Source organism: Glutamicibacter sp. NPDC127525 (genome assembly GCF_042672105.1).
GTDB lineage: Bacteria > Actinomycetota > Actinomycetes > Actinomycetales > Micrococcaceae > Glutamicibacter.
The window spans coordinates 1-56428 of record NZ_JBHXVN010000011.1 but is presented as its reverse complement, the minus strand read 5'-3'; the positions used below and the strand labels follow the sequence as shown (position 1 = coordinate 56428).

At 64.0% G+C, this 56428-nt stretch carries 50 protein-coding genes and 2 pseudogenes; 30 read left to right on the top strand and 22 right to left on the bottom strand.

Going from position 1 to position 56428, the window contains the following annotated elements:
• Positions 1 to 141: 141 nt before the first annotated feature.
• From ACFVHU_RS18150 to ACFVHU_RS18140, 3 genes are read right to left on the bottom strand one after another with little or no spacing between them, the layout of a single operon-like run.
• Complete coding sequence (locus tag ACFVHU_RS18150; protein WP_388025936.1) at positions 142 to 2661, bottom strand: FAD-dependent oxidoreductase; 2520 nt, start codon at positions 2659 to 2661, stop codon at positions 142 to 144.
• Between the two features lie 43 nt (positions 2662 to 2704).
• Positions 2705 to 4096 carry a flavin reductase family protein gene (locus ACFVHU_RS18145; RefSeq protein ID WP_388025933.1) on the bottom strand — a complete coding sequence of 464 codons (1392 nt, stop codon included), beginning with the start codon at positions 4094 to 4096 and terminating at the stop codon, positions 2705 to 2707.
• On the bottom strand, positions 4093 to 5397 hold the full coding sequence (locus ACFVHU_RS18140) for an SRPBCC family protein (RefSeq protein ID WP_388025930.1): 1305 nt from the start codon (positions 5395 to 5397) through the stop codon (positions 4093 to 4095). Before ACFVHU_RS18140 ends, ACFVHU_RS18145 begins: the two co-directional genes overlap by 4 nt.
• A 151-nt stretch (positions 5398 to 5548) precedes the next feature.
• Here ACFVHU_RS18140 and ACFVHU_RS18135 point away from each other — a divergent pair, with 151 nt between their 5' ends.
• From ACFVHU_RS18135 to ACFVHU_RS18125, 3 genes are all read left to right on the top strand, one after another.
• Positions 5549 to 6487: a LysR family transcriptional regulator gene (locus tag ACFVHU_RS18135; protein WP_105662330.1), complete on the top strand. Its 939-nt coding sequence runs from the start codon at positions 5549 to 5551 to the stop codon at positions 6485 to 6487.
• A gap of 128 nt (positions 6488 to 6615) precedes the next feature.
• Complete coding sequence (fdhA, locus tag ACFVHU_RS18130) at positions 6616 to 7830, top strand: formaldehyde dehydrogenase, glutathione-independent (RefSeq protein WP_133833949.1); 1215 nt, start codon at positions 6616 to 6618, stop codon at positions 7828 to 7830.
• A 210-nt stretch (positions 7831 to 8040) separates the two neighbouring features.
• Positions 8041 to 9912 (top strand): BCCT family transporter, encoded by a 1872-nt coding sequence (locus ACFVHU_RS18125; protein WP_388025925.1) that lies wholly within the window; start codon positions 8041 to 8043, stop codon positions 9910 to 9912.
• 27 nt (positions 9913 to 9939) lie between these two features.
• On the opposite strand, the gene ACFVHU_RS18120 is transcribed toward ACFVHU_RS18125, so the two are convergent.
• Positions 9940 to 10608, bottom strand: coding sequence for a GntR family transcriptional regulator (locus ACFVHU_RS18120; protein WP_105658922.1), 669 nt, complete (start codon positions 10606 to 10608; stop codon positions 9940 to 9942).
• Positions 10609 to 11058: 450 nt separating this feature from the next.
• On the opposite strand from ACFVHU_RS18120, the gene purU reads away from it, so the two are divergent.
• The 6 genes from purU (at position 11059) to ACFVHU_RS18090 (ending at position 16904) form a co-directional block, all read left to right on the top strand.
• Positions 11059 to 11931: a formyltetrahydrofolate deformylase gene (gene purU / locus ACFVHU_RS18115; RefSeq protein ID WP_105658923.1), complete on the top strand. Its 873-nt coding sequence runs from the start codon at positions 11059 to 11061 to the stop codon at positions 11929 to 11931.
• Between the two features lie 295 nt (positions 11932 to 12226).
• The gene (locus ACFVHU_RS18110) at positions 12227 to 12355 is read left to right on the top strand and encodes a hypothetical protein (RefSeq protein WP_286134668.1); all 129 of its coding nucleotides are present in this window, start codon (positions 12227 to 12229) and stop codon (positions 12353 to 12355) included.
• The gene (locus tag ACFVHU_RS18105) at positions 12352 to 13899 is read left to right on the top strand and encodes a sodium/proline symporter (protein WP_388025921.1); all 1548 of its coding nucleotides are present in this window, start codon (positions 12352 to 12354) and stop codon (positions 13897 to 13899) included. Before ACFVHU_RS18110 ends, ACFVHU_RS18105 begins: the two co-directional genes overlap by 4 nt.
• On the top strand, positions 13892 to 14386 hold the full coding sequence (locus tag ACFVHU_RS18100; protein WP_388025918.1) for a hypothetical protein: 495 nt from the start codon (positions 13892 to 13894) through the stop codon (positions 14384 to 14386). The genes ACFVHU_RS18105 and ACFVHU_RS18100 overlap by 8 nt, the downstream gene beginning before the upstream one ends.
• Positions 14387 to 14464: 78 nt before the next feature.
• Positions 14465 to 15532, top strand: coding sequence for a M14 family zinc carboxypeptidase (locus ACFVHU_RS18095; RefSeq protein ID WP_105658962.1), 1068 nt, complete (start codon positions 14465 to 14467; stop codon positions 15530 to 15532).
• A 148-nt stretch (positions 15533 to 15680) separates the two neighbouring features.
• A complete protein-coding gene (locus ACFVHU_RS18090; protein ID WP_388025915.1) occupies positions 15681 to 16904 on the top strand; it encodes an amidohydrolase family protein in 1224 nt (407 codons plus the stop codon).
• Positions 16905 to 16919: 15 nt separating this feature from the next.
• Here the strand turns inward: ACFVHU_RS18090 and ACFVHU_RS18085 are convergent, their stop codons facing one another.
• Positions 16920 to 17411: an Lrp/AsnC family transcriptional regulator gene (locus ACFVHU_RS18085; RefSeq protein ID WP_332727784.1), complete on the bottom strand. Its 492-nt coding sequence runs from the start codon at positions 17409 to 17411 to the stop codon at positions 16920 to 16922.
• A gap of 67 nt (positions 17412 to 17478) precedes the next feature.
• Here ACFVHU_RS18085 and ACFVHU_RS18080 point away from each other — a divergent pair, with 67 nt between their 5' ends.
• Positions 17479 to 18129: a LysE family translocator gene (locus ACFVHU_RS18080; RefSeq protein WP_388025912.1), complete on the top strand. Its 651-nt coding sequence runs from the start codon at positions 17479 to 17481 to the stop codon at positions 18127 to 18129.
• Positions 18130 to 18181: 52 nt separating this feature from the next.
• Complete coding sequence (locus ACFVHU_RS18075; protein WP_388025909.1) at positions 18182 to 19114, top strand: 2-dehydropantoate 2-reductase; 933 nt, start codon at positions 18182 to 18184, stop codon at positions 19112 to 19114.
• Positions 19115 to 19175: 61 nt separating this feature from the next.
• On the opposite strand, the gene ACFVHU_RS18070 is transcribed toward ACFVHU_RS18075, so the two are convergent.
• The 4 genes from ACFVHU_RS18070 to ACFVHU_RS18055 are packed head-to-tail and all read right to left on the bottom strand — an operon-like array spanning position 19176 to position 23853.
• Entirely contained in the window at positions 19176 to 20003 is an 828-nt protein-coding gene (locus ACFVHU_RS18070; protein ID WP_388025906.1) for a class II fructose-bisphosphate aldolase, read from the bottom strand.
• A 20-nt stretch (positions 20004 to 20023) separates the two neighbouring features.
• A complete protein-coding gene (locus ACFVHU_RS18065; RefSeq protein ID WP_388025903.1) occupies positions 20024 to 21403 on the bottom strand; it encodes a GntP family transporter in 1380 nt (459 codons plus the stop codon).
• 58 nt (positions 21404 to 21461) lie between these two features.
• Positions 21462 to 22355: an NAD(P)-dependent oxidoreductase gene (locus tag ACFVHU_RS18060; protein WP_105662339.1), complete on the bottom strand. Its 894-nt coding sequence runs from the start codon at positions 22353 to 22355 to the stop codon at positions 21462 to 21464.
• A gap of 28 nt (positions 22356 to 22383) precedes the next feature.
• Positions 22384 to 23853: a four-carbon acid sugar kinase family protein gene (locus ACFVHU_RS18055; protein ID WP_388025900.1), complete on the bottom strand. Its 1470-nt coding sequence runs from the start codon at positions 23851 to 23853 to the stop codon at positions 22384 to 22386.
• 147 nt (positions 23854 to 24000) lie between these two features.
• Between ACFVHU_RS18055 and ACFVHU_RS18050 the strand changes: the two genes are divergently transcribed.
• The gene (locus tag ACFVHU_RS18050; protein ID WP_388025897.1) at positions 24001 to 24702 is read left to right on the top strand and encodes a FadR/GntR family transcriptional regulator; all 702 of its coding nucleotides are present in this window, start codon (positions 24001 to 24003) and stop codon (positions 24700 to 24702) included.
• 125 nt (positions 24703 to 24827) lie between these two features.
• Here ACFVHU_RS18050 and ACFVHU_RS18045 read toward each other — a convergent pair whose 3' ends face one another.
• Positions 24828 to 25745, bottom strand: coding sequence for an LLM class flavin-dependent oxidoreductase (locus tag ACFVHU_RS18045; protein ID WP_388025894.1), 918 nt, complete (start codon positions 25743 to 25745; stop codon positions 24828 to 24830).
• A gap of 281 nt (positions 25746 to 26026) precedes the next feature.
• On the opposite strand from ACFVHU_RS18045, the gene ACFVHU_RS18040 reads away from it, so the two are divergent.
• On the top strand, positions 26027 to 26527 hold the full coding sequence (locus tag ACFVHU_RS18040) for a hypothetical protein (protein ID WP_388025891.1): 501 nt from the start codon (positions 26027 to 26029) through the stop codon (positions 26525 to 26527).
• 307 nt (positions 26528 to 26834) lie between these two features.
• The gene (locus ACFVHU_RS18035; protein WP_105658963.1) at positions 26835 to 27338 is read left to right on the top strand and encodes a DUF3253 domain-containing protein; all 504 of its coding nucleotides are present in this window, start codon (positions 26835 to 26837) and stop codon (positions 27336 to 27338) included.
• A 645-nt stretch (positions 27339 to 27983) separates the two neighbouring features.
• Here ACFVHU_RS18035 and ACFVHU_RS18030 read toward each other — a convergent pair.
• Complete coding sequence (locus ACFVHU_RS18030) at positions 27984 to 28466, bottom strand: hypothetical protein (protein WP_105658938.1); 483 nt, start codon at positions 28464 to 28466, stop codon at positions 27984 to 27986.
• A 135-nt stretch (positions 28467 to 28601) separates the two neighbouring features.
• Entirely contained in the window at positions 28602 to 29045 is a 444-nt protein-coding gene (locus ACFVHU_RS18025) for a hypothetical protein (RefSeq protein ID WP_332488113.1), read from the bottom strand.
• 207 nt (positions 29046 to 29252) lie between these two features.
• On the opposite strand from ACFVHU_RS18025, the gene ACFVHU_RS18020 reads away from it, so the two are divergent.
• Together ACFVHU_RS18020 and ACFVHU_RS18015 are read left to right on the top strand one after the other, a co-directional pair.
• Positions 29253 to 29801: a MarR family winged helix-turn-helix transcriptional regulator gene (locus tag ACFVHU_RS18020; protein ID WP_133833958.1), complete on the top strand. Its 549-nt coding sequence runs from the start codon at positions 29253 to 29255 to the stop codon at positions 29799 to 29801.
• A 284-nt stretch (positions 29802 to 30085) separates the two neighbouring features.
• Positions 30086 to 30385 carry a hypothetical protein gene (locus ACFVHU_RS18015; RefSeq protein ID WP_133833959.1) on the top strand — a complete coding sequence of 100 codons (300 nt, stop codon included), beginning with the start codon at positions 30086 to 30088 and terminating at the stop codon, positions 30383 to 30385.
• Positions 30386 to 30473: 88 nt separating this feature from the next.
• Here the strand turns inward: ACFVHU_RS18015 and ACFVHU_RS18010 are convergent.
• Positions 30474 to 30734: pseudogene (locus ACFVHU_RS18010) on the bottom strand (GlsB/YeaQ/YmgE family stress response membrane protein).
• A gap of 178 nt (positions 30735 to 30912) precedes the next feature.
• On the opposite strand from ACFVHU_RS18010, the gene ACFVHU_RS18005 reads away from it, so the two are divergent.
• Positions 30913 to 32799: a glycerophosphoryl diester phosphodiesterase membrane domain-containing protein gene (locus ACFVHU_RS18005; RefSeq protein WP_388025885.1), complete on the top strand. Its 1887-nt coding sequence runs from the start codon at positions 30913 to 30915 to the stop codon at positions 32797 to 32799.
• A gap of 10 nt (positions 32800 to 32809) precedes the next feature.
• On the opposite strand, the gene ACFVHU_RS18000 is transcribed toward ACFVHU_RS18005, so the two are convergent.
• Entirely contained in the window at positions 32810 to 34042 is a 1233-nt protein-coding gene (locus ACFVHU_RS18000) for a glutaminase (RefSeq protein WP_105658944.1), read from the bottom strand.
• A 25-nt stretch (positions 34043 to 34067) separates the two neighbouring features.
• Between ACFVHU_RS18000 and ACFVHU_RS17995 the strand changes: the two genes are divergently transcribed.
• The 3 genes from ACFVHU_RS17995 to ACFVHU_RS17985 all read left to right on the top strand — a co-directional run bounded on the left by ACFVHU_RS17995 (position 34068) and on the right by ACFVHU_RS17985 (position 35892).
• Entirely contained in the window at positions 34068 to 34484 is a 417-nt protein-coding gene (locus ACFVHU_RS17995; RefSeq protein ID WP_388025881.1) for a cold shock domain-containing protein, read from the top strand.
• Between the two features lie 191 nt (positions 34485 to 34675).
• Positions 34676 to 34996, top strand: coding sequence for a putative quinol monooxygenase (locus ACFVHU_RS17990; protein WP_388025879.1), 321 nt, complete (start codon positions 34676 to 34678; stop codon positions 34994 to 34996).
• A gap of 95 nt (positions 34997 to 35091) precedes the next feature.
• Entirely contained in the window at positions 35092 to 35892 is an 801-nt protein-coding gene (locus ACFVHU_RS17985; RefSeq protein ID WP_388025876.1) for an IclR family transcriptional regulator, read from the top strand.
• Between the two features lie 17 nt (positions 35893 to 35909).
• Here the strand turns inward: ACFVHU_RS17985 and ACFVHU_RS17980 are convergent, their stop codons facing one another.
• On the bottom strand, positions 35910 to 37496 hold the full coding sequence (locus tag ACFVHU_RS17980) for a GMC family oxidoreductase (protein ID WP_105662354.1): 1587 nt from the start codon (positions 37494 to 37496) through the stop codon (positions 35910 to 35912).
• A complete protein-coding gene (locus ACFVHU_RS17975; RefSeq protein ID WP_105662355.1) occupies positions 37493 to 38071 on the bottom strand; it encodes a hypothetical protein in 579 nt (192 codons plus the stop codon). Before ACFVHU_RS17975 ends, ACFVHU_RS17980 begins: the two co-directional genes overlap by 4 nt.
• A 287-nt stretch (positions 38072 to 38358) precedes the next feature.
• Between ACFVHU_RS17975 and ACFVHU_RS17970 the strand changes: the two genes are divergently transcribed.
• The 3 genes from ACFVHU_RS17970 (at position 38359) to ACFVHU_RS17960 (ending at position 42195) form a co-directional block, all read left to right on the top strand.
• A complete protein-coding gene (locus ACFVHU_RS17970) occupies positions 38359 to 39147 on the top strand; it encodes an SDR family NAD(P)-dependent oxidoreductase (RefSeq protein ID WP_388025873.1) in 789 nt (262 codons plus the stop codon).
• 661 nt (positions 39148 to 39808) lie between these two features.
• A complete protein-coding gene (locus ACFVHU_RS17965; RefSeq protein ID WP_133833963.1) occupies positions 39809 to 41155 on the top strand; it encodes a hemolysin family protein in 1347 nt (448 codons plus the stop codon).
• The gene (locus ACFVHU_RS17960; RefSeq protein ID WP_332595308.1) at positions 41152 to 42195 is read left to right on the top strand and encodes a hemolysin family protein; all 1044 of its coding nucleotides are present in this window, start codon (positions 41152 to 41154) and stop codon (positions 42193 to 42195) included. The genes ACFVHU_RS17965 and ACFVHU_RS17960 overlap by 4 nt, the downstream gene beginning before the upstream one ends.
• Positions 42196 to 42404: 209 nt before the next feature.
• Here ACFVHU_RS17960 and ACFVHU_RS17955 read toward each other — a convergent pair whose 3' ends face one another.
• Complete coding sequence (locus tag ACFVHU_RS17955) at positions 42405 to 44186, bottom strand: ABC transporter ATP-binding protein (RefSeq protein WP_388025870.1); 1782 nt, start codon at positions 44184 to 44186, stop codon at positions 42405 to 42407.
• A complete protein-coding gene (locus tag ACFVHU_RS17950) occupies positions 44183 to 45931 on the bottom strand; it encodes an ABC transporter transmembrane domain-containing protein (protein ID WP_388025867.1) in 1749 nt (582 codons plus the stop codon). Before ACFVHU_RS17950 ends, ACFVHU_RS17955 begins: the two co-directional genes overlap by 4 nt.
• A gap of 133 nt (positions 45932 to 46064) precedes the next feature.
• Between ACFVHU_RS17950 and ACFVHU_RS17945 the strand changes: the two genes are divergently transcribed.
• From ACFVHU_RS17945 to ACFVHU_RS17925, 5 genes are all read left to right on the top strand, one after another.
• The gene (locus ACFVHU_RS17945) at positions 46065 to 47054 is read left to right on the top strand and encodes an ABC transporter substrate-binding protein (RefSeq protein WP_133833967.1); all 990 of its coding nucleotides are present in this window, start codon (positions 46065 to 46067) and stop codon (positions 47052 to 47054) included.
• Positions 47055 to 47197: 143 nt separating this feature from the next.
• A complete protein-coding gene (locus ACFVHU_RS17940; RefSeq protein ID WP_105658956.1) occupies positions 47198 to 48073 on the top strand; it encodes a siderophore-interacting protein in 876 nt (291 codons plus the stop codon).
• Positions 48074 to 48078: 5 nt separating this feature from the next.
• The gene (locus tag ACFVHU_RS17935; RefSeq protein WP_388025863.1) at positions 48079 to 49188 is read left to right on the top strand and encodes a FecCD family ABC transporter permease; all 1110 of its coding nucleotides are present in this window, start codon (positions 48079 to 48081) and stop codon (positions 49186 to 49188) included.
• 62 nt (positions 49189 to 49250) lie between these two features.
• A complete protein-coding gene (locus ACFVHU_RS17930) occupies positions 49251 to 50285 on the top strand; it encodes an iron chelate uptake ABC transporter family permease subunit (RefSeq protein WP_286134672.1) in 1035 nt (344 codons plus the stop codon).
• Positions 50282 to 51169 (top strand): ABC transporter ATP-binding protein, encoded by an 888-nt coding sequence (locus ACFVHU_RS17925; protein ID WP_286134397.1) that lies wholly within the window; start codon positions 50282 to 50284, stop codon positions 51167 to 51169. The genes ACFVHU_RS17930 and ACFVHU_RS17925 overlap by 4 nt, the downstream gene beginning before the upstream one ends.
• Before the next feature lie 237 nt (positions 51170 to 51406).
• On the opposite strand, the gene ACFVHU_RS17920 is transcribed toward ACFVHU_RS17925, so the two are convergent.
• Positions 51407 to 52636 carry a CynX/NimT family MFS transporter gene (locus ACFVHU_RS17920; protein ID WP_388025859.1) on the bottom strand — a complete coding sequence of 410 codons (1230 nt, stop codon included), beginning with the start codon at positions 52634 to 52636 and terminating at the stop codon, positions 51407 to 51409.
• A gap of 350 nt (positions 52637 to 52986) precedes the next feature.
• On the opposite strand from ACFVHU_RS17920, the gene ACFVHU_RS17915 reads away from it, so the two are divergent.
• Entirely contained in the window at positions 52987 to 53418 is a 432-nt protein-coding gene (locus tag ACFVHU_RS17915; RefSeq protein ID WP_332727624.1) for a transporter substrate-binding domain-containing protein, read from the top strand.
• Positions 53415 to 54377: a cation diffusion facilitator family transporter gene (locus ACFVHU_RS17910; protein WP_332489439.1), complete on the top strand. Its 963-nt coding sequence runs from the start codon at positions 53415 to 53417 to the stop codon at positions 54375 to 54377. Before ACFVHU_RS17915 ends, ACFVHU_RS17910 begins: the two co-directional genes overlap by 4 nt.
• A 106-nt stretch (positions 54378 to 54483) precedes the next feature.
• On the opposite strand, the gene ACFVHU_RS17905 is transcribed toward ACFVHU_RS17910, so the two are convergent.
• The 3 genes and pseudogenes from ACFVHU_RS17905 to ACFVHU_RS17895 form a co-directional block, all read right to left on the bottom strand.
• Positions 54484 to 54918, bottom strand: coding sequence for a hypothetical protein (locus ACFVHU_RS17905; protein ID WP_388025855.1), 435 nt, complete (start codon positions 54916 to 54918; stop codon positions 54484 to 54486).
• A 707-nt stretch (positions 54919 to 55625) separates the two neighbouring features.
• Complete coding sequence (locus ACFVHU_RS17900; RefSeq protein WP_105658961.1) at positions 55626 to 55829, bottom strand: cold-shock protein; 204 nt, start codon at positions 55827 to 55829, stop codon at positions 55626 to 55628.
• A 464-nt stretch (positions 55830 to 56293) separates the two neighbouring features.
• Positions 56294 to 56428: pseudogene (locus ACFVHU_RS17895) on the bottom strand (acyl-CoA desaturase); the annotation flags it as partial.

Below are 56428 nucleotides of genomic sequence, written 5' to 3'. Positions count from 1 at the left end.
TAATCGGCAGGGCACCCCTATTAAGAGGCATGAATGCATGGCGTACCGCCTCGGCGTGCAGGCAGCCACGCAGGTTATCGACGACAGGCCGGGCACCGCTCGCATGAGCGGTGCCCGGCCCCGGGTACGTGCGTCTAGCCGCTAGCTGGCCGAAGTAGCCAGCGAAACTCCGCGCAAGCGGTCCATCTGCGGATCGTACAGCGGATCATCGACCACGGTGGCGGCAATCTGCTTGCCGAAGTACTCGATCGCCACCGGGTCTCCGGTTTCCACCGAGATCGGCAGCCACGCGTAGGCGATCGGCTTGCGGACCGTGTATCCGTAGGCGGCGCTGGTGACGTAGCCGGAAGGCTTGCCATCCACGTAGACCGGTTCCTTGCCCAGGACCATGGACACGCCATCATCCACGGTCAGGCAGCGCAGGCGCTTGGTGGCCGCCGCGGCACGTTCGGCCAGCGCCGACTTGCCCACGAAGTCCGCGGTCTTGGCGGCCTTCACCGCGAAGCCCAAACCGGCCTGTTCCGGTTCGTGCTCGCTGGTCATATCGGTGCCGAAGGAGCGGAAGCCCTTCTCCAGTCGCATGGAGTTGAACGCCTCGCGCCCGCCGGCAATGATGCCGTGTTCCTGCCCGGCTTCGAAGATCGCATCCCAGAGCTTGGCGCTGACATCCGCCGAGGCGTAGAGCTCCCAGCCGAATTCGCCCACGTAGGACAGGCGCATCGCGGTGACCGGGATGCCGGCGATGGAGATCTGCTTGGTGCGGAAGTACTTTAGCCCCTCGTTGCCCATATCGTCGTCGCTGATCTTGGCCATGACCTGCGGGGCCAGCGGGCCCCACAGGCCGATGCAGGAAGTCCCGGCGGTGATATCGCGTACTGCCACCCACTGGCCCGGGTTGGCCGCATTGAACTTGCGCGCTTCGCGGTCCAGGTAGGCGACATCCACATTGGAGTTGATGCCGGCCTGGTAGACCTGCTCGGAGAGCCGGGCCACAGTGATGTCGCTGGTGATGCCGCCGGCATGGTCCAGCAGCAGGGTGTAGCTGACCATGCCCGGGGCACGCAGCATATTCGCCGTGGTCAAGCACTGGAGCATCGGCCCGGCGCCGGGGCCGGTGACTTCCACGCGCTTGAGCGGGGTCATGTCGAACATGGCCACCGCGGTGCGGGTCTTCCAGGCTTCCACCGCGGCAATCGGCGAGTGGAACTTGCTTGACCAGCTGTCGCGCTCCGGGGCCGCCCACTCCGCCGGCAATTCATCGAGCAGCGCCGCGTTGGCCTCGTACCAGTGCGGGCGCTCCCAGCCGGTGCCCTCCAGGAAGAAGGCGCCCAGCTTCTGCTGGCGGGAGTAGAACGGGCTGGTGCGCACGGCGCGGGGCTTGGTGCGCGGTTCCAGCGGGTGGCGGACATCGTAGATTTCCACGAAGTTCTGCTGCGAGGTCTCGCTGACGTACTCCTTGGTGGTTTGCACGTCCTCGAAGCGGTTCAGGTCGCAGTCGCTCAGGTCCGTCGTGGAGGTGCCGGTGGTGATCAGCTCGGCCACGGCCTTGGCGATGCCCGGCGCGTGGGTGACCCACACGGCCTCGGCCGCGTAGAAGCCGTCCACTTCCCTGGACTGGCCTACCAGCGAGCCGCCGTCCGGGGTGAAGGAGAAGATGCCGTTGAAGCCGCGCTGGATCCGGGTGTTGCGCAGATCCGGCAGCAGCTCCTGGCTGGCTTCCCATTCGGCGGCGAAGTCCTGCGGGGTGAAGTCCAGCGAGGAAGGCATCCGCTCGTGGGTGATCTCTTCCGGGCGGTAGGCCTGCAAGGTGTCCAGATCCACCGGCATCGGACGGTGGGCGTAGGAGCCGATGCCGATGCGATCTCCCCACTCGCGGTAGTAGAGGTCGCGGTCCTGGTAGCGCAGGATCGGGCGGCTGGCACCGGCCGGCAGCTCGTTCACTCCGGCCAGCGACGGGGCCGGGGTGCTCCAGGCGAACTGGTGGCCCAGCGGCAGCAGCGGGATCGAGGTGCCCACCATCTTGCCGATATTCGGTCCCCAGAAGCCTGCGCAGGAGACCACGATGTCCGCCGCGAAGCGCTCTTCGCCGCAGATGACCGCGGCGACCTTGCCGCCGGAGACCTCGATATCGGTGACGATGGTGCGGTCGCGGAACTCGACTCCCGCGGCCTTGGCGCGTTCCATGACCAGTGCGGTGCCCTTGGCGGCCAGGGCCAGCCCGTCGCCCGGGGTGAACAGGCCGCCCAGGACCTTCTCCGGGTTGAGCATCGGGAACTTCGCCAGGCAGGCGGCGGCGTCGATGACTTCGGCGTCGACCCCGTAGGAGCGGTTCCAGCCTGCGCGGCGATGCAGGTCGGCCAGGCGCTCCTCGTTGGTGGCGATTTCCAGCCCGCCCACCGGAAGGAAGGAGCCGCGCCCGTCGGCGCCCACCAGCCCGGTGAGCTTCTCGATGGTGTACTGCGCGAATTCGGTCATGGACTTGGACGGGTTGGACGAGAAGACCAGGCCCGGGGCGTGCGAGGTGGAACCGCCGGGAAGATCCAGCGGGCCCTGCTCGATGACCAGGGTATTGGTATGGCCCAGCGCGGCCAGTTCGTCTGCGAGGTTGGCGCCGACGATGCCGGCGCCGATGATGAGGATCCGAGGGGAAAGACGGGACATGGGGACTCCTTGAAAGCTGATGGTGTGGTGGTGGCCGGCGCGGCTAGGCGTCGATGACCAGATCCGATTGGGCGGTGGAGCAGCAGGGCAGGAATTTCCCGGCCGCGATTTCACGGGCGCGGATGCCGCCCTGGTGGTTCATCGCCACCTCGCCTTCGAGCTTGACGACCTTGCACGAGCCGCACATGCCCTCCTGGCAGTTGGCGCCGATGCGCACCCCGGCCCGCTGGGCGACACCCAGGATGTGCTCCTGGGAACTGATCCGGACATTCACCGCGGTGCGCAGGAAGGTCATGGTCAGCTCGCCTTCGCCCACGGTGGGGAAGGAAGCGGTATCCGGCGGGTCCTGCGCGGGAACCAGCGGCGCGGCCGGCGGCAGCGGGGCATTGGAATCGACCGCCACCAGCTTCTGGCCGCTGGCCTCGATGGTGCCGCTCTGGTCGTACTCGGGTTCGTACATCCCCAGCTCCGGCGGCTGGCTCTCGTAGAACTCCTCCACGGATTCGGCCACCTCCTCGGCGATGGACCCGGCCAGGGCGATTTCCTCCTGGTATTCGAGCAGCGTCTTGCGGTCCCCGGAGAAGAACTCCATGAACACCGAGGTGTCATCCACCCCGGCCTCGCGCAGCAGCTGGGTGGCCGAATTCAGGTACCCTTCCGGCCCGCAGGCGAACACCTTGCGGCCATTGGCGTCCGGGGCCACCGCGTCGATCATCGCCGTGGTCAGCCGCCCGGCAAAGCCGTTCCAGCTCTTGGGCTTGGCCCGGTCGCCCAGCGAGTAGAACACCTTGATCCGCGAATCGACCTGCGCAATGTATTCCAGCTCGGGCCAGAAAGCGAAGTCCCCGGGCACGGTGCCGTGGCAGAGCACCACCACATCGGCCTGGCCGGGCAGCGAGTGGATGGTGCGCACCATCGACATGATCGGGGTGATCCCGGCTCCGGCCGCAAGGAACAGGTAGCGGGCGCGCCGGTCGGAATCGCCCAGGTGGAAGGCGCCCACCGGGCCGAGCATCTCCAGCACCATGCCCGGACGCAGGTTCTCATGCGCCCAGGAGGAGACCAGGCCCTTGGGATCGCGCTTGATGCTGACATTGAAGGTCCAGGGCACGGTGGGCGCGCTGGAAATCGAGTAGCTGCGGTCCACCGGGTCCTGGTCTTCGCCATGCACCGGGAAGGCGATGTTCAGGTACTGCCCGGCGCGGAAGGCCAGCGGGGCGCCGTCGGCGCGGCGGAAGACGAAGGTCATCAGCCCGCCGGCTTCCTCGATGGTCTGCACGCATTCGGCCAGGAACTCCTGGGGGTGCCAGGGTCCCAGCGCGCGGGCCGCGCTCGCCGGGCCTTCCTGGGAACTGAGGACCCGGTTCCACGGCATTTCCAGCCCGCGGATGCGCTGGGCCGCTACGCTCGATGCCAGCTGGGCGCCTGCGCTCATGCCAGGTGCTCCAGCACGCGCTGGGTGTACCAGTTGATGAACGCCTCGACCTGGTATTCGCTCTTCATGTACGGGCCCGGCTGGTAGGCGGGGCTGGCTGCGCCCTTCTGGCACAGCTCGACGAAGGCCTTGTCCTGCAGGTTGGTCTGCTTCCAGGTGTGGGTGAGCTTCTCCAGATCGTAGTCGTCTCCTTCGACCGCGTCATCGGCCACCAGCCAGGTGGTGCGCACCAGGGTCTGGTGCTCGTTGATCGGGAAGGCGGCGAAGGTGATCACGTGGTCGGACTGGAAATGGAACCAGCTGTTGGGCTGCAGGTGCATGGAGCAGCGGCCCAGCCGGAAGTCGCGCAGCTCGCCGAGCAGCTTCTTGGACAGGCGGTGCCCGTCGGCGGAGAAGGATTCCCCGTCGCCGTCCAGGGATTCGCGGGAGATGCGGATGCCGGCGATGCGGGTGTCCAGCTGCTCCACGACCTCGTAGGGCAATCCGTAGCGGCGGCAGCGTTCCTCCAGGGCCGCCTGGGCTTGCTGGTTGCGTTCCCATACCTCTTCCAGGTGCGGCGGAACGGTGTCGTCGCTCAGCCCCCAGGTGGGGAACAGCGAGCAGGCCAGCTCGGGGTGCCCGTCGCAGTGGTAGCACTCGCGGTTGTTCTCCATCACCAGCTTCCAGTTGCCCTCCTCGATGATGTCCTGCTGGTAGGCGACCTTGGCGCGGGCGATATCGTGCGGGGCCAGGTAGGGCTCGAAGATGCCGGCGACCTCGTCGAAGTCCGCCGGCGGGTCCTGGGCCAGGGAAACGAAGACCAGCCCGGCGTGGACCCGGCCGTGGGCGCGCTTGAGCGCGAAGCAGCTCTTGTCGAACTTGCCTTCGCCCGGGGCGGAGGCGTGGATCAGGTCCCCTTCGGGGGAGTAGGTCCACGAGTGGTAGCCGCAGACCAGGTTCCCGGTGCTGCCCGAGGCTTCGGTGAGCACGCGGGCGCCGCGGTGCCGGCACACATTGTGCAGCACGTTGACCCCGCCCTCATCGGTGCGCAGCACGATCAGCGAATGCGGACCGTAGTCCACGGTGACGTAGTCCCCGGGCTCGGGGATCTCGGCAATGCTCGCGGCGAACAGCCAGTGGGTCCCGAAGATGGCCTGCATTTCGACATCGAATACTGAGGGGTCGGTATACAGCGGGGCTTCGAGCGAGTAGCCCTTGCGCCGGTTGCGGAAGAGCTCGGTGATCTCGGCGAGCTGTTCTTGGTTCACCGACGTAGCGAGCTTCCCACGCGTAGTGCGCGGTGCGCTTACCGAAGCGGTCATCTGTTACTCCTTGGAACACGACGCGGCTGGCGTCCTCTGGCTGTGGTTGCGCGGGCCGATGTGAGGCCGGTCACCGCATGAATCGAGACTAGGAAGAAATAGTCGGCAAGAAAAGCGCAAGAAATTGAACGGAACCGTGCACAATTGGTGCATGATTGATCCACGCTTCGCCACCCTGCGGGTCTTCTCCTCCACAGGCTCGGTAGCGCGCACCGCGGAACTGACCGGCTACTCGGCCTCGGCGGTCTCCGCGCAGCTGCGCGAACTGCAGCGCACCCTGGGCATCAAGCTGATCACCAAGGAGGGCCGCGGGGTGCGGCTGACCTCCGCGGGCCGGCATTTCGTTGCGGGCCTGGACGGGATTGTGACGCAATGGGAGCTGCTCGCGGCGTCCGCGCGCAACGCCTCCGGGCAGGTGCAGGGGCAGTTCGGCCTGGGCGGTTTCTCCACCGCTGCCGCGCAGCTGCTTGCCCCGCTGGCCGCGAACCTGCGAGCCACCCGGCCCGATACCGAGGTGCAGCTGATCGAAGCGCAGCCGCAGCGCTGCCTGGACTTGCTGCTCGCGGAGCGGATCGACCTGGCCGTGATCGTGGCCAGCCAGACGTCCGGGGGTTCTGCCGCCAGGGACCGGTTCGAGCAGACCGTGCTGCTCGATGACCCGCTGGATGTGGTGCTGCCCGCCACGCACCGGCTGGCGCAGCACAAGTCCGTGGCCCTGGAGGACCTGGCCGATGACCCGTGGATCTCGGAATCCGGGCAGTCGGTCTACCGGGCGCTGTTCGTTGCCGCCTTCACTTCGCTGGGGGTCACCCCGCACATCGCCCACGAGGCGGTGGAGTGGGAAACCATGATCGCGTTCATCGGGGCGGGCCTGGGCGTGGGGCTGCTGCCCCGGCTGGCCACCCTGGGCGATGCGCAGAACGTGGTGCGCCGCCGGATTTCCGGGGCGGCCAAGCCCTCGCGGCGCATCGTGGCGGTGACCCGCAAGGGCAGCCGCGGCTCGCCGCTGATCGAGGAATCCCTGGATATCCTGCAGCGCACCGCCAAGGACATCATTTCCCTGCGCTCGGCCGAGGAACTGGACGGGTAGCCGGTCGCTGGCGGGCTGCCGGGCCCGGCGGATTTCTCGCCGGGCTATTGACATGGATCACATCCAGTAGCCAGACTTGGGCACATCCGATTTGGTATCCAACTGATATTTCAAGGAAGTGGTCCGCTATGGGCAACTTGGCAGTAAGCTACGCCGGGGCAGGCAAGGTCGAGCTGATCGACACCCCGTACCCCGAATTCGAATTGAAGGACGGGCCCGGGGTCCACCCGGCAAACGTCGGGCGGCAGGTGCACCACGGGGTCATCCTGCGGACCATCGCCACCAACATCTGCGGTTCGGACCAGCACATGGTCCGCGGCCGCACCACCGCGCCCGTCGGGTTGGTGCTGGGCCACGAGATCACCGGCGAAGTGGTGGAAGTAGGCCGCGATGTGGAATTCCTCAAGGTCGGCGACGTCGTCTCGGTGCCCTTCAACATCTCCTGCGGCCGCTGCCGCAACTGCAAGGTCGGGCAAACCGGCATCTGCCTGAACGTCAATCCCGACCGCCCCGGTTCCGCCTACGGCTACGTGGACATGGGCGGCTGGGTGGGCGGCCAGGCCGAATACGTGCTGGTGCCCTACGCTGACTGGAACGCCCTGAAATTCCCCGACCGCGACCAGGCCATGGAGAAGATCCTGGACCTGGCCATGCTCTCGGACATCTTCCCGACCGGCTACCACGGAGCCATCGGCGCCGGGGTCACCGTCGGCTCCACCGTCTATGTCGCCGGCGCCGGCCCGGTGGGCCTGGCCGCGGCCACCTCCGCGCAGCTGCTGGGTGCGGCCACCGTGATTGTCGGGGACCTGAACGCCGACCGGCTGGCCCAGGCGCGCAGCTTCGGCTGCGAAACCGTGGACGTCTCGCAGGGCGACCCCGCCGAGCAGATCGCCCAGATCCTGGGCGTGCCCGAGGTCGACTGCGGCATCGACGCGGTGGGCTTCGAAGCGCGCGGGCACGGGCACGACGCTGGCAAGGAGCAGCCTGCCACGGTGCTCAATTCGCTGATGGAAATCACCCGTGCCGGCGGCAGCCTGGGCATCCCGGGACTCTATGTCACCGGGGATCCGGGCGCCGAGGACGAAGCGGCCAAGGTCGGTTCGCTGTCCATGCGCTTCGGCCTGGGCTTCGCCAAGTCCCACACCTTCGTCACGGGCCAGTGCCCGGTGATGAAGTACCACCGCGGGCTGATGCAGGCGATCCTCTCGGACAAGGTCTCGATTGCCAAGAACGTCAACGCCACGGCCATTGGCTTGGACCGGGCCCCGCAGGGCTACGCGGCTTTCGACGAAGGCGCCGCGCAGAAGTTCGTGCTCGACCCGCACGGGCTGATCAGCGCCTGATCCGCGCTTGACGCGCATTTAACCGCTGCCCGCCGTGCCGGCCGGGAACAATTCCCGGCCTGCACGGCGCACTTCCGGCCGGCTCTTGAGCCCGGCCGATTTGCCGGCCCCGGCCACCACTCACGAGCAACCCCGGGACCCCGGCTGATTCGGCGCGCCCGCATTCCCCTGCCGGCCCGCCACCTATTGCCTTTATTGAAGGAAACCGAAATGAAACGCACTGAGCAACCCGTGAACGACCTGGTCAGCGAGCTGCACTCGGCTCGCCGGCGCCGGCCCAGAAGATACCTGTCCTCCGGCACCGACTACTGGGTCTTCGGCATTGCCGGACTCCTCGCCCTGGCGTTCATCGCCTGGGGCTTCGCTTCGCCCGAAGGGCTGGGCTCCGCGGCCGGGAAGGCCCTCGACTGGGTGATTACGAACACCGGCTGGGTCTTCGTGATCGCCGCGACCGTTTTCACCCTGTTCGTGCTGGTGGTCGCGGCCAAGAGCTTCGGGCGCATCCCGCTGGGCAAGGACGGGGAGAAGCCGCAGTTCAGCACGGTTTCCTGGATCTCGATGATGTTCGCCACCGGCATGGGCATCGGGCTGGTCTTCTACGGGGTGGGCGAACCGCTGTACTTCTACATGTCTCCGCCGCCGGAAACCGTGGGCGGGCAGACCTCGGCCGCGGTGGGCACGGCCATGGGCACCACCATGTTCCACTGGACGCTGTTCCCCTGGGCCATGTACGCGATTGTCGGGCTGGGCATGGCCTACGGCAGCTTCCGGCTGGGCCGCCCGCAGCTGTTCTCCTCGATGTTCACCTCGATCTTCGGCGAAAGGGTCGTCCACGGCTGGGGCGGGAAGACGATCAACATCCTGGCTATCCTGGCCACGCTTTTCGGCTCGGCCTGCTCGCTGGGGCTCGGCGCGCTGCAGATCGGCGGCGGCATCCAGTCCGCCGGGCTGCTGTCCTCGGTGGGTTCGGGGGTCCTGGTACTGATCATTGCGGTGCTCACCGCCTTGTTCGTGGCCTCGGCCGTCTCCGGAATCGAGCGAGGCATCCAGTGGCTGTCCAATATCAACATGGTGCTGGCGGTGATCCTGGCGCTGATCGTGTTCATCGGCGGGCCCACGCTGTTCATCCTGAACGTGATTCCCAATGCGGTGGGCTCCTTCATCGCTGACTTGCCGGAAATGGCATCGCGGACCGCGGCTTCCGGGGACGGCGACATGGCCGCCTGGCTTTCCTCCTGGACCATCTTCTACTGGGCCTGGTGGGTTTCCTGGACCCCGTTCGTGGGCCTGTTCATCGCGCGGATCTCGCGCGGGCGCAGCATCCGCCAGTTCGTCACCGGGGTGCTGCTGGTTCCTTCCACCGTCACGCTGTTCTGGTTCGCCATCTTCGGCGGCGGCGCCATCGGCCTGCAGGAACGGGCCGAGCGCAACGGAGACATGGGCCAGGCACTGGCCCAGATGGTGGACGGGGTCCCGGACATCGACTTCAACTCGGTGCTCTTCGAGCTGCTGGGCGCACTGCCGTTCCCCGAGTGGTTCTCCATCGCGCTGATGGCCCTGGCCGTGGTGCTGATTGCCATCTTCTTCGTCACCGGGGCGGACTCCGCCTCGATCGTGATGGGCGCGCTGAGCGAACGCGGCGCGCAAGAACCTTCGAAGAAATCGGTGGTCTTCTGGGGCGTCTCGGTGGGAGCGGTGGCCGCGGTCATGCTGCTGGCCGGCGGGGACCATCCGGCGGCGGCCCTGAACGGGCTGAAGAACATCACCATCGTCTCGGCGCTGCCCTTCGTGCTGGTGATGCTGCTGCTGTGCGTGGCGCTGTGGAAGGACCTGTGCCGTGATCCGCTGGTGCTGCGCGGCAAGGTGGCGATGGAGGTGCTGGAGCAGGCGGTGGATGACGGAATCGACCGCCACGAAGGAGAGCAGTTCAGCCTGATGACCAGGGAGAACTCCATTGTGGCCGCGTCGGGCCTGCCGGCTGGAGACCGGCCGGAGCCGGTGGCCCAGGAGCTGGAAGCCCCGGTGCACGAACCGCAGCCGCGGCCCGAAACTGATCTGGAACCCGAGGGCGCCGGCCGCTAGCGGCCGGTTCGCGTCCCCGGCATCCAGCTAGGGGGCGCGGCGCAGGGCCTGCTCGAAGTGGGCCACATGCTCGGAGACCAGCCGCGCTGCCAGCTGCGCGTCGCCGTCGAGGATGGCGCGCAGCAGGGCCGAATGCTCGGAAATGTGCTCTGCGATCGGAGGCATCTGGTCGATGACCAGGCACCAGATCCGGGTCACCAGATTATCCAGGCGCACCAGGGTTTCCTCCAGGTACTTGTTGGCCGCCGCTTTGTAGATGAGCCGGTGGATGCGCACATCCAGCAGCAGCAGCGAACGCTGGTCCAGGGCGGGATCCAGGGCATCGATCTGCTGCAGGTAACTGGCCAGCTGCTCGCGGATCTGCGGGTCCTTGTTCGCGGCCGCGTTGCGCGCGGCCAGCGGCTCGAGCACCTGGCGCATTTCGGAGATGTAGTTCAGCTCATGGAAATCCACGGCCGTGGCGAAGGTGCCGCGGCGCGGATAGGACACCACCAGATGGTCGGTTTCCAGCCGTTTGAGAGCCTCGCGCATCGGGGTGCGCCCAATGCCCAGTTCTTCGGCCAGCTGCGGCTCGTGGATCGGGTGCGTCGGAGCGATTTCGAGCAGCACCAGCCGGTCGCGCAATGCGTTGTAGGCTCGATCAGCCATCGAGCCTTGCTCGGTGGCGGCGCTGGTCAGTTCGGTGGGCCTTGGCATATCGCTCTCTATCACTGTTCAAAAATCAATTGCCGACACACAAAGAGTATCGCCCCGGCTTCGATTTGGGCGCTTTTCCTGTGCCGATGCGCTCAACAGCCCTTGGCTTGCCGGCCAGCGGCAGAGCGGAAAACCGTACTGGGGGCGCTGGGAAAGGCGCCAGGAAGAACCGCCGGAAAAGTTGTTGACGCTGTGCTGAAGCACACATAGTATTGTGATCATCAATTGATATATCAGTATCCGGCCAGAGGTTGGCGAGTCTGCCCGCAGCTGCTTCCGAAGGCAGGGGCGGCGCGCAGTTCCGCTGGGAAAACTCAGACCGGACGGCTTTGAATCCGCGGCGCAGAGCACTGCGCGGAAGCCAGGCGCAACCGCATGAAAATCCCCCGAAAAACCACTACGAGCCATGGCGAAGCTAATGCCATCTCGGCGAAACCAAGGAGCGGCACGATGACCGAACCGAACAACAAGTATGTCCTGACCCTCACCTGCGCCGAGCGCCCGGGCATCGTGCATGCGGTCACCGGGTTGCTGCTCAAGCACCATGGCGACATCCGGGAGCTCAAGCAGCATGACGACCAGCTTTCCGGGACGCTCTTCATGCGCATCGAATTCGAGGTCGCCGCGGCGGAGGATATCCCTGCCGAGATCGCCGAACTCGAGTCGGGCCTCGGCCAGCTCGCCGATGAGCACCAGGCGACCTGGGGTTTGCGCCCGGCCGGCAACAAGAAGCGCGTGGTGGTGATGGTCTCCAAGTTCGGCCATTGCCTGCATGACCTGCTGTTCCGCGCCCGGATGGGGGAGCTGCCGGTGGAGATCGCGGCAGTAGTCTCCAACCACCCGGACCACCGGCAGCAGGTCGAGTGGAACGGGATTCCGTTCTTCCATATTCCTGTCACCCCTGAGACCAAGCCCGAGGCCGAGTCCAAGCTGATGGACCTGGTGGAGCGCTTCGAGGTGGATCTGGTGGTGCTGGCCCGCTACATGCAGGTGCTCTCCGATGATCTCACCCGCAAGCTCACCGGCCGGGCCATCAACATCCACCATTCGTTCCTGCCCTCCTTCAAGGGGGCCAAGCCCTACCACCAAGCCTTCGAACGCGGGGTGAAGACCGTGGGCGCCACGGCGCACTACGTGAATTCGGAGCTGGACGAGGGGCCGATCATCACCCAGCGCGTCCAGGAAGTGGACCACAGCTACGCGCCCGAGCACCTGGTGGCCGCCGGACGCGATACCGAGTGCAAAGCCCTGTCCGATGCGGTGCGCTGGCACTGCGAAGACCGGGTCTTCCTCAGCGGCTCGCGCACTGTGGTGCTGCGCTAGCACCCTCCGGGCCAAAGGCCCCGGCGGAGATTCGACGGACATCATATGACGATGCCCGCCGAACCCGGCCGGGGCCTTTGCTGTTGCCCGCCGTTTGGGCCCGGAGGCGCTCGACCGGAGGCGCAAAGGCCGGGAAGACAGTGCGGTCGAATGCAGGGGCACGGAAGTTTTCCCAAGTTAACCTAGGAATTATCCTTGTCTTGGCCACTGGGGCTATGCAAGGCTATGGATCAAGCGGGTGCTTGTGACCCAGCTCATGAAATAAGAACCAGCGGCTCCCAGAAGGAATGTGTCGATGTTTGGACTACCGGCGTTCACGACCATGGTCATCATCGGGGTTCCGGCCCTCTGGGTGATCTACACAGCTGTTTTCCTGTGGCTCAGCCGCGGCTGGAAGCGCGAGGATGCGAAGGAGCAGCAGTGAGCATCGAAATCCTGTTCCTGGTCATCTATTTCATCGCCATGGCCGCCATCGGCTTCTGGGCGATGAAGCGAGGCAAGCAAGATGCCGAAGGGTTCCTGCTCGGCGGACGCAGCCTCGGCCCCGGTGTCACCGCGTTGCGGCTGCAGAGTTCTTCCATGTCCGGCTACATGTTCATGGGTGCCGGATCCATGGGCTACACCCAAGGCTATTTCAGCATGTGGTACGCGCTGGGCGACCTGGGCGGCGGCATCCTGAACCTCTCGGTCCTGGGCCGGCGCATGCGCAAGCTATCCCAGATCCTGGGGTCCATCACCTCCATCGAGTACCTGGAACACCGCTACCCCTCGAAGTGGATCCGGCTCATCGCCGCTCCCGTGGCGCTGTTCTGCATGTTCTTCTACGTCCTGGCCCAGTTCATCGCCGGCGGCCGCGGATTGGAAATGGTCTCTGGGGTTTCCTTCCCGGTGGCCTTGGCGATCGCCATCGGCGTGATTGTCCTCTATACCTTCCTTGGCGGCTACCTGGCTGTGGCCTACACCGACTTCGTGCAGGCCATCATCATGGTGGTCGGCATGGTCTGGATCCTGGTTGCCACGCTGATGGCCGTGGGCGGTTTCACCAAGGGCAATGAAGCCGTGGGCGGGATCAACCCCAACCTGCTGACCATGTGGGGAGCGGATCTGGGCTACCAGGGACAGTGGGGAGTCATTCTCGGTGCGCTGCTGGTCTTCTCCATCGGCTACATGGGCTGGCCGCACGTGGTGGTCAGCCACATGGCCATGAAGAAGCCATCGGTGGCACGCACCGCAGGGGTCTACTCATTGGTATTCAACTTGCTGTTCATCCCCGGCCCCTACCTGGTGGGCCTGTTCGCGCTGATCCTGCTGCCCAACCTGGCCAACCCGGAAACCGCGATCTTCGAGGTCGCCGACGCGGTGCTGCCGACCTTCGCCGTGGGCATCGTCATGGCAGCGATCATGGCAGCCATCATGTCCACCGCCGATGCCCTGCTGCTGCAGGCCGGCACCATCGCCAGCCAGGACATCTACGCCCGGTTCATCAACAAGAACATGAGCGATGCGCAGATGGTCTGGGTCTCGCGGATCACCGTGCTGGCCCTGGCCATCATCGGCTATGGCATTGCCGCTTTTGATCCTCCCGCGGTGGCCGCCGTGGTGATCTTCTCAACGACCGTGCTGGGCAGCGCCTTTGTCCCTTCCTATATCTGCGCGGTGTGGTGGAAGAAGGCCAATACCGTTGGCGCGATCTCCTCGATGGCCGCCGGCACACTGGTCTCGGTGCTCTGGCAGGTGTCCGGCGCGCCGGATGCCACCGGCATTGATCCGATGGTCACCGGCATCCTGGCCTCCACCGCGGCCATGGTCATCGGCAGCCTGGCCAGCCAGAAGTCGCATCCCGTGCCGGAGCATATTGGCCGGGCCCTGGATGAGACCGCGAAGATCGGCCCGATCCCGAAGAAGATGCTCATGGGCCAGGATGCACTGCTGGCCAGCCAGGCGGAAATGGCGGCCCGCGGTGAATGAACTGGTGCTGAAAACCTTGGTCGATGACCAGGACGCGCAACGCATCCTTGCCGCCAAGGCGCCAGGGCTGAGAGTCGAGTCGGCCAAGCTGCGCCATCATCCCTTTGCGGGGTTCATCTTCGAGGTGCCGCAGCTGGCCGGGCGGTCAGGGCAGGCGCACGCCTTGGTGGACTACTACTCGGGCAAGGCCTTCGTCTGCGATCCGTGGCAAGCCGAAGATGCGGAAACCGGCCAAGTGCTGGACCGGGTGGCTGATCCGCAGTGGAACACCATCGATTTCGACACCGCACGCCGGCGGGCCAAGGCCCTGCTGTCCACCGAGGCGCTGCGCCGGGCCCGGCTGGCCTGGCGCGGCGGGGTCCGGGAAAAGAGCAGTGTCGCAAAGGTCTGGAAACCCAACTGGATGATCGAAGCGAGCCTGGAGAAAAAGTCCTACCGCGTCATGGTGGACGGACTGAACGGCGGCTACTTCATCATCGGCAGCTGAGACTGGAAACGCCGGAGGACGGCGCAATGACCAAGATCCATCCCACCACAGGAAGACATCGGAGATTCAATGAAGAATATGCCAAAGCAGTTCCCCGCTCAGTTGCTGAAGAAGGGCTCCTGCATCGTTGCCGGCTCGGCACTGTTCCTCGGCTTGGGGCTTGTCCCGGCCAATGCCGTAGGCAACGGGCCGGACTACACCGGAAATGAAACCATCAACACCTCGATCCTGCATACGCACGAGTCGATGGCCGCCGAACTGCGCAAGCAGGATGCCAAGCAATCGGCGATGGAACTGGAAGTCATCGGCCAATCCGCCAAGGGACGCGATCTGTTCCTGGCCAAGTACCTTTCTAACCCGGAAAATCCCACGATCATGTTCCTCACCCAGCAGCACGGCAACGAGCAGCTGACCACCGAGGGGACCCTGGAAGTGATCAAGCACCTGGGCTCGGGGCGGATGAAGGAGGTGCTCAAGGACGTCAACATCCTGGTGGTGCCGATGCTGAACCCGGATGGCGCCATGGGCGATGTGGACTTCCCGCTCGATGACTACATCGCCTCGGGGGACCGGCACCTGACCCGTTACAACGCCAACAACGTGGACATCAACCGGGACCACGTGGCCAAGACCCAGCCGGAAATCCAGGCGCTGCATAACAATGTGCTCTCCGCCTACGGCATCGACTACATGATCGACCTGCACCATCAGGGCACCCGCTCGGCGGTGGACGGCAAGCTGGTGTCCGGCTCGATCCTCTACCCGACGACCCCGGACGTGCCTGAGGAAGTCCGCGAGGGTTCCAAGCGCCTGGGCGCAGTGGTCTACCAGAATGTCGACCGGACCGGCTGGGGCCACTTGGGCAAGTACGTGGGCGGGACCGCCAACACCATTGCGCGCAATGGCATCGCGGCCGAATACGGCATTTCCACCTTGCTCTTCGAAATGCGCGGCATGAGCGATCACAGCAACCCGGATTATGTCCTGGGACAGAAATCCAATGGCTACTTGCGCCAGCAGACCATCCTGACCCTGGAGAGCACCATCAAGGCGGTAGCCGATGGCTCCGTGGAAACCATGGACACCTCGTTCTGGGACAGCCTGCCGGAGCAGTCGACGTTGCCCGGAGAAGAGGCTGACGAATAGCCGATCCAGTTGATGGCGGGCCCGCAAGGGCCCGCCATTGTCCTGCCTGGAGCAGGAGAACCGCGCTCGGCCCGAAGCGCTGCTGGCCCTAGGGGCGCATGCGGTACGTTTCTACTAGCACTGTCCATACCGGCAAGGAAGCTGAACCATGCTCATCCGCAATGCCCGCCCCTGGGGCGGTCCGCCCAGCGACATCCTGATCGAGGGCGGCAAAATCGCGTCGATCACCGCCCACGACCCGCAGCAGGTGCGCAACCTGGCAGATGTCGATGGCCGCGGGCGCATCCTTCTCCCCTCCTTCTCCGACGTGCATGTGCACCTGGATTCCACGCGCATCGGCCTGCCCTTCCGCGAGCACACTGGACGCCCGGGAGTGTGGGGCATGATGAGCAACGACCGCGAAAACTGGCGGGATGCGGAGATCCCGCTGCCCGAGCGCGTGGCCGGAACCCTGGAACGGATGATTGCCCGCGGCACCACGCGGGTGCGTTCCTTCGCCCAGGTGGATGTGGATTCCAAGCTGGAGAAATACGAGGCCGTGGTGGCCGCGAAAAAGAAGTTCGCCAACGAGGCCGAGGTGCAGATCATGGTCTTCCCGCAGGCAGGGATCCTGCGCGAGCCGGGTACCGTCAAGCATCTCGAGGACGCGCTGGAAGCCGGTGCGGATGCCATGGGCGGCATCGACCCCTGCGCACTGGACCGCGACCCGGTCCGCCACCTCGACGTGGTGTTCGGGCTGGCCGATAAATACCAGGTGGATATCGACGTGCACCTGCATGAGCCCGGTGCGCTCGCCGTCTTCTCGGCAGAGCTGATTGCCGAACGCACCCGGGCGCTGGGCATGCAGGGCAGGGTCAACCTGTCCCATGCCTACGAGCTGGGCAGCGTCAGCGAGGCTGCCAGCCGCCGGCTGATCGGCACCTTCGCCGAGCTGGACATCTCGCTGACTTCCGTTGCGCCCAGCACCTCCAATCATCTGCCGCTGGTGGACCTGGTTGGAGCCGGGGTGCGATTCGGCCTGGGGGAGGACGGGCAGCGCGACTACTGGAGCCCCTACGGGAACTGCGATCTGCTGGACCGGACCTGGCAGCTGGCTTTCGTCAACGGGTTCCGCCAGGACGAACTGATCGGGCATGCGCTGGCCGTGGCCACCATGGGCGGCGCCTCGATCATGGACCGCACGGTGCCACGCCTGGCTTCGGTGGCCGACCGCCCGGGATTGGCCGTAAGGGACCGGGCCGATCTGGTGCTGGTGGATGGCGAGAGCATTGCTTCCACCGTGATGGACCGGGGCACCGACCGCACCGTCATCCACGACGGGCGGGTGGTGGCCGAAGGGTTGAAAGTGCTCTCGGTCGAAAAACCGTACTGACGGGACGCGCTACCGCTAGCGGTGGCGCAGCGAAGCCACCCACGGCTCGCCGAAGATCAGCTGGGTGCGGCAGTGCGCCACCTGGGGCAGTGCCAGCAACTTGTCGATGATCAGTGTCTGCAGTTCGGTGCTGTTGGCCACCGCGACATGGACCAGATAGTCCTCGCTGCCGCTGACGTTGTACAGCGCCAGGGTTTCGGGCAAAGCTAGGGCCTTCTGCACGAAGTCGTTGGCAGTGTCGCGGGCGTGCGGACGGATCTGGATTCCCAAAAACGCCTGCTCGCCCTTGCCCAGCAGGCTAGGCAGTACATGGGCGCGGGTAGCCACGATGGTGCCATTGCGGCGCATGCGCCGGATCCGCTCCAGGCAGGTGCTGGGCGCGACCCCCACCTCGGCCGCGATCTCCTTGTTCGGCATCGTGGCATCAACCTGCAGCAATTCCAGTATTGCCCAATCTACCGAATCCAATTCGGGAGATTTGATTGATTTCATTTCTGAGTCACTCATGGACTGATTCTAGCGAATTTGACCCCTAGTCTGAATCTGGAATAGCAGTTGAGGCTGGAGGGATGGCATGGGGGTCGAATCATGGGTGGCATTTGCCCTGGCGCTTTTGGGGGCGTTGGCAGTGCCCGGCCCCGACCTGGCCCTGGTGGTGCAGGCGGCCACGCGTTCGGTCCAGCAAGGCGTGTCCACGGCTGCAGGAGTAGTCACCGGGCTGATGCTGCATGCGCTGCTGGCGGTGGCCGGGTTGACCGCGCTGCTGATTTCGGCGCCAGGGGCCATGGCCGCCGCCCAGATTCTGGGTGCCGTGGTGCTGCTGTGGATGGGGGCCAGCATGCTGCGCGCAGGACTGCCCCGGGCGGACAGCACCATGCCGGCACAGGCACCACAGGCCCGGAGCGGCTACGCCCGCGGGCTGCTCACCAATGCAACCAACCCCAAGGCGCTGCTGTTCTTCGCTGCCATCCTGCCGCAGTTCATCGGGCAAGCCGAAGGCGCCTCAGTCCGGACCGCGTTGCTTTGCGCGACGGTGGTCCTCGGGGCCGGTCTGTGGTGGGCCGGGGCCATCACGGTCGTCCGGTTCTCCGGCGTGCATCGATCGCCATCCGCTGGCCGCATCGTGACCTTGGCCGGCGGGGTATCCTTGGTGGCAATTGCCCTCGGACTGCTAGCTGCCGCGGTGCTGGGGCTGGCTGATCCGATTGCCGGATGGCACCGGTAAACCACGAAATCGATAGGGCGCTCATCGGCTGCCTGTTGGAAAGGAAGAGAAAATGACCCGCATTCTGATTGCCGGTGCCGGTGCGACCGGCGGCGCGCTGGGAGCACGCCTGCTGGCGGCCGGAAGGGACGTGACTTTTCTGGTGCGCGAACGCCGCCAGGCCCAGCTTGCCGATCATGGACTGCGCTTCAGCGCCCCGGATTCCCAAGGTACCTGGCCGGTTCGGGCAGTCACCGCTATCGCGGGTGAAGAGCCCTTCGACCTGGTGATCGTCGCGGTCAAAGCCCCGGCGCTGGCCTCGCTGATCCCGGAACTGGCCGGCGCTATGGGAAATCGCACCCGCATCCTGCCGCTGCTCAACGGCATGGCCCATATCGACGCCCTGGAGCAGGCCTTCGGCGGGCGGGTGCTCGGCGGCATTGTGAAGATCGTTGCCACGCTGGATGAGCAGGCAGTCGTCCAGCAGCTGACCGGCCTGTGCCAGCTGGGTCTCGGCGGTCTGCACGGACAGGAGATCCCCGAGCCGATCATCGAGGCTCTTGATGTGGGTGGCATCGAGCTTGGAGTGCTCGACGATGTTCTCGCCCGGCTCTGGGAGAAGTGGGCTTTCATCGCCGCGGCCGGGGTGATCACCTGCCTGTTCCGCGGGAATATCGGCGATATCCTCGCCGCCGGGGGAGAGCCCAAGATCCGCGAAGCCGTCGGCGAATGCGAACGGATCGCGTCCGCGGCCGGTTATCCGGTCAGCGAGGCGGGGCATGAGCAGTCCATCGGGCTGCTGACCGAGCCGGGCAGCTCGTTCACCGCCTCGCTCTACCGCGACCTGGGCCACGGCACTCCTGTCGAGGCCGAGCACATCATCGGGGATCTGGCCGCAAGGGCGCAGCAGCTGGGCGTCGCCGCCCCGCTGCTGGATGCCGCGCTGCTGCAGCTGCGCACCCACCAGCAATCGCTGGATCGTGCCGGCACTTCCGCCGCCGGATAAGCCGAAGGCCGCGGTGCCGGAACCTGAAAGTCCCTGCGCCGCGGCCTTCGAAGGCAGCAAGCTATGTGGCGCGCAGCGCGACGAACGTCGCCGAAACGACCTCGGTGACCGCGCGCTCCCAGTCGCCGAGCAAGCCCAGCACGTTCTGACCATCGGAACGGCGGCCTTCCAGCTGCCCAGCCAGTGCGGCCAGCGTCGCGGTGCGCAGCTCGGTGTTCAAATTGACCTTGCCCACCCCGAAGGAAATGGACCGCGAGAGGTCCGCAGGCGCAATGCCCGAAGCCCCGTGCAGCACCAGCGGCACCGTTGATTCGGCGTGGATGGCTTCAAGCACATCCCAGTGGATTTTCGGTTCGCCCTTGTACCGGCCATGGACATTGCCGATGGCCACGGCCAGCAGCTGCGCGCCGCTGTCCTGGACGAATCGGGCCACCTGCGCCGGATCGGTCAGCTGGGAGGCGCTCTGCTCAAAGGCCTTGTCCTCGTTGCCCGGCAGGGCACCCAGCTCGGCTTCCAGCACCACCTCAGGGCCGATCAGCGAACGAACCTGCTGGACGAAGGCGGTATTCTCCTCCAGCGTCCCGGCCGAGCCGTCGGCCAGCACCGCGGTGGCGCCGGCTTGCACCGCCCGCACGATCAGCTGCGCGTCGCTGGCGTGGTCCAGCTGGATGGCTACCGGAACGGCGGCCTGCTCGCCCAGGGTGCGCAGGGCGGAGATCAGCCGCAGGCCCGCGGTGGAGCTGGCGGCCTTCGGCGCGACATTCAGGATGACCGCGCGGTCCTGGGCTTCGGCCTCGGCGACCACGGCCAGCGCGGTGGTGATGTCGTAGCAGGTGAAGGCGGGGACGGCGTGCCCTGCGGCAATGGCCTGGGCGGCCATCTGGTTCATGGGGGTGAGCATCGGGATTATTACACTCCTGCAGCGGTGATGATGGCGTAGGTAATGGCGGTGAGCGCGAACCCGGCCACGCCCAGCACCGTGGTCAGCACGGTCCAGGTGCGCAGGCCCTCGGCCACGGACAGGCCCAGGAAGCGGGTGACAATCCAGAAGCCCGAGTCGTTCACGTGGCTCAGGCCGAAGGCGCCGAAGCCCACAGCGACCAGGATCAGCACCGTCTGCACGGTGGAGAAATCGCCGGCTTCCACGGCTGCGGCCAGCAGGCCGGTGGTGGTGATAATTGCGACCGTTGCAGAGCCCTGCGAGGCGCGAAGGATGGCGGCCAGGATGAAGGCCATCACGATGATCGGCAGGCCGGCCGCAGCCAGGGACTCAGCCAGCACGGTGCCGATGCCCGATTCGGTGAGCACCTTGCCGAACACCCCGCCGGCGCCGGTCACCAGGATCACGATGGCCGCCGGGGCCAGAGCGGAGTCCATGACCTTGCCGGTCTGCTCGCTGGTCCAGCCGCTGCGCACGCCCAGCAGGTAGTAGGAAACTAGCACGGTGACCAGCAGCGCGACAGCAGGGGATCCGACAAAGCCCAGGATGTTGGCCGCAGTGGATTCAGCGGCCACCAGGGAACCGCCCACGGTGCCGAGCATGATCATCACGATCGGCAGCAGGATCATGGAAATGACCATGGACGAGGTCGGGGCCTTGGTCTTGGCCAGGGTGGTGCCGGTTCCGGAAGCGCCGAAGGATTCGAACTGCTCTGCGGTTTCCGGAAGCATCGGGATCTCGCGGCGGTTGATGCGCTTGGCCACGAAGTAGCTCAAGACGCCCAGCGGGGCGCAGAACGCCAGGCCCAGGATGGTGGCCCAGCCGATATCGGCGCCGAGGATCTCTGCGCCGCCGACCACACCTGGATGCGGCGGAACCACTACGTGGATGGCCAGCATGATTGCGCCCACCGGCAGGCCGATCTTCACCGGCGAGACCCCCAGGGCCTTGGCGAAGCCGTAGATGATCGGCACCAGCACGATGAAGCCCACGTCGAAGAACACCGGAATGGCCAGCAGGAAGGCCGCGGTGGTCAGCGCGGCGATCACCCGGCGCGGGCCGAAGAGCGCGGTGAAGCGGGTGGAAAGCACCTGGGCTCCGCCGGAAATCTCAATGACCTTGCCGAGCATCGCGCCCAGGCCCACCAGCACGGCGACGCTGCCCAGCGTGCCGCCCATGCCCTCGGTGACCAGGCCGGCCACCTCTTGGATGGGGATGCCCGCGGCCAGGGCCACGAGCATGCTGACCAGAAGCAGGACGATGAAGGCGGGCATCTTGAACTTGATGACGCCGAGCAGCAGCAGGGCCACTCCGGCCACTGCGATCAGTAGCAGCATTAGCGGGCTCATGGGTTGTGTCGTCTCCTTTGACGCGGTGCGCGGGTGTCGAACTCGCGCGCTGATGACTTTACTGGGCAGCCTTCGGGGCTACGACCTTGATGACGGCGGAATCGTCGGCCGCGGCCAGCTCGTGGGCTTCGCCCAGCAAGTAGAGCTGTTCGGCCGCCGAGGCCACCGGGGTGGACAGGTGCAGGGAGCGGGCCGCGGAGGTCACGATGCCCATGTCCTTGACGAAGATGTCCAGGCGCGAGAGCACTTCGGCACCATCCTCGGAGTAGGCCTCGAGCATGCGAGGGCCGCGGTTGCCGAGCATGAAGGAGTTCGCGGCGCCGGCCTGCAGCGCTTCCAGGGTGGTGGCCTGGTCCAGGCCGAGCTTGTCCGCCAGGGCCAGGGCCTCCGCGGCCGCGGCGATGTGCACGCCGCACAGCAGCTGGTTCACCGTCTTCAGGGCCTGGCCATCGCCGGGCTTGTCGCCCACGATGCTCAGGGTGGAGGCCAGCAGCTCCAGCACCGGGCGGACCTTCTCCAGCTGAGCCGGCTCGGCGCCGACCACGATCAGCAGGTCGCCTTCGCCGGCGCGCACCGGGCCGCCGGAGAGCGGCGCGTCCACCAGGCCCAAGCCCAGTTCGGCCAGGCGCTTGGCGGTGGCGGGCACTGCTTCCAGGCCAACGGTGGAGGTCAGGATGACCACTGCGCCGGCTTTGAGCTGCCCGGCCACGCCCTGCTCGCCGAAGAGCACGGCATCCAGCTGCTCGCCGTTGCGTACTGCCAGCAGCAGCGCATCAGCGCCGGTGACCGCTTCGCGGGCGGAAGCGTAGGTAGTGATGCCCGACTGGCTGGCCAGGGCCATGCGTTCGGCGGAGATGTCGAATCCGTTGACTTCCAGCTTGGTGGCCAGGCGGGTTGCCATGGGCAGGCCCATGGCGCCCAGGCCGAGGACTGCAACTTTGGTAGTGCTCATTGGGATCTCCAGGAAATTGTAAAGATGGTTAGAAAGTGGCGCTCAGCTTGGCGGTGACGGCGGTCAGCGAGCTGTCGTCGCCCACGTTGCCGGCGAAGACGATGTAGGGGATGCCGGCGGCAGGTCCGTCCACCGATTCCCAGAGCGAGACAATGCCCGGGAGCATCGGCCCGCGCACGATGGCATGGCGGATTTCCAGGCCATGGGCGGCGACATCCGAGGAGGTGATCCCGCCCTTGGCGATCACGAAGCGCGGGGGAGTGGCGTGCAGGATCAGGTTGACGACCGAAACCACCGCAGCGCTCACGGTGCGGGCGATCTCCAGCGACTGCGCCGCGTCATCGGTTTTCACCAGCTTGCGCGAGGTGTGCACGATGACATCCTGGGTGGCCAGGGCGGCGCTGATCTGCGCGGCTTTGCCGTTCAGGTAGGCCTCGGAGCCGTCGGCGAGGATTTCCGGGACGTCCAGCTCGATCACCGTGGCATTCGAGTGCCGACTGGTCAGGTCGGCCAGCTGGCGGGTGGTCACGCCCACATGGGAGCCCACAACGATCAGCCCGCCGGCGGTGCGCCGCTCGGCGCCGTTGCCCGCGTAGATCTCCTCGGCGGACAATGGCTGCCGTTGCTGCTGGCCGATGCGGGCACGCACGAAGGGCGGGCCCACGCGGCACAGCACGCGGGTTCCGGCCGCTTCGGCCTGCTGCAGGCCCTCGGACAAGGCCAGCAGGTCATTTTCCGTGACGATATCCGCGGTGGCGACCTGTGCGTTGGAAGCTTCGGCCAGGCGGCCGGCGATGGAGGAAGCGCCGGAACGGATGGTGTCCAAGTCCAGGACCATCACGTCCTTGGCCGCGATGCGCCCGGCGGTCTTCTCGGCGACGTAGTCCGGCAGATAGCTGGTGCTGAATCCGAAGGTGGCGTCTTTGGCAAACTCAGTCTCGCTGACCTTGGCGACCTGGCCATCGATGGTGCGCATGTAATGCTCGCCGGCCACGGTGATCCGCCCGGCTTCGCCGAAAGCAGGAACCATCAGCACGGCATCCACCGAAGAATCCGGATCCACGGCGGCCACGGTGGCGGCCAAGGTGTCGGTTTCCAGCGGGAAATGCCCGCGCAGGGTGGAGTCGCTACGGCTGACAAAGGACACCGACAGGCCGGTTTCCGCCGCTGCCTGCAAGGCGGCCCGGGCTACCTGCTCATTGCGCAGTGCGGCGTCGTCGGCGTCCAGGGAGCGGGTGTTGGTGAGCACGTAGACGGCCAGCGGGCGTTCGCCATCCAGCTGCAGGGCGAAGGCCCAGCGGAAGTCCTCGACTTCCCAGCTGGTGAGCACCGGAAGGTTGCTGACCGATTGGGTTCCGGTCGGGTCGTCATCCAGGACCACCAGCACGCTGCCGGTGGAGCGCGCGGCCTCGGCGATTTTCGCGGGCGCGATCTCGCGCTCCGGGAGGTATCCGGCGAGCAACTCGGACTCAAGCATGGTCAAGGACTCCTTTGTCATTGGGCAATGCCTCGGCATCATAGGTAAGATGTCAGACATCTGTCATGACGATTAGTGTTACATGGATTGCGGTCAGCCGCAACTGCCTGCGGGACATAGACTGGACAGGTCTTTGGCGGGATGAATTGTCCCGGGGATGGAGGAAGCATGGCCCGGAAGTCATTGGTCGTAGAGGTCGCCGACAGCGTCTTGGACCGCATAGTCAGCGGTGAACTGTCGGTTGACGAGTTGATTCCTGGCGAGCTGGAACTCTGCGAGACCCTGGAAGTCAGCCGGATGACGGTGCGCGAAGCGATCAAGACACTCGCGGCGCAGAACATCATCCGCGTCGAACGGGGCCGCGGGACCTATGTGAATCCGGTCAACATGTGGAACTCGCTGGAGGCGGTAGTACGCGCCACAACCGCCGGCGTGGGGGCGGCCGCGGCCGCCGTGCAGCTGATCGAGTTGCGCCGCATGCTGGAAACCGGCGCCTGCGAGCTGGCCGCCTCGCGGATCACCGAGGAGCAGCTGGCAGTCATGGGCGAACTGCTCGAAGCCATGCGCGCCGCACACGCGGCCACCGATCTGGACGGCTTTGTCGATGCAGACCTGGAGTTCCACGACGTGATCCTGCGGGCCTCGGGCAATGTTTTCGTTTCGGCGCTCTACGAGCCGCTGGGCCGAGTGCTCTCCTCACGGAGGCGCGAGACCAGCGCCTTCGCGCAGATCCAGCAGCATGCCATCGCCGAGCATGAGCACATCCTGGTTGCGCTTCAGCGGCACGACAGCTCCCAAGCACGCCAAGCCATGGACAACCACATGCAGCAAACGCTGGATGATTTGAACACCTTCGTGCTCAATCGATAGCCACCCAGCCAATTGCCGTTTGGCACCCTGGCGGGAACGCGGTATCCAGGGATACGGAGTGCATCCCTGCGTGCTGGGCCATGAGCAGCTGACCGGGATGCATGGCAATGACGCAGAAGCCGAGCTCAGGCGTTGAAACTCTCGGCGAGCAGGCGATAGGCATCCAACCGGTCTGCCGGGTCGCAGACCAAGGTATTGAGCATCAGCTCGTCGGCACCGTGCTCCTCGGCCAAGGCCAGTAACCGGTCGTGGACCTGGTCCGGGGTGCCTACGATCAGCGCCTTGCTGCGCTCCTCGGCACGGGCCAGTTCCTGCGTATTCCACGGGTGGCTCGCCGCCGTTGCCGTCGAGGGGATCGGTCCATCGTGGCCGAGGTCCTTGCGCACGCGCCAGAGCAAGAGCGCATTGGCCAGGGCCTGCGCCTTCTCTTCGGTTGAGGCGGTGGCAAAGCGAACGGCCAGCACGGTGTGGGCGGCGTGCCCCGCATTGGCCGCGGCCTCGCGGTAGGCCCGGGTGGCAGGCTCGCCGCCAGCAGGGCGCAGGAAGTGCCCATGGACGTAGCCCGCCCCGAGCATTCCAGGCAAGGGCGCGGTGGAACCGCCAGCGCCCAGTACCCAGACGCGGCCTGCCGGTTCGGTATCCGAGGGCTCGTGGACGGCGTCCGAATCATGCACCAGGGCGGCAATCTTCTGCGCGTAATGCGGGTCCGAGAGTGCAGCGCGGCCCACGCCGATGTCCACCCGGTCCGGGTGCACGGCGGCCAGCAGGCCCATGGCTTCGGAGACCTTCTGCGCCTGGTAGTACGGCAGCAAGATGGCACCGGTGCCGACCCGAATGGTTTCCGTGCGTTCCAAAGCCAGCGCGGTCATCATTTCCGGGGCGGCACTGGCGAAGGATTTCGAGTGGTGGTGCTCGGCAAACCAGATGCGGTGGTAGCCCAGCGCTTCCGCATCCTGAGCCAATTGCAGGCCGCTGGACAGGGCCTGGCCTGCGGTGGGGGCATGCTCGGTGAGCGGGCCCTGGTCAAGTATGGAAAGCCTCATGCAGGCAGGCCTGCTTTGCGATTCTCCGGGGCAAGCTGCAGCTGCATGATCATGTCCTTTCAACGGCGAGGGTCCAGTCAGTGAGCTTACCGCGTTGCGCAGGGCAGCGGGGCATCCAAGACGCGGCAAGCAGGGGAGCGCTGGCGATCCTTGCCTCCACCCTGAGGGGGGAGGCGGGGCAACGGATATCATTCCCAGTCGGGAGGACATCGCCGGCGCGCGGAACTAGTGTTGACACGTAGAGAAAGCAGCAGCTGCGTCCACCTGAGAAAAGGAATCCCATGCACGGCACTTCGCGTTCAGCATCCAACCGCACTTCGACCTGGCTGGCGGCCAGTTCCGCAGCGCTTGTCCTCGGCATGGGCCTGACTGGATGCGGCGCCATTGAAAGCTATGACAAATCGACTGCGGATGCCTGGGCGGTGACCTACGAGATCACCGTGAGCGGGGAAGCCGCCGATGCGCTGAGTGATGTGTCCTACCTGGACTCGCCCAGCCGCGGCGAAGACTCGGCCGAAGTGACCGAGCAAGCGGTGGCCACGACCAGCGGTGCTGGCAAGAACAGCGAATCGATCTGGACTGCGCAGAGCGTCATCACGGCCGAAAAGGATGCAGCCATCGCGGCTACGCCTGCCGCAGGCAGCACCGCCACCTGCCGGATCCTGCTCGACGGGGTAAAGGAGATCGCGGCGCAAACCGGCAAGCCCGGCGAACGCGTGGAATGCGGCGTAACGACCCCTGCCTTCGGGGAAAAATTGAACCCGGCATCAGCCAAACCATGATCGGAGCGGGTATCGGAAGCATTTGATGAGTAGTTGGCGTGCTCCGAAACCAAGCGAGCATCCCCAGAGGTCGGGGGAGTGCCAGCGCCTATCTGGCACTAGCCACGAAGATAAAATGCCGAAGCCCTGCAGCTATCAAACAGCTGTAACCCTGCGGCAGTCCGCGAATGCAATTGCCCTTCATCAAGTTAATTTTCGATGATTTATAGAAAGCAAATTCTCTAGTAGTTGACTCATTCGCCATAGGATGCGATCAGCGCGACGGTGCGCTTCGGGAGTCGGACTTTGAATGGAGATGGGGTATAGGATGGCACCTTCAGAGAAGCCAGTACAAACCACCACCGACGGGCGCTACCTGATAATCAAGGGGCGGCGGTGGAGAGCCAGTGATCCCTCGATTCCTGCGAAATTACGACAAGAGCTGGTCAACGAGCTGATGTCAGCCCGCCGGGCAGTCAAGCAAGGCGAAATCGGCGCTAGCAAGCGTGTGAATAATGCCAAGCTCGCACTGGGCGAACGTGGACAGCCGTGGTGGGAGGAGCCGGAATCGGATTCAATGGGAGAGCGAATTCGCGCGACCATTCGCAGCTTGCTGAGCCATAGGGCAAACACGTCAATCTGCCCGAGTGATGTTGCACGCATAGTGGGCGGGCCGGACGAAGGGTGGCGTAAGTACATGGGACAAGTGCGCCAGATTGCCGCGGCATTGGCCGTGCAAGGTGAAGTCGTTGCAACTCAAAATGGCGAGCCCGTGGAAGCTGACGGTGTCAAAGGGCCAATTCGGATTAGACGCCGACACCCAGGCGAATAAAATTGCCCGATCTCTAGGGGAAGAACCGAGAATATGCTGGCACCGAGGTCTTCATGCCCGGTGAAGAAGGAGTGCTTCGGGCAAGGAGTCGACCCTCTAGACGCCGTGCTCGGTGACCATGAGCCGGCTGTGGTCGCTAAGCTATCGACCGTAATGCTGGAGCGATTTAAAGAGGCAGTAGCTGTCGTCTTCGCGGTCAATATCGAGCATAACTCGGTAGGGGATGAACTTTTTCGCTGAGCTCCTGGAATCCGTCCTTAAATGTTTAACTGCCGAAGTTCCAACGAAAGGAGGCAGTCGACTGAAGTGGACGCTGCGTCCCAGGTAACTTTACGTGCTGATGGTGAGCATTTCTTAATGATTTTCACGAAAAGGCGTCATTGAAAGGGAACTGGCAGGCAGAAGATCCCGGTTCGAAGGCTACGAAAGGGGAGCATCATCGCTTCATGGGTAATGCCATCACGCTTTGTGCACTTTGTTGTGGCTTAGTGGCTGTTCTGGATCCTGGTATCCGCAACCCTGGATAGAGGACCGAGGCCAACAACTAGCCCCCAGAAGAAGCCCGGTTCTGGCCCATTAGCGGTCCAACCCAACATGGGTATTGACCAGCCATGAGAATGAGCCAGGACCGCTGGGCTGAAGGGCTTACTGGCTGGCGCCCGCCGCGACGGGCGCTTCTGCGTGGCAGCGTTCCGGGAGAGGATATCGAGCCGGTGAGGTGGTTCGCGACTGCATAGCGGGGCAGGCTGGGATCTTGTGGGCGACGGCAGTGTTCTTCCAGAATTTCACACGGAACTCAGCAATGAGCTCGGTCGCCAGGCGTTCGAAGAACTCTTCCATGGTGAGTCGATCAGCGCAGGCCCTGGTGACTTTCAGTGCTGCTTGGGGGACGGTGACATGCATCATGTGCAGTTCTTCGGTTTGCGGATCGAGCATGGCCACCAGCACTGCACGGCCATGGATTGATGCCATGCCCATGGCATCGTTGAGCGATTCGGCAGGCTGCGTCATGACGATCGGCATTCCCTGCGCCCAGCCGTAGTCGGACAGGTGGGACTTGCCTTCACGGGTGGCGAGAAAATCAGCGACTCTGACTGCGGTTCGGGTTCGTGCGATTCGACCTGGCATTTTAGATACTTCCCTTTCGTGCACTGCTCATGAAAAATATCGATGTGGACGTAATTCTCCGCAGTGAGATGCGCTTCGGAAAGGTCCCGTCGTTTTGGTGGTGCCGCTCTTGGCGTGCGGCGGGTGCTGCAGATCCTAGGCCATGCTCAAATCTGCATGGGATCCATCTGATTCACTTCCCAAACTGGTAGGTTCGAACCCTAAACCAGTGGTGGGGGCCAGCGAAGGTGCGGTGGAAGGCTGATCGAGCCAATGTGCTGGGAGTCCAGCTTCGGGCGCGTGCTCTGGTGCTGCGAGCAGGCTCTCCTTGCCGGCGACGGCGAACTGCAGATTCTTCACCTCGAATCGGACACCGAGCGCTGTCTCCATCTGCGGCATGAGGGTGTCGTTGACATATTGCATCAGCGAGGATACGTCCCGTTCACTCTTCGCGGTGCAGGCCAAATTCACGACCAGCTGCTCCGGGGACCCGGTAATGGTGCATATTGCTGAATGCACCGCGTCCCGGCTCCGACACTCTTCAGAGGCGAAGGCGGCGATCTTGTGGATTCGCGTGGTCCACGAATTGGTGTCATGCATCGTTGTTTCTACGGGAACTGCTAAGGATTCTTTCATCTTTCACTCCGGTACTGATAGCTGTTTCGTAGTAGAATATATTTAGACAAGCTAACTATTAGATAGGTTACATGATTTTTTCTGTGTTGAGCAAGCTGGACCTCGCGAAGAAGGGTATTGGAACCCCAGGGGTTGCGGGCATGGCGTTCGTATCCGGCGGAAGGAGTTTTCATGAGTAGGTATCAAGCCAGTGGGTATTGGTACGGCGAGGGCCGTTCGGTGCCCGAGGCGGTGGATTTGTTGAATCTGATGCGCAAGTACCGTGAGGCGGAGCGCAAGATGCGAGCTGCGACCCGCGGTTCGATGGGAATGAATGAGACCGATATGTCGGCGCTGCGCTTCCTGCTCGCTGCGCACCGTAAGGGGTTGGTTCCCCGCCAGCGGGATTTTGCTGAGGAACTGGGGATCTCCAATGCCTCGGTGTCGGTATTGATCGACCGGTTATGCCGCGATGGGTATGCCGAGCGTATTGTGCATCCTGCAGATCGGCGGTCTGTGGGAATTGTGCCCACTGACTACAGTGATACGGACGTTCGAGGAACGCTGCATCGGATGCATGAGCAGATGATGGATGCCGTATGCACGCTCTCCGAGGCCGAGAGGGTTGCGGTTGCCAAGTTCCTGAAGGCCATGATCCGCAGCGTCGAGATCGAGGACGAGCCAAGCCAGCCTTCCAGGGGGAAATCTCAGATGGCGGAGAGCACCGCGTCTTCCCGGTAGGTGCAGAGCGCATAGCACCGCTTTATCCACGCTGGAAGATCTGACCGATACCTTAGTTAGCAGACCGACCAAGGGATAGTAGCCCGTTTAGTTTCCTTCAGTGATTTTGATTCTCCACGTGCTCTAGTTGAGTGATCGTCTGACGCGCGAGGGGCCTAGTTCCTGTGTTTCTGAAGACAGGTTTCTGAGGAAAACCTTGTGGTAGCTGTCGCAGGCAACTTGGACGCGTAAGTTAGACGAAACCAGAAAGTATTTAGCCTTTCTAACAAGTTAGGATGATGCAAATGCCACGAAAGCACGTTGATGTAAGTGTCAGTCATGCTGAGTTCGAGGATCTGAATAACGCTCTGGAGGACCATCGAGATGGTTTCAAGAAGATGGCCGAAGAAGCGACTAATGGCTTCGGCTTAGAGCCGGCCTACTGGGAAGGACGGGCCCAGGAAGTCGAGGGTCTACGCGAGACGATTCACGAGCACAGTACTGATGAACTGGAACAGTTTGAGTCTTCCACCAGAGAAGCGGACACTGGCCCCGAGGTTGATTCGGCTCGGGATCGGGACTTTGAATCCGATTCTCGCCAGTGAGCAACCGGCGCAGGCATGCGAGAGGCACTTCATCACACGGCAACGGTCCACCACTATTCCGTGGTGGACCGTTGCTCTGCAGGTGCAGTTAGGCACGCTTGCGCGTGAGCAATCCCCTAATGACTAGTACGATCAGCGAACCGCCAATGGCCAGGACCCAGCTGGACAGGGACCAGAACTGGTCCACGCCTTCGCCGAAGACTGCTGAGCCGATCCGGCCACCTACGATTGCGCCGACGACGCCCAGCAGCAAAGTAGCGACTCATCCGCCGCCCTGCTCTCCGGGTTTGATGGCCTTGGCAATAGCACCGGCGATCAGTCCCAAAACGATCCAACTTAAAATATCCATGGGTTCTTCTCGACTAGTTCGTATTGGGTCTTGCCCGTTGGCGGCGACACTCGCCCCTTGTCCAGCAAGCTACCCGCAGGTGCCATCCAGCAGGCGCTCAGCGAACGGCACGTGGCGGCGATAGAATTGCAAGGAGCCGCCGAGGTGTACCCGGCGGGCGGGAAGGCATAGCAAAGCAGTGGCCTCAAGGATTTCATCGCGCAAGGACAGGCAGAACTATCCTGTCGCTGCGCTGCCCTCGGGCCGCGGCCTGCCTGCCTTGAAGCAGATCCTCGGTTTCCTGCTGCACGTGCTGAAGCTTGGGCACGTGCGCGTTTTCCGCTACCTGGCGGTAATCACCACCCTGCAGGCAGCTAATGGCTTGCTGGTCATCCCTGCGATCAAATACCTCTTCGGCTTGGCGCTGGAAATCAGCAAGCTGAACAACGTCACCGACCGGACCTACACCGCGCTGCTGGCCCACCCGGTCTCGGTGCTTCTCCTGCTGGCCATCGCGGTGCTGGCACTGGGCGCGGTGAGCGTGCAGTTCGTGGCACTGATCGTGATGGTCAACCGCCAGCAATCCGGGGAGCCTCCCAACCTGCGGGCCGAGTGCCGCGAGACCGCCGCCTGCCTTGGCCGGATGCTGTCCTACCCCTCGCCGCTGATGATGGTGTACTTTTTCCTCGCCCTGCCGCTGGGCGGCTTGGGCCTGTCTTCGGTGCTGATCCAGGGTGTGGGGATCCCGCCCTTCGTGACCCGCGAGTACCTCAAGGCGCCGCTGAGCACGGGGATCTACCTGCTGATGATCGGGGCGATCATCTACGCCAACCTCCGCCTGGTGCTCACCTTGCCGCTGCTGGCTGTCGGGCCGAAGCGGCCGCTGGCTGCCTTGGGCACTAGCCTGAAGGCCACGCACCGCAACAGCCTGCGCTACCTGCTGCTGATCGGGATCCCGCTGGGAGTCTGCGCCCTGTGCGCCTCGCTGCTGGTCGAGGCGCTGGTATGGACCTCGGATCTGGCCGCCAGCCTGCTCGGCGTGCAGAACTCCGCGCTGGTGGCGACCCTGTGCATCGGCGTGGGACACACGCTCGGTTTCCTGCTGATCGGAGCCGCGACCGTGGTGGCGATCCAGATTGTGGTGGCCCTGAGCCGCGAGCACCTGGCACTGCCCGTCACCCTGCAGGAGCGCTCGCAGCGGCATCGCAGCGCGCAGTCGCGCGCACTGAAGGCCACCGCCGGGACCGCGGCCGCGGCCTTGGTGCTTTCAGCGAGCTTTGCCGCATCCCCTGCCTTGGGGCAGACCGCAACGGGAGCCGGGGACGCGCAGATCCTGGCCCACCGCGGCTACTCGGCAGGCGGGGTGGAAAACACCTTGGGAGCCCTGGAAGCCGCGGCAACGCATCAGGCCGACATCGTCGAGGCCGATTTCCAGGAAACCGCGGACGGGCATTTCGTAGCCAGCCACGATACCAACCTGCTGGTGGTCGCCGGGGTGAACCGGAACATCCACGAGATGACCCTGGCCGAAGTCCGGAAGGTCACCGTGCGCGAAGGCGGCTTCGCCGACCGCATCCCCACCATGCAGGAGTACCTGGAGCACGCCGATGAGCTGGGCATCCCGGTGCTCGTGGAGCTGAAGGTCACCGGCCACGAATCCAAGGGCTACCTGGAGCGCTTCCTGGCGCAGCTGGACGCGACCGGGACCACCACGCAGAACATCTACCATTCGCTCAGCCCCCGGGCAGTCAAGGAAATCAAGGCGCAGCGCCCCGAGCTGCGGGTCGGGCTGACCGTGGCCATGAGCGTGGGCGGGCTGCCGAAGGCGAACGCCGATTTCTACACCCTGGAGCAGGCCTCCTTCACCCGCGAATTCTTGGAGCAGGCCCACGCGCTGGACCGGGAGGTGTATGCCTGGACCGTTAATGACGAGTCCACCATCCGCGAGCTGCTGGGCGTCGGCGTAGACGGCATCGTCACCGACAACGTGGAACTGGCCATCCGGGACCGCTACCTGGTGGCCAACAACCCCGCCGCGGAGTACCGGGTGGGTTCCGCGCTGGCGTACCTGGACATCTTCCGCTAGATTCCGGCGCTCAGGGCGTCTCCGGATAGGTGCCATCGCCCAAATCCGGATTTGCCAGCGACTGCAGCGGATCATGCAAGAACACCCGACGCCCTTCATTGCGCAGCCGGCGCAGCCCTTCCAAGGTCATTCGCCGGGCCACATCGGTGAAGGAGAAGACCCGGGAAATATCCACGTGCACGTCTCCGTCGAAACGCGACTCGGACATGATATCGAGCAGTTCGGCAGCTGCGGTGAACTGCACGTTGCCCTGCAGCGAGAAGGTCTCGCGCGTGCCGCCGCGCTGCACGTCGATGACATCGAGCCGGCCATGGCTCGGGGCCAGCAGGTGCATGCCCATGTCCGTGGACAGCCGCTCGAAGGCCCGCCGCGCCCGCTGGCTGTTGCCGTGCGAATCCAGCCGCGGCGAGAACGCGCCGATGCCCACCTGGTCCGGCAGCACGCCCACCAGCCCGCCGGCCACCCCGCTCTTGGCGGGGATCCCGACGCGGGTCAGCCAGTCGCCGGCCCCGTCGTACATTCCGGCTACCGCCATCACCGACATGACCTGGCGGGCCGTGGCCTCGTCCATGATCCGCTCGTGCGTGCACGGCTGCACCCCGCCATTGGCCAAGGTGGCGGACATCGCCGACAGATCCGCCACGGTGACCAGGATGGAGCACTGGCGGGTGTAGCCGGTGACCACCTCATGCGGGTCATCGTCGATGATCCCGTGCTTGCGCAGCATGTGGGCCATGGACAGATTGTGGTCCGCGGTGCCCAGCTCCGAGTTGAAGACCGCTTCGTCGATGCGCAGCCGGCGCCCGGCCAGTGCGGAGAACAAATCCAGTGCCCGGTCAACGCGCTGCTCGCCGGTGGCGTCGGCGCCGACCATCAGGCCGTGGGCGGCGATGGCCCCGGCATTGATCATCGGGTTCTTCGGCCGATTGGTGCCATCCTCCAGCGACAGCTCGTTGAAGGCCTCGCCCGAAGGCTCCACCCCGATATGTTCCAGCACATGCTCCAGCCCGCGGTCCATGATGGCCGCCGCATAGGCGAAGGGCTTGGAAATGGACTGGATGGTGAACTCGATCCCGGCATCCCCGGCGGTGTAGGTGCTGCCCATGGCGGTGGTCACGGCCAGGGCGAAGAAATCCGGATTGGCGTCGGCCAGTTCGGGAATGTAGCCGGCGCGCTGCCCGGAGGTGTCGTCGCGCAGCGCATCGAGCACTTCGTGGAGGTAATCGGGAATCGGATTCTTCATGGTGCCATTTCCTCTTGGATCTCGGGTGGATTCTGCCATTGTTCCGGTTACGGCCCACCCTATCGGCAAGAGCGCCCTATGCCGTGTACCCATGCTTACGGCCGGTCAGAAAGTGCCTGCAGAAGTTGCTGGAATTCTGGGACGTTCAGCCGCGCAGGGCTTTGCCGTGCGGGGACTTCTATGGGGACAGAAAGCTGGCCCCGATCATAAGGAGAGAGATCATGAAATGCAGGCTGATCATGCGTGCAATTTCGGATTCATCCAGCCTTCTGGCGGATTTGCCGATGCCTTCGCGCATTGCAGTGCAATTCAGAGCTTCGGATTCATGAGCGTCGAAGAAGGCCAATCAGTCGAATACAAGATTGAAGCGGGACCGCCGAAGGATGCCGTGATGGGCGATGAGGATCTGGCCGGCAACCACTCGCTGCTGAGGCTGCTCTGATTTGGATTTCACTGCCACTATCGCGCCTGGAGTCTCGGACAGGATGGCTGCTGCAGGACACTGTTGTCCTCTTGGGATTGCCGCATTCTCGCCTGTCGATAATGCGTATAGGCCCAGCCGCGTGGCACCGGGGAAACTGGCAGTAGGCCCTGTTTCTGCAGGGATGTGCTGCTTACCGAAAGGACGTCATCGTGTACTTTATTGTCGTTAAATTCAAAGTCAAGCCGAATTGCTCAGACCGCTGGCCGGATCTGGTGCGCAGTTTCACCGAGTCAACCCGTGCGGAACCAGGCAACCTTTGGTTTGATTGGTCGCGCAGCCTTGAAGACCCCAACGAATTCGTTCTGGTTGAAGCCTTCCAGGACGACGCAGCTGGAGACCACGTGGGCAGCGACCACTTCAAGCAGGCCATGATCGACATGGCGCCGGCCCTGGTTGAAACTCCGCGCATTGTCAGCCGGCAGATCGAAGGCGATACCTGGGACCGCATGGGCGAATTGGAAATCAGCTAGCAACTTTTGCGATGAACCCTGAAATTGCTGGGGCAAGGCCAGCGGCAGCTGCGACTCATATTGAAGTTCCCAGCTCACCTCGACAAGATGGGGTTATGGGATATAACGATTCACTAGCTGGCCTTGCTTCAGTTCAAAAAGCATTCGCCTTGCTGGACGTGGTGGCCGCGCATAACCGGGGTATGGCTGCCAAGGAGATCGCTGCAGAACTGCAGATGCCCTTGCCTACCGTTTATCGCCTGCTCAAGACCTTGACCGTGTCGGGCCACCTGGTCCACCTGCGCGATGAAGGGCTCTATGCCCTGGGCTACAAGCTTCACGCCCTGGATAACTCGCTGCGCCGGCAGGTAGGCACACCGCCTTCGGTGGCGCGCTTGATCCGCGAATTGCATGTGCGGGCCGATGCCGCCGCCTACTACGCAGTGCACCGCGGAGAAGATATCGTGGTGGCCCACGTCGTTGAGTCGCCACTGCGCCCGCGCATCACCCCCATGGGCTTCGGGTTCAACAATGGTGCCCATGCGACCGCCTTCGGCAAAGTGCTGTTGGCGGCCATGGATGCCGAACGCTGCCACGCCTACCTGGACAAGCACGGCATGCCCGGGATGACCTCCGCGACCATCTGCGATCCGCAGGTCTTTGCCGCAGAACTGGACGCCGTACGCGAGACCGGCATTGCCATCGAACGCGAAGAATTCATCCGAGGCGCCTCCTGCATGGCCGCCCCGGTAACCACGGGCGCCGGGCAAGTCATCGGATCGGTGGCAGTTTCCATGGACCCGGCCGAATTCCAGACCCGCCACCGAGACGTCTCCGTCCTGCTGCGCGATGTGGCTTCGCGGGTGAGCCGCGCGCTGCGGGGCACCTCGATGCTAGGCGCAGCTTGCGCCGACTAACGAGGTGCCCGGACAGCCTACAACTTGGCCTGGGCCATTTGCTCGACGATGTACTCGGCCTGGCGGATGGCCAGCGCCACGATGGTCAAGGTCGGGTTGGCCGCGGCTCCAGTGGTGAATTGCGAGCCATCGGAGATGAACAGATTCGCAACATCATGGGCCTGGCCGAAAGCGTTGACCACCCCGTCTTCAGGACGCTGGCTCATTCGCGCCGTACCGAGATTATGCGTCGACGGGTACGGGGGAGTGTGGTGCGTGGACCGCGCGCCCACTGCCTCGAAGAGCAGCGAACCCTGCTGGTAGCCGTGCGTTCGCATGGCGAGGTCATTGGAGTGGTCGTCAAAATGGACATTCGGCACCGGCAGGCCCAAGCGGTCGCTCACCGTGTTGTTCAGCGTGATTCGATTGCTTTCCTGCGGCATATCCTCACCGGTAATCCACATGCCCGCAGTGTTCAAGTAGTCGTCCAGCAGCGTAGTGAATTCCGGTCCCCAGCCGCCGGGCTCCACGAAGCTGGCGAGGAACGCCGGCCCCAACGCGATGGTTTCCATGTAATAGCCACCGCAGAATCCGCGATCCGGATCATGGCGGGATTCGTCGGCAATCAGCCCGGCCATCGTCTCGCCCCGGTGCATGTTCACCGGCTGGTCGAACTTGGCATAGACGCTGCCGGTGGTGTGGCGCATGTAGTTGCGGCCCAGCTGGCCCGAGGAGTTCGCCAATCCATCGGGGAACAGCGGCGAAGCTGACAGCATCAGCAAGCGAGGGGTTTCAATGGCGTTGCCGGCCACCGCCACGATGCGTGCTTTTTGGCGCTGCGGGTTCCCTTCGGAATCTATGTAGATGACTCCGTCCACCTTGCCGGCAGCAGTATGGGTAACTTGAACAGCATGCGATTCGGGACGCAAATCCAGCAGGCCGGTGCGCAGCGACTTCGGGATTTCCGAGACCATTGTGGACCATTTGGATTTGTTCTTGTCGCCCTGGAAGTTGAACCCATCCTGGATGGATGCTGGGCGGCCGTCGTAGGGTTCGGCATTGGTTGCGTAGGGCCCGGTGGCGTACTGGCGGTAACCCAGGCGCTGGGCCCCATTGGCAAAAACCTTGTAGTTGTTGTTGGCCGGCAGAGGGGGACGCCCGTGGCGGTGGGTGCTGCCCATCTTCTGCTCGGCACGGTCGTAGTACGGTGCCAAATCGTCCAGGGTGATGGGCCAGTCCAGCAGGTTGGCCCCGTCGACCCGGCCGTAGGTGCTGCGCGCCTTGAACTCATGTGCCTTGAATCGCGGGGTGGCCCCGGACCAGTGGGTGGTGGTGCCTCCGACCGCCTTGACGATCCAGGCCGGCAGATTGGGGAAGTCGCGGGCCACGCGCCATGACCCCGAGGTGGTCCGCGGATCCAGCCAAGCCATCTGGTTGAAGGCGGCCCATTCGTCCTGGTGGTAGTCCTCATTCTTCAGATACGGGCCGGCCTCCAGCATGACCACCTTGACGCCCTTGGAAACCAGCTCATGGGCCAAAGTTCCGCCGCCGGCGCCGGAGCCGATGACGACAACTACCGAGTCGTCGTCATGGTCGTGCACTGCCGATTGCTCTTCGGTGCTCATCGGGTTGTCCCTTCCTCGAGGATTCCTGAATCACCCAGGACGTTGTCCACGGGCTTGCTGCTGGTTTCCGGTGCGTAGGCTTTCACGGCGTAGGGAAGCGGGCCCTGGTCTTGTACGGGCTCTCCGCTTTCCTCGATGCGCGGTTCGGGCAACCAATTCAGATCATTGAAACCGCGGTTCACGTAGCCGCCCTTGGAGAAGGATTCGCCTTCGTAGCCCAGAGCCTGATGCACTTCGGGGTCATCGTAGAAATTGAGGACTACGGTGCGGCGGATGAAGGCGAAGAACTCCAGATCCGCGATGCGCTTGAGCACCGCCAGTGCACGGTCATCGGGAAGATCCAGGAAATGCTCTTCGCTGAGCGTATCCAGGGTCATCAAGCCCTGGGTCAAAGCCATGCGGAACCAGCTGGATTCGGCTGAAGCCTCGATGATTTTCTCTGTCATGCGCTCGTAGGGCCCATCCGGGAACTGCGGGTGCGGAAACGAAACCCGAATGATCCGGGTCAAGATCCGCCGAGCCTCATCCGAGAGCTCCAGGGCGTTGAGAGATGAATATTTTGCTGGGAACACCATTGTTGTCACCTCGATTATTAGACGGTTAGGTCAGTTCCTGCGCTGATTCTGCAGGGAAACCGGCAGTGAAGCCTTACTTGGATTATGTAGTGCACGTCACAGTGCTGCCAGCGTCGTTATCGGCTGGTGAGAATGGCCCGGCAACGCGCTCGGCGCCACGCTGCGGGCATTATCGCTCTGCGAGAACGAAGCTATCCCCGGAGCGAGCGCGGGCCCCAAGCTGGGCAGACTCGACGGGCCAAGGGGCCGCTTCAAAGTCCGAGCAGCATCTAACAGGAGGAATCACCATGGCAGGATCCACCGCAGGGGTCGCACTCATCACCGGAGCAGGACGAGAGATTGGAAGGGCCATCGCCGAGCGCCTGGCTGATGATGGGCAGGACATCATCGTTGCCGATGTCCCGGGAGCCCAGGAGAACGTGGATGAGGTCATCGCCGCCGTCCAGCAGCGCGGGCGCCGTGCGGTCGGGGTAGCCGGAGACGTGTCGAACCCCGAAGACGTGGAACGGATGATCAAGGAGGGTACCGAAGCCTTGGGCGACCTGACGGTGTTCGTGGCCAACGCCGGCATTGCGCAGGTTGACGAGATCCTGGACGTGAAACCCGAGGCATTGGACCGCATGCTCGACGTGAACATCAAAGGCGTCTTCTATTCCTACCAGCTGGCGGCCAAGCGCTTCATTGAGCAGGGCAGCGGCGGGAAAATCATTGGCGCGGCATCCATCGTTGCTTTCCGTCCGTTTCCCATCCTCGCCTCGTATTCGGCCACCAAATGGGCGGTGCGAGGACTGACCCAAGCGGCCGCCATGGAGTTCGCCAAACACAACATCACCGTCAATTCCTATGCGCCGGGCGTGGTGGGAACCGCGATGTGGGATTTGATTGACGAGCGGCTCACGGCGCGTGAAGGAACCCCGAGGGGCAGTGCCCTGCAGGCGCAGGTGGACAACATTCTGGCTGGCCGTGTTTCCGAGCCGGAGGACGTCGCCAAGCTGGTGAGTTATTTGGCAGGCCCGGACTCGGACCACATGACTGGCCAGACCGTCTTGATCGATGGCGGCATCAACTTCTCCTGACGCATGGGCATTGACGAGGTTCGCCATGGAGCACTGTAGCTCCGCGGCGAACCTCTTCGCTGTTGGGTGAGCCGGCAAGCGGCCGGCTCAGTGCCCACCGCCCAGGCATTTGCGCATCTTCAAGCAAGCGGTAGTCAGCCCTTCGACGTCCGCATTCTTGGGAGCCGTGCCTGACGATGACGAAATTCTGCGGGTCTTCGGCCTAGTTGAACTGCGTGTCCAGGTCGTTGGAAGAAGCTAAGAGCAATACGCCAGTGAGCCACGCCCGTCAGGAACCGCCGAAGACGGTAGCGCCCGGAAATAGAGCTTCTCCTTCTTGGGCGCCATGCGCCGGACCAGCGTATTTCGCGGACTTAAAAGAAGCCAATGGATCTGAACCGAAGATACAGGTTTGTTGAATCTCCGGCATAGCCGATCAGCTCGGCTGCCGGTAATCTTGTGAAATCTCTATGCAAGAGCAGGGGATTGGGCAAACAATTGTACGGTTCAACCAATTTGGCGCGCAGCATGCCGGATAATTGATGGAACACAGCAGGCCGGAGGAAGATACTCCGGTCGGAAGGGAATGATGGACGCTTCAGGCGACAGTAGATCTCATAGTTCCAACCCTCTGCCCGGAAGGCATGCCGGCCAGGCTCCGCAGGTCAGGGGGTGCATGTAATTGGAATGGATCTCGCTACTCATAGCGCTTCTCCTCATTCTCGGTTGCGGATTATTCGTTGCCGCTGAATTCGCGCTGATCACGGTTAACCGGAATCAGGTCAAGCAGGCCGCCGCGAACGGCGACCGCCGTGCCTCCGGTGTTCTCAAGGGCATGGAAACATTGTCCACCCAGCTTTCGGGCGCCCAGCTGGGCATCACGCTGACCAACCTCGGCATCGGCTTCCTCGCCGAGCCGGCCATCGCGGCCCTGGTCGTCGGGCCGCTGCAGGACTTCGGCCTCGACGAAACCCTGGCCCGCTCGGTCTCCATTGCCATTGCGCTGATCCTGGCCACCATCTTGACCATGGTCTTCGGCGAATTGGTTCCCAAGAACCTGGCCATTGCCAAGCCTTTCGAAACAGCCAAGGCCGTGGTGGGGTTCCAGCGCGGCTTCAGCGTCGTGACCAAGCCCTTCCTTACATTCTTCAACGGCAACGCCAACTGGATTGTCCGCCGCTTCGGCATCGAGCCGCAAGAAGAGCTGGCCTCGACCCGTTCGGCCGAGGAACTGGTGGCCTTGGTGGGGCATTCGGCCCGCGAGGGACTGCTTCCCTCGGAAACTGCCGAAATGCTGCGCCGGACCGTGGCCTTCGGCAACCGCCGGGCCCATGATGTGATGACCGCCCGGTCGCGGATGATCACCGTGACCGCCCAGGAGACGGTGCACGAAGTGCTGGAGCTTGCCGCGCGGACCGGGCATTCCCGCTTCCCGCTGGTGGACGAGGGCGGGCACCGCGTGCTGGGCATGGTGCACATCCGCGCCTTGCTCGCCATCCCCTACGCCCAGCGGCAGCAGTCCGCGGCAGGGGACAGTGCAGAAGATGCCTTCCTGGTCCCGGATACCATCGAGCTCGATGAGCTGATGGACCAGATGCGCAACGGCGGGCTGCAACTGGCGGTACTGATCGACGAGACCGGCGACGTCGCCGGGATGCTCACGCTGGAAGACCTCGTGGAGGAAATCGTCGGCGAAGTGCGCGACGAGCACGACCCGGAGGATTCCACCATCCAGGTGCTCTCCGGGAACTCCTGGCGGCTGGATGCGGCACTGCGGCCGGATGAGGCCAATGAGCTGCTGGGCTGCCAGATCCCCGAGGACTCGGACTACGAGACCTTGGCAGGACTGCTGACCGTCCAGCTGGGCAAGTTCGGCGAGGTGGGCGATGTCGTGCGCCTCGTGGTCCCGGGCGAGCCCGGTGGACCGCATAAGGAACTTGAATTCACCATCCACGCCACCGATGGGCAGCGGATCGCCAGTGTCGATGTGACGGTGTCCGAGCAGGCAGAAGGGGAGGACGCGCGATGAGCGACCTTATGGGAATTCTGGTGACGGTCGCGCTGCTGGCAGCGAACTTCTACTTTGTCGGCGCCGAATTCGCGCTGATCTCCGCACGCCGGAGCATCATCGAGCCCAAGGCCATGGAAGGCAGCCGCAGCGCCAAGATGACGCTGTGGGCCATCGAGAACGTCTCGCTGGTCATGGCCGGTGCCCAGCTGGGCATCACCGTCTGCTCGCTGGCGCTGGGCTATGTCACCAAGCCGCTGGTGAAGTACGCGGTGGCCGGGCCCTTCGAAGCCATCGGCGTTCCGGCAGGCATGATCGACGCGCTGTCCTACGCGATTGCGCTGATCGCGGTGACCTACCTGCACGTGGTGCTTGCCGAGATGGTGCCCAAGAACATGGCCTTGGCCGGACCCGAGCGCATGGCGCTGATCCTGGGCCCGAGCATGGTCATCCTGGTCAAGGTGCTGCGCCCGGTGCTGTGGCTGATGAATGCCATGGGCAACCTGGTGCTGCGGATTTTCGGCGTCGTTCCGAAGAACGAAGTGGCCAGCACCTTTACCCGCGACGAGGTCTCTTCCATGGTGGCCGAATCCCGGGAGGGAGGCCTGCTCGATGCGCATGACGAGCAGCTGCTGCTGGGCGCCTTGCACTTCGATGCCCGGAGCATCGAGTCCGTGGCGATCAGCTTCGATGAGGTGCAGACCTTGCCGGTGGATGCCACGATAGAGCAGATCGAGGCGGCGGCCGCGCATGGCTTCTCGCGCTTCCCGCTGGTGGACGCCGGCGGCACCCCGGTGGGCTATGTCCACGTCAAGGACGTGCTGGGCGCCGATGCGCAAGCCCGGACGCGGCCGCTGCAGCCCAGCGGCATCCGCGAGCTGCCGTCCTTCGGGCAGCAGCAAAGCGTGCGCACCGCGCTGCAGGAAATGCAGCTTTCCGGAGCCCATTTGGCCCTGGTGCGTGATGGCGAAACGGGCAAGGTCACCGGCATGGTGACCTTGGAAGACATGCTTGCAGAGCTGGTCGGCCAGATCAGGGACGAGCACCGCAGCGCTAGCTAGCCGCGCAAGCCGGACAATGAAGCACCGGGCAGGGGCTGGAGGCAGGATGGGACATCTCGGGCCTCCAGCTCTGCTCGTCCAGGGCATCACGGCGCCTTGGCATAGGGGGAATCCTGCGCGAGGGCACCAGCGCCGCCCCGAGCGGTGTGAAGCCCGTAGCCAGCAGCTATTTGACGTCGGACTGAACATGGCTGCCAGGAGAACGTGAACTATCCTTCCCACGCGGCCCAGAGCTGGGCATAGCGCCCACCGGCTGCCAGCAATTCCTCATGGCTGCCATCCTCGATAATCTGACCGTGCTCCATCACAATGATCCGGTGGGCCAAACGCGCTTGGGAGAGACGGTGGGCAATCACCAAGGCGGTGCGCCCGGCAGCCAGCGCGGCGGCGGCCATGTCCAGGGTCCGCGAGTTGCTGGAACCGGACTCGGCCGTGGCCTCATCCATCACAATGATGCGCGGGTTGAGCAGCTCAATGCGGACCAACGCCAGGTGCTGTTGTTCGTGGGCCGTCAATTGATGCCCATCGGAGCCGAGCAGGGTATCAAGGCCTTCGGGCAGTGCATTAATCCAGCCAGCGTGACAGGTTTCCAACGCCTGCTGAATCCGGGCATCGGTGCACGGCGCCGTGGATCCCAGCAGCAAGTTCTCCCGGACAGTTCCCGCAAAGACATGGGTCTCCTGCGAAATTAATGCGATGTTGCGGCGCAGGGTCGCGGTGTCCAGGGCGGCCAGCGCGGTTCCATCCAATGCGGCGGTGCCTGAGCTCGGCTCGATGACGCCGGACAAGATCTTGGCTGCTGTGGATTTCCCGGCGCCGGTCGAACCGACCAAGGCGACGCACTGGCCATCGCGCAGATGCAGGTCGAGATTGCCCAGGACCTGCGGGCCGGTCTCAAAATGGTGGCTGACACCACTTAGAGTCAGTCCCTCGGCAGGGGAAGAAGCTGAGGGAACCGCGGATCTGGCCAGCGGGGTGCGCCGAGCGGCCAGCAACACTCCGGTCACCCGGCGCAACGCGATCCCCGCTTCCTGGAGCATGTCGAACAAGGTGACCACCTCGGAGATCGGGTCGAACAGCCGATGGTAGAGCAGAGCCGCGGTGGTGACAGCGCCAACCGTCGCTGCATTTGCCTGGACCAGGAAGAACCCCGAGGTCAGCAGCGCGGCCATGGTGATGAATTCGGCCCGGTTGTTGCGTGCGAAGTAGCGGGTCAGCATGCGGAAAACCCGGTCCGCGACGTGGCGTGAATCGTTGCTTGAGTGTTCAAGGGCATCGATTTGCGTTTGCGCCCAGCCCTGCGAATGCAGCATGGCCCGGCCATGGAATGCGTTCAAGAAGGTATTGGTGCGTCGAGCGAGGATCTCGCGTTCTTCGCGGTAGAGCGGTGCGCTGCGTGGCAGGTACCAGCGCAGCGAGAGCAGGTACATCGGGACAGCGATCAGCCCGGTGAGCCCCAGCACCCAGTGCAGGGTGAACAGCCCTGGAACCGACAGCACCAGCAGCGTGCCGGCGGACAACAACGCGGGCAACAGCCAGGCTACTGCCTGGGAGATCAGGCGCGAGTCATCCGAGACACGCGAGACAAGCTCGCCATCACCGGCGCGCTCCAGGATTCCCGACTCCAGGTGGAGCGCGTGCTCTACCGCGTCCTCGCGCAGCGTGGCTACCGTCGGCTCAGCAATGCGCGCGTACAGCACCCGGGCGTACCAGGTCAGCAGCGCGCCGCCGAGCAAGGAGGCGGCAATGGAGGCCAGACACCACACCAGGGCGGAGCCCGGTGCGCCGGTGCCCAGCGCATCCACCAGGATGCCAATGGCAAACGGCGGGACCATGGCCGTTGCGGAGGCAGCCAGGGTGATCACGGATGCCCAGGTGATCAGCAGGCGGTGCGGGCGAAGCGTTCGCCGCAGTGCCCGCCAGGCCGCAGCGGCGCTGGCGGTCGGCAGGGCGGGAGCGGAGGGTTCTGCCCGGTCGTGAACAGCGCTCATCGGCCGACCACCTTTTCATAGGTCGTATTTTCTGCAAGTGCGCGGTGGGTGGAACGCGTGATGCTTCCATCGGCCGCGAGGAAAAGCACCTCATCTGCGGCATGCAGCAGGGTGGGGGATGTGCTCAGCACCAGCAAGGTGCCTGCCCCGGCTCCGTTGCTGGCGGCATGCGCGCGCAGCTGGACCAGGCCCTGGGCGATGTTCGCCTCGGTGACCGAATCCACTGCGCTGGTTGGATCGTGCAGCACGCGCGCCAACGGTCCGCCGGATAATGCGCGGGCCAGTGCGATGCGTTGACGCTGGCCGCCGGAAAGGTTATGTCCACGGCCCTGGACCTGGTGTTCGAGCCCATCGGGCAGCGTGCCCAGCAGCTCGTCGACGCCGCTGGCGCGCAGCAGCAGCTGCAGGGTCTGCGGGTCGGGCAGCGCTGCGTCTCCCACAATGTTTTCCTTCACGCTGCCCTCGATGAGGTGCGCCTGATGCGGGGCCATGCGCAGCAGCTGCGGCAGGTAGGCGGGATCGATCTGCGCGGCGTCGATTCCATCAACCAGTAGCCGCGCGGCAGCCGCCGCCGCTGTACCTTCGCGGACTGCCGCGGTGCCAGGATTTTCCGAGCCTTCGCTGAGCAGCTTGGCCAGCCGGTGGCGCATGCTGTCGTTGGCGCAGACCAGCACGGTGAACCTGCCGGGCACGAAAACCAGCGGGCGTTCGCCAAGCCCGGGCACATCCAAGGCAAGTGCTGCATCCGGCTCAGCTGCCGGACGCCGGGTTCCGGGTTGCCGCCCGCCGTCGGCCAGCAATGCGGCAACGCGATCCGCCGCGGCGATGGACCGGGTGCCGGCTTCCACCGTTGAGACCAGGGTGCCCAGCGGCGTGGACAAGAACTGGGCCACGCCCAGCACACCCAGCAAGGTGCCGATGCCCATGGCTCCTTCAGCAACCTGCCAGGCGCTCAGGCTGGCGGCGGACAGCAGCACCAGCCCCGAGATCAATACCTGGGCGCCCTCGATCCGTCCGGTGGCCGAAGCGGAGGCCACCCCCGCGGTGGCGGCGCTGCGGCTGGCGGCACGGTAGCGCTCGGATGCCTGGTCCTGGCCGCCGATGCCACGCAGTACCTGGACTCCTGCCATGAGATCGGCGGCCGCCGCGCCGGATGCGGCGATATCGGACTGCAACCGGTCGCTGGCCCGGCTCAATCTGGGGGTCAGCCAGCGCAGGGCGGCCATGCCCAGTGGCGTGATGGCCAGCACCGCCAGGCCAACCCAGAGGTTGGCCCAGAGCAGGTATCCGGCGCAGACCAGCAGGCCCGCCAAGGCGCTGAAGCCCAGGGAAGCCTGGCGGATGATCGTCGCGGTGACGGTGGTGTCCACCGAGGTGATGGCAGCAATTTCCCCGGGCATCCGTGCGGTGGCAGGCCGATAGCCGGGGTCCATGACATGCTCGGCGATCCGGGTTCGCATCAGGTGCACCTGGCGGTTCATTCCGGAGTTGCCCAGCCGTGCACCCAAGCGGTAGCCGGAGGACAGCATGAGGAAGCACAGGCCGAGGGCGGCGAGCCACGCCACCAGCAGCGGCAAGCTCTGCCCGGCGATGGCGTGGTCGATGGTGGCACCGACCAGCGCGGGGACAAGCGCTTCGCCCGCTGTCCAGCAGGAAAGGAGGGCGATGGCGCCGATGATGCGGCCGCGTTCGGCTCGCAGCATGCCGCGCAGCAGAGTGCGCCCGGTGAGCATAGATGAGGACATGCTACCCATAATATGCTATTAATTATTTTCGTAACTCACATAGGTTAGCCTATGCTCAGTGCCGATTTGTGGTGCGCTCCGTGGGACCTCGCAGTCCACGCACCCGGCGGCCGACCGTTTAAGGATCACCCGCATGACCCGCAAGATCACTCGCACTTTGTTGGCCCCAGCCGCGCTGCTTGCCGCCACGGCCTTGGCCCTGACCGGCTGCGGCCAGTCCTCCGAGGCCTCCCAGGCGCCATCGTCCCCGGCGGCCGAAGGAACCCCGCTGAAGACCGTGGACCCGCAAGGCCACGAAGTTTCGCTGGAGCAGCAACCCGCCGCAGCCCTGGGTTTCTACACCACCGACGTGGATATCCTGACCATCCTGGAGGTGCCGCTGGCCGCTGAACAGCCGATTCGCGGCGACTCCGGCTTCACTACCTTCCCGGACTACTTCGACCAGGAAGCCTTGGAGGGGGTCACCCCGTTCGCCAACTACCCGGAATTCAACTACGAGCGCGTCCTCGGCGCCGCCCCGGACTTCATCCTCAACGGCCTAGGGTATGACGCCGAGGTGCATGAGAAGCTCGCGGCCATTGCCCCGACCTACACGACCAACGCCTTTGACGGCGAAACGTGGCAGTCGCACTTCGAGCGGACCGCCAAGGACCTCGACCGGCAGGCCCAGTACGACCGGTGGCTGCAGGACTACCAGCAGGCGGGTGCCGAAGCCAAAGCCGCCATCGACGAAGCCGGAAACGGCGACCTGACCGTCGCCACCCTGGGGTACTGGGATGGCAAGGTCAACGTCGACTGCTACGCCTACCTCGAATGCGGAGTCTTTGACACCATTGGCCTGGAGACCACCGAGTTGAGCCGCGAAAAAGGCCTGTCGCTGAGCTTGGAGGAACTGGACCGGCTCAAGGACGTGGACGCGGTGTGGATGTCCACCGGCGTTGGCGAGGATGCGAAGGCCGAGCTGGACAAGTCCATCGCCTCCATGGCCAAGTCGCCCTACTGGAAGGATCTGCCCTTTGTGAAGAATGAGCGGATCTACACCTACAACATGGAAATGGCCTACGGTTCGCCGTCGGGCGCCACAGCGTTCCTGCAGCAGGTCCGCAGCGACCTCGCCGGATAATCCAGCCATGGCCGCATCCGTCCGGCCCCGTCAAGTTTCCCGGCCGGACGGATACGGCCATTGCCTGCGCCTGAGCGCAGCTCAACCACCCCTCCTGCGTTCGCACTTCAAGCAGCCGACGCCCCCAGATTCAGGATCCTTTCATGGAAATTTTTGAAGCAACCGTGCAATCCACCCGCCTACTCTCGCCTACGCTGAAGCGGCTGCGCTTCGCGGTGCAGGGCTTCACCAGCACGGGGGTCGGCGACGAATATGTTCGCCTGTTTTTCCCGCATACCGAGGACCGCAGCCTGCTGTGCCTTCCGGTAGCCGATGGGGATACCTGGCGCACGCCTCCGGGGCAGCCGGACGCGCCAATGCGCACCTACACCATCCGCGACTGCGGCGAGGGGTGGATCGATATCGATTTCGTGGTCCATGACGGAGGCATTGCCGCCGCGTGGGCACTGGCCGCCGAACCAGGAGACCGGATCGGCTTGAACTCACCGACCGGGCTGTACGATTGCCCGCCGGAAGCAACCTCGCAGGTGCTGATCTGCGACCTGACCGGGCTGCCGGCCGCGGTACGGCTGGTGGAACTGACCGGTGAACAGGTGCGCACCGAGCTGGTGGTGGAGATCCCGGATGAGGCCTCGCGCCTGGACCTGTCGGGTTTGCCGAACCTGGGCGTGCAGTGGATTGTGGCCGGAAACGGCGTGGCCCCCAGCGTGTTGCCCAAGGTGGCACGCAAGGCGGTTGAGGCGGCGGCCGGATCGGAAACCCGCCCGTACGTCTGGGTGGCCGGGCAATCCGCTGCGCTGCGTGAGATCCGCAAGATGCTGCACCGGGAACTGCGGTGGCCAAGCACCCAATACAAGGTGATTGGCTACTGGGTCGAGCAAGCCGAGAAGTGGCGTGCCCAGTGGGATGCCTTGGATGCCGGTATAAAGGAGGCCCTTGATGCCCTCTGGGACAGCTTCGAAGACCACGACGAGGCATTGATCGCATACGAGTCCGAACTTGCACGCCTGGGGCTCTGAGCACGGTGGCAACCACACGGGACCCCGGGCTGTTGCTGGCCCCACCCGGCGCAGCACCACCGGGCAGCGCGGCCGGTACCGATGCGGACCAACGGCACCGGGTGCTGGTGGGTTCACCGGGAGCCAAGCTGGTATGGCTTGCCGGCCTGATTGCCCTGTTGGCGTTCACGGTGCTGTGCTCGCTGGCCTTCGGCAGCCGCCAGATCGACCTGTCCGTGGTCTGGCAGACCATCACCAATCCCTCCTTCAATACCGATGAGGCGCAGGTCATCCGGCAGTTGCGGGTTCCACGTACGGTCCTGGGCGTTCTGGCCGGGGTCGCGTTGGGCGTAGCCGGGGCCCTGATCCAGGCGCTGACCCGCAACCCGCTGGCGGATCCAGGCATCCTGGGCGTCAACGCCGGAGCCCAATTCTCCTTGGTGATGGCAAGTTTTGCTTTCGGTTCGCTGAGTGTGCTCGGTGCCATCTGGTGGGCCTTGGGCGGTGCGCTCGCCGCAACCTTGGCGGTATACGGATTAACCCTCTCCAAGGGAGGACGCGCCGCCGACCCGTCGACCTTGGTGCTGGCTGGTGTGGCCTTCGGCGCGGTGCTGTCGGGGATCACCACCGCGCTGGTGCTGCTGCGTCCGCAGATTTTCGACATGATGCGGGTATACACCGCAGGAAATCTCAACGGCCACGAGCTTCCAGCAGTGCTGCTGATTGTCCCCTTCGTGGCAGTGGGCCTTGCCATCGCGCTGTGCTGCGCCGGGTCGCTGAATGCGATTGCCCTGGGGGATGCTCCGGCCAAGGCGCTGGGCGTGCGCATCGCCCCGGTGCGGATCGCGGTCATCGCCGCGGTGACATTGCTCTGCGGCGCGGCAACCGCGCTGGCAGGCCCGATTGGTTTCGTCGGACTCATGATTCCGCACGTGGTGCGCTGGCTGTTTGGCGTGCAACAGGGCTGGATCCTGATTTTCACCATCGTCCTGGCCCCTGTGCTGCTGCTTGGTTCCGACATCCTGGGCCGGGTGATCCTGCCCAATGCGGAGGTCTCGGCGGGAATCATCACCGCCTTTGCCGGTGCACCTGTGCTCTTGGCCTTGGCCCGGCGCAAGAACGCGAGTACCCTATGAGCCTCAAGCCCCTGATCCCAGCACCGGCTGAGACAGCCGGTGCGCGTATGCAAGGGTGCCAGGTGCCAACCGGACGACGGGAAGTGCGGATCGGTCGTGGCCGTTGGAGTTGGCGGCTTGATCGCACCTCGCTGCTGGTCGGTACGGCCCTGGCCCTGTGCGGGCTGCTGGTTGGGCTCATATCCCTGGCCCTCGGGGATGTGCGTGTGCCGATGGACCAGGTGATTCCCGCGCTGCTGGGAAACTCCGAGCACCGTTATGAAGTGGTGGTCCGCGACTGGCGGCTGACCCGGGTGGTCCTGGCACTGGCATTCGGATTCGCCCTCGGAATCTCTGGTGCACTCTTCCAATCGTTGACCCGGAACCCCCTGGGCAGCCCGGACGTGATTGGCTTCAGTTCGGGGGCTTACACCGCGGCGCTGGCGCTGATGCTTTTCACCACCGCGAGTGCCGCACAGATTGCCGTGGGTTCCATTGCCGGAGGCCTGGCGGCCGCGGCATTGGTTTTCATGATCGCCAGCCGCAACGGGACCACAGGGTTCCGGCTCATTGTGGTCGGTATTGGCGTTGGCGCCATGCTGGCCTCGGCCAACACGTTCATGCTGTTGGCAGCTCAACGCCAGGTAGCCATGTCTGCAGCGGTATGGGGTGCTGGTTCGCTGAACTCGGTCGGCAATGCCGTAGTGGGTCCTTCGCTGCTGGGCATTGGCATTTTCGCGCTTGCCGCGGTTCTGCTGCAACGCCATGCCCGGATCCTGGAATGCGGGGATCCGCTGGCCATTTCGCTGGGCGTGAATGCCAAGCTGGTGCGCGCGTCGATGGTGGTTGTAGGAGTTGGCCTCGTGGCGGTGGCCACCGCGGCGGCTGGGCCGATCGCCTTCGTGGCCCTGGTGGCCCCGCAGATCTCGGCCCGGCTCAGCGGCCGTGCCGAGCTGGACCTCGTTCCGGCTGGATGCTTCGGAGCGTTGCTGCTGGTGTCGGCGGACACCGTGGCACGCATAGCTTTCATGCCGATCCAGCTGCCGGTCGGCATTGTGACCGTCTGCCTTGGCGGAGTGTATTTGATTTGGCTATTGATAAGGGAGAGTCGCGCATGAGCGCATTGGGAACCGAACCCGCTCAGCAGGCAGCCGACGCGGTAAGAGCGGGCATGGTGGCGCGGAAGCCAGCGCCTCGGCTTGAGGTGCAGGGGGTGCAGCTGGGATATGGCCGTGAGCCAGTCATCGATTGCCTCGATGCGTCCTTCGAAGCGGGCAAATTCACCGCGATCATCGGGCCCAACGGCTGCGGCAAGTCCACGCTGCTCAGCGCGCTGGCCAGGTTGCTGAAGCCCATGGCCGGCCGGGTGCTGCTGGATGGCAACCCCATCGCATCCTACAAGCCCAAGGCCTATGCACGGGAAGTGTCGCTGTTGAGCCAGCAAGCCATCGCTCCCTCGGGGATCACCGTTGCCCAGCTGGTAGCCCGCGGCCGCTTCCCGCATCAGAAGCTGCTGGCCCAGCATAGCGAGCAGGATGAAGCGGCGGTCCACGCTGCACTGGCCGCGACCGGAACCCTTCCCTTGGCCACCCGCCGGCTGGCCGAGCTTTCCGGCGGCCAGCGCCAGAGGGTCTGGGCGGCCACCACCTTGGCCCAGCAGGCACCCATTCTGCTGCTGGATGAGCCGACAACCTATCTGGATGTCGCCCATCAGGTGGAGCTGCTGGACCTGTTCGCCCGGCAACGCGATGCGGGAAAAACCGTGGTCGCGGTGCTGCACGACATCAATCAGGCAGTGCGATACGCCGACACCGTGGTGATGATGCGTGGCGGAAAGATACTGGCTTCCGGCGCACCAGAAGATGTCATTACGGCGCAGAGCCTTGGCGAGGCATTTGGCGTGCACTGCGAGATTCACCCCGATCCGGTGACATCCGGTCCGATGATGGTCGCCGTCCCCGGCAGGCTGCGTCACGAGTCCGCGCCGAAATCAGTCGATTGATAGCTCGGATCCGGGGTGGCCCACGGCGCAAGATGCTGCCATGGGCAAGAACCCGGTCGCTTGGTTGAGCCTTGGTGGGGGAGTTTAGAGGCCATCCCATGAACCGGGCTGGATACGAGCTTCCTGACTGCTTGGGAACCGGTCCGGATAGCCGGGGCTCTTGGTGCGCAAGTTTGGCTGACGGGGTAGTTCCCGCAGCCTTTTGTGCAGTGGTCAAGCGCCGCGGGCTGGCATCAGCTACCGGGATCGCCGAGCGGACTCGAAGGGCGAGTTCTTGCGCGAAAGCAGCAAGGTCAGCATTGCCCCGAGCAGCGCGAAGCCTGTGGTCAGCAACCAGGTGGCATTCCAGCCGCCGGTGATTGTGGCCATGGATGCCAGCAGCATCGGGCCGGTGAAGTTGCCGATGTTGAAGATCTGCTGGGTCAAGCCCATCGAGGCAGGGGCCGAACCGCCGGGCGGAGCCAGATCGACCACCACGCGGGTCATGGTGGTCGGGATGGCCGCTCCGGCCAGCGAGAAGAAGCCAACGCAGATCATCTGGATCCACAGCAACCCAGGCGGGTAGTCGAAGGCGAAGGTGCAGAACGATGCCAGGGACATCAGCGCGAAGCCGGCTAGCAGCAGCGTGCGCCCATTGGCGCCACGCTGGAGCAGCCCTCCGCAGATGATCGCGCCCACCGCGTTCAGCCCGCCCACCACGGCGGAAGCCAAACCACCGGCCACCGGATCCAGGCCGAATTCCTCGTAGATGGTGGGCAGGAACCCCACTACTGCCATCCATTGCACCGTGTAGCAGCCGAAAATCAGGCCGCTGATCCACACGCGCGATGCCCGGGCGGTGATGGCGATGCGCCGGGCGGCCTCACGCAGGGCCGCCGATCCGGCGGGTTCATCCGCACCCACGAACTTGAGGATCAGCGGAATCGGCAGCAGGGTGATGAACGCGAGGATGCCCCACCACAGGTGCCATGACAGGTGCTGGAGCACCAGCGCCGTGGAGAAGACCCCGATGAAGGTGGCCATGCCCATGTAGGCGGCCCACCACCCCACGGCCATGTTCAGGTTCCGGATGGGGGCATGGAGGCGCACCAGCCCCGGCCCCATGACGGTAGCCATGATCACGCCCGCCCCTTCCAGGACGCGGGTGGCCAGCAGCAGCGGAGCACTGGGGGACAAGGCGCCCAGCGCGCTGCCCAGCACCAGCAGCAGCAAGCCGAGGATCAGTGTGCGGCGCTGGGAGATGACTTCCGAAAGCAGGGAAACGGCCAGGCCGCCGGCCATGCCGGCTACCTGGACCACGCCCAGCAGCACGCCGGAGAAAATCAGCGAGAAGCCCAATTCGTCCTGGATCACGGTCAGCGCGGGGGCGAGCTTCCAGATGTGCAGGCCGGCCACCACGCCGGAGGCCACGATGATGATCCAGGCCGCGTTGGTCCGTTGCTGGACTTGTTCCATTTTGGCTTGCACTGCCGCCGATGCCTCCTCGCATAGGACGCGCCAACTGGTGCTCGGCGCTATTGTCCACTTCGGATTGTGGCACGGGCCGGGCAGCGATCCGGCATTCGTGTCGTTGAACGGGAATCCCTGCCGGCGGAACTCCGGGCTGGATCCACTAGCCCAGGGCGAATTCTCCTTCGGCAGGTTGCAGGTGCGAGCTGAGAGTTCGCCGATATTTCCCGGGCGTTGCATTGCAGCACGAGTCCTCGGAGTAGTTTGGAGGCCAACCCGGCCGATCAAGCTCAGGAGGAATGATGTTCCGGCACAGTTCGTCCCGCACCCGGCAAGTGAAGGCAGCAGCGGCTCTTGGATGCGTCTTCATGGCGACAGCCTGCTTCCCAGCGGTGCCGGTGGACCCCGAAGGAACCCTGGACACGGTTCGTTCCGGGACGCTTCGGGCCGGAGTATCTCCTGCTTCGGATTTCGTGGAAATCCGGGATGGAGTACCCCAGGGCGCCGAACCAGCGCTCATAGAAGACTTTGCCCAGCATGCAGGTGCCGAAATCCAATGGACCATTGGTGGCGAAGAACAGCTAGTGAAGCAGCTGGAAGCAGGCCAGCTGGATTTGGTGGCGGGAGGCATCACCTCCAAGACGCCGTGGTCGGAAAAGGCTGGAGTCACTCGTCCCTACACGACCGCCATTGACGCCAAGGGCAAGGAAAGGAAAATAGTCCTGCTCGTGCCTCCAGGCGAAAATGCTTTCCTGTCCGAGCTGGAGTACTTCCTGGACCAGACGCAGGAGATGCCATGAAAAACGCTGCCGGAACGCACTTGCCTCCCGAGCAACGCGAACTCATGGCGCGCGCCGCGAAGCTCGAGTGGATCAGCATCGGATACACGGCGCTCACCATTACCCTTGTGGCACTAGTGGTGGGAAATTCGCAGGCCATGCGCACAGCGTGGATCGAAGACATGCTCTCAGTCCTGCCGCAGCTGGCCTTTTTGGCATCACTGCAGTTCACCCGGAGGGCTCGTCGGCGCTCGCACCCCTACGGCTACCACCGGTCCATGGGAGCCGGGCATCTGGTCGCAGGAGTGGCGTTGCTGGTCGTCGGCGCGATGCTCGCGTACGAATCGGTATCGGCTCTGGTTAAACTGGAGCACCCGACCATCGGAACCATGAACCTGTTTGGCCATACGGTATGGCAAGGATGGATCATGATGGCGGTCATGGCGCTGATCGCGGCACCGGCCGTGGTGCTGGGACGGTTGAAAATCAAGATTGCCCAACCGCTGCACAATAAGCTGCTCTACGCCGACTCCAAGATGGCCAAGGCCGACTGGCAGACCAATGCTGCTTCGATCGTCGGTGTCGCCGGAATCGGCGTTGGGTTGTGGTGGCTGGATTCCACCGCGGCGCTGGTGATCGCTGCCGGCATTCTCAAGGACGGCTGGGACAGCACGAAGTCCGCAACCTCGGATTTGCTGGATCGCCGTTCCAAAGGTGTCGACGGCACGGATCCGCACCCGCTGATCCCGGCCATGGAGGAACAGCTCCATGCCCTGGATTGGGTTCGCACTGCGGGATTGAGGGTCCGCGAACTCGGCCAGGTCCAGCACACGGAAGCGTTCATCGTTCCGGAATCCGATACCGTGACGCTGGCCCAATCCGAGGAAGCGCGAAAAGTGCTAGAGGGAACCGACTGGAAAGCATATGACGTGGTGGTGACGATAGTTCCCGAGCTGCCTGAGTTCCTCAAGCAGGACTGAAAACCGAGGCCCACGCCCTCGTCTGGAGGGCAGTGGAAGCACGGCGATCCGGCGAGGAGAACCTGCACGGCAGGGTGCTGGCGCTGGAGCCAGCAGCCCCGCCGGACTAGCCGATATCGGTGGGCGACGTGGCTACTTGGCCAGGCCAGTCGCTGCGCACAAAGCAGGGAATCTCATGGATTGCCGCGCTATGGGACCAGAAAGCGACGCGAAAGGGCATCAGTTTCTCCGTGTGCTGCCGGGAGCAGAGTTCGCTGATGGTGGTTCCAGCTGGCAAGTGGGGAACTTTGGGAAAGAGCGGGCTGGGTACCGTGATGTGCCATAGCTGCAGGTCATCGGTTTGGTCATCATCAAGAACCATGAGTACAGCCCGGCCATGGACCGATACGAAGCCCATTACTTCATCTACTGGATCAGTGCGTTGCGCGAATACCACGGGCATGCCCTCCATCCAGCCGTACGCAGTGAGATGGGTTCTGGCCTCGGGGCAATGTAAAAGTTTTTCGACGCGGTGCATGGCGCGCATATTTAGTTCAGGCATGTTCATTTAATCCTCCGCTGATGGCAGCTCTCCGAAAGGTGACCGCCCACGAAGTTCTGCGGCATAAAGCCGCGGAATCCCCCGGGTTTCGCCTTTGGCGCTCGGTGTTCATCGTGGAGTGTTCTTCTGATAATACATCTTGTTTCCAACCGCCGAGCGGCGCCTTATGTGGACACATGCCCAATGTGGTGCAATTCGCAGGTTTTCAAGTGGGATGTCCCTGCGCAAGCAGTGGAGCAGAGATCCATTTAGCAGAACGAGATTGCCGGGCTAACTAGAGTCGAAGAATTGAATGAATAGCGAATGGGCACTTTCCTGTTTCGCCTCTTAAAGCTGTGGATCGAAGTAATTCTGCACTCAATACCCAGAGCGTTTTGGACCGCGCAGGTCCCGGAAAAGCTTCAGATGCCTGAAGCGGCGCGTATCAACGAGCCGGTCAAGTGCTTGGAAGGAATATAACTGTAGGCTATATAACCCTCGTTGGTCTCGCTTGGCTTGAAATCTTTCGTTAGTCCGGCTCATGATCGAAGCGTTGCGTCTAGCCCGGTGTTGGTCTTGCTCTTCAGGACCGTGTCGGGTTGCTGGGTGCTGATCTTTGGCGTAAAAAGGTACGGTCGTTGCAACGCCTGATTGTTCAGGATGTTGCAACGACCGTTAGAACCCGTCGACCGCCTGCCCCGCTTTTGGGGTGATCGGCCTAAACGCGCTTAGCGTGCCTGGATGTCCGCAGCCTGAGGTCCCTTTGGACCGGATTCAAGCTTGTATTCGACCGATTGTCCTTCTTCAAGATTCTTGAATCCGAAACTCTGAATTGCGCTGTAATGCGCGAAAACGTCAGCGGATCCATCAGAAGGCTCAATGAAACCGAAGCCCTTTTCGGAGTTGAACCACTTTACAGTGCCAGTAGCCATGTGTATTCCTAAATCGTAATTCGCGATATGTCGCGATTTGAGCTTGTGCCACCGTAGCAGCACTGAAGCCATTATTTTTGTTGCATCCCGTGAAACTTAATCAAGCATGAATAGCTTGGAGAGCCAGAACATCGAATTCTGAGTTCTGGAGTAAGAATTCACTGGAGACGCATGTAATAGCGGTCGAAGAGGTTCTATAGAAACGCAGTTTCAAACCGACTGCCCCACCACGGAAGTGGGGACGAATATTTCAAGTGATGCGATTCGCTCTCATGGGAAAAATTCCGAGGAAACGCTTATTAAAAATCCAAGGGAGGAACAATAGGAATTTTCAATTTTCCTTATTGGCTCTAATATCTAGACTACCATGAGGAGCTCACTTAATCTCGCCGGTTTGCTGTGAGGGGAAGCCGAAGTCCTGCCAGGGGAGCTGATTTCGTTGTTCTGTGCCTGCAGCAAGACCGTTATGGGATTCGGTATCCGGAGATGATTGGGCACTCGAATGGATCCCGGGCCGATAGCCCGACCTTGTTCAGGTAGGTGATCACCTGTGCGTAGGATTCGCGGACACTGGCCACGGTGTACGGCACCTGGTGCTC

Coding starts and splice junctions, on each gene's coding strand:
- ACFVHU_RS17955 (WP_388025870.1), bottom strand. CDS start 44,186: ATGAGCGCTGTTCACGACCGGGCAGAACCCTCCGCTCCCGCCCTGCCG.
- ACFVHU_RS18110 (WP_286134668.1), top strand. CDS start 12,227: ATGTTTGGACTACCGGCGTTCACGACCATGGTCATCATCGGGGTTCCG.
- purU (WP_105658923.1), top strand. CDS start 11,059: ATGACCGAACCGAACAACAAGTATGTCCTGACCCTCACCTGCGCCGAG.
- ACFVHU_RS17980 (WP_105662354.1), bottom strand. CDS start 37,496: ATGAGCACCGAAGAGCAATCGGCAGTGCACGACCATGACGACGACTCG.
- ACFVHU_RS17945 (WP_133833967.1), top strand. CDS start 46,065: ATGACCCGCAAGATCACTCGCACTTTGTTGGCCCCAGCCGCGCTGCTT.
- fdhA (WP_133833949.1), top strand. CDS start 6,616: ATGGGCAACTTGGCAGTAAGCTACGCCGGGGCAGGCAAGGTCGAGCTG.
- ACFVHU_RS18120 (WP_105658922.1), bottom strand. CDS start 10,608: ATGCCAAGGCCCACCGAACTGACCAGCGCCGCCACCGAGCAAGGCTCG.
- ACFVHU_RS18055 (WP_388025900.1), bottom strand. CDS start 23,853: ATGACAAAGGAGTCCTTGACCATGCTTGAGTCCGAGTTGCTCGCCGGA.
- ACFVHU_RS17905 (WP_388025855.1), bottom strand. CDS start 54,918: ATGCCTGAACTAAATATGCGCGCCATGCACCGCGTCGAAAAACTTTTA.
- ACFVHU_RS17910 (WP_332489439.1), top strand. CDS start 53,415: ATGAAAAACGCTGCCGGAACGCACTTGCCTCCCGAGCAACGCGAACTC.
- ACFVHU_RS18090 (WP_388025915.1), top strand. CDS start 15,681: ATGCTCATCCGCAATGCCCGCCCCTGGGGCGGTCCGCCCAGCGACATC.
- ACFVHU_RS18025 (WP_332488113.1), bottom strand. CDS start 29,045: ATGCATGACACCAATTCGTGGACCACGCGAATCCACAAGATCGCCGCC.
- ACFVHU_RS18000 (WP_105658944.1), bottom strand. CDS start 34,042: ATGAAGAATCCGATTCCCGATTACCTCCACGAAGTGCTCGATGCGCTG.
- ACFVHU_RS17915 (WP_332727624.1), top strand. CDS start 52,987: ATGGCGACAGCCTGCTTCCCAGCGGTGCCGGTGGACCCCGAAGGAACC.
- ACFVHU_RS18085 (WP_332727784.1), bottom strand. CDS start 17,411: ATGAGTGACTCAGAAATGAAATCAATCAAATCTCCCGAATTGGATTCG.
- ACFVHU_RS17960 (WP_332595308.1), top strand. CDS start 41,152: ATGAGCGACCTTATGGGAATTCTGGTGACGGTCGCGCTGCTGGCAGCG.
- ACFVHU_RS18150 (WP_388025936.1), bottom strand. CDS start 2,661: ATGTCCCGTCTTTCCCCTCGGATCCTCATCATCGGCGCCGGCATCGTC.
- ACFVHU_RS18015 (WP_133833959.1), top strand. CDS start 30,086: ATGCCACGAAAGCACGTTGATGTAAGTGTCAGTCATGCTGAGTTCGAG.
- ACFVHU_RS18135 (WP_105662330.1), top strand. CDS start 5,549: ATGATTGATCCACGCTTCGCCACCCTGCGGGTCTTCTCCTCCACAGGC.
- ACFVHU_RS18075 (WP_388025909.1), top strand. CDS start 18,182: ATGACCCGCATTCTGATTGCCGGTGCCGGTGCGACCGGCGGCGCGCTG.
- ACFVHU_RS17985 (WP_388025876.1), top strand. CDS start 35,092: ATGGGATATAACGATTCACTAGCTGGCCTTGCTTCAGTTCAAAAAGCA.
- ACFVHU_RS18050 (WP_388025897.1), top strand. CDS start 24,001: ATGGCCCGGAAGTCATTGGTCGTAGAGGTCGCCGACAGCGTCTTGGAC.
- ACFVHU_RS18140 (WP_388025930.1), bottom strand. CDS start 5,397: ATGACCGCTTCGGTAAGCGCACCGCGCACTACGCGTGGGAAGCTCGCT.
- ACFVHU_RS18145 (WP_388025933.1), bottom strand. CDS start 4,096: ATGAGCGCAGGCGCCCAGCTGGCATCGAGCGTAGCGGCCCAGCGCATC.
- ACFVHU_RS18125 (WP_388025925.1), top strand. CDS start 8,041: ATGAAACGCACTGAGCAACCCGTGAACGACCTGGTCAGCGAGCTGCAC.
- ACFVHU_RS17970 (WP_388025873.1), top strand. CDS start 38,359: ATGGCAGGATCCACCGCAGGGGTCGCACTCATCACCGGAGCAGGACGA.
- ACFVHU_RS18040 (WP_388025891.1), top strand. CDS start 26,027: ATGCACGGCACTTCGCGTTCAGCATCCAACCGCACTTCGACCTGGCTG.
- ACFVHU_RS18080 (WP_388025912.1), top strand. CDS start 17,479: ATGGGGGTCGAATCATGGGTGGCATTTGCCCTGGCGCTTTTGGGGGCG.
- ACFVHU_RS17975 (WP_105662355.1), bottom strand. CDS start 38,071: ATGGTGTTCCCAGCAAAATATTCATCTCTCAACGCCCTGGAGCTCTCG.
- ACFVHU_RS18065 (WP_388025903.1), bottom strand. CDS start 21,403: ATGAGCCCGCTAATGCTGCTACTGATCGCAGTGGCCGGAGTGGCCCTG.
- ACFVHU_RS18095 (WP_105658962.1), top strand. CDS start 14,465: ATGCCAAAGCAGTTCCCCGCTCAGTTGCTGAAGAAGGGCTCCTGCATC.
- ACFVHU_RS18030 (WP_105658938.1), bottom strand. CDS start 28,466: ATGCCAGGTCGAATCGCACGAACCCGAACCGCAGTCAGAGTCGCTGAT.
- ACFVHU_RS18070 (WP_388025906.1), bottom strand. CDS start 20,003: ATGAACCAGATGGCCGCCCAGGCCATTGCCGCAGGGCACGCCGTCCCC.
- ACFVHU_RS17925 (WP_286134397.1), top strand. CDS start 50,282: ATGAGCGCATTGGGAACCGAACCCGCTCAGCAGGCAGCCGACGCGGTA.
- ACFVHU_RS17950 (WP_388025867.1), bottom strand. CDS start 45,931: ATGTCCTCATCTATGCTCACCGGGCGCACTCTGCTGCGCGGCATGCTG.
- ACFVHU_RS17900 (WP_105658961.1), bottom strand. CDS start 55,829: ATGGCTACTGGCACTGTAAAGTGGTTCAACTCCGAAAAGGGCTTCGGT.
- ACFVHU_RS17940 (WP_105658956.1), top strand. CDS start 47,198: ATGGAAATTTTTGAAGCAACCGTGCAATCCACCCGCCTACTCTCGCCT.
- ACFVHU_RS18060 (WP_105662339.1), bottom strand. CDS start 22,355: ATGAGCACTACCAAAGTTGCAGTCCTCGGCCTGGGCGCCATGGGCCTG.
- ACFVHU_RS18020 (WP_133833958.1), top strand. CDS start 29,253: ATGAGTAGGTATCAAGCCAGTGGGTATTGGTACGGCGAGGGCCGTTCG.
- ACFVHU_RS18045 (WP_388025894.1), bottom strand. CDS start 25,745: ATGAGGCTTTCCATACTTGACCAGGGCCCGCTCACCGAGCATGCCCCC.
- ACFVHU_RS18035 (WP_105658963.1), top strand. CDS start 26,835: ATGGCACCTTCAGAGAAGCCAGTACAAACCACCACCGACGGGCGCTAC.